This is a genomic window from Kribbella turkmenica, from assembly GCF_004348725.1.
GTDB lineage: Bacteria > Actinomycetota > Actinomycetes > Propionibacteriales > Kribbellaceae > Kribbella > Kribbella turkmenica.
On the sequence record NZ_SMKR01000008.1, the window covers coordinates 1 to 54381 of the forward strand.

The 54381-nt window shown below is 69.5% G+C and carries 63 protein-coding genes, 1 pseudogene and 1 riboswitch (1 of these 65 only partly in view); of the genes and pseudogenes, 26 read left to right on the top strand and 38 right to left on the bottom strand.

Translation table 11 applies throughout. The features are described 5' to 3' along the window. Positions 1-441: 441 nt before the first annotated feature. Positions 442-885, bottom strand: a complete 444-nt coding sequence (locus tag E1218_RS03065; protein ID WP_132315988.1) for an ester cyclase — start codon at positions 883-885, stop codon at positions 442-444. Between the two features lie 35 nt (positions 886-920). Between E1218_RS03065 and E1218_RS03070 the strand changes: the two genes are divergently transcribed. Continuing rightward, positions 921-2165, top strand: a complete 1245-nt coding sequence (locus E1218_RS03070) for a helix-turn-helix transcriptional regulator (protein ID WP_132315990.1) — start codon at positions 921-923, stop codon at positions 2163-2165. 77 nt (positions 2166-2242) lie between these two features. On the opposite strand, the gene E1218_RS03075 is transcribed toward E1218_RS03070, so the two are convergent. Continuing rightward, entirely contained in the window at positions 2243-2953 is a 711-nt protein-coding gene (locus E1218_RS03075) for a hypothetical protein (protein ID WP_132315992.1), read from the bottom strand. 196 nt (positions 2954-3149) lie between these two features. Here E1218_RS03075 and E1218_RS03080 point away from each other — a divergent pair, with 196 nt between their 5' ends. From E1218_RS03080 to E1218_RS03095, 4 genes are all read left to right on the top strand, one after another. Beyond that, positions 3150-3905 carry a class I SAM-dependent methyltransferase gene (locus E1218_RS03080; protein ID WP_132315994.1) on the top strand — a complete coding sequence of 252 codons (756 nt, stop codon included), beginning with the start codon at positions 3150-3152 and terminating at the stop codon, positions 3903-3905. A 385-nt stretch (positions 3906-4290) separates the two neighbouring features. After that, the gene (locus E1218_RS03085) at positions 4291-4710 is read left to right on the top strand and encodes a hypothetical protein (protein WP_132315996.1); all 420 of its coding nucleotides are present in this window, start codon (positions 4291-4293) and stop codon (positions 4708-4710) included. A gap of 206 nt (positions 4711-4916) precedes the next feature. After that, positions 4917-5291 carry a hypothetical protein gene (locus E1218_RS03090; RefSeq protein ID WP_132315998.1) on the top strand — a complete coding sequence of 125 codons (375 nt, stop codon included), beginning with the start codon at positions 4917-4919 and terminating at the stop codon, positions 5289-5291. A gap of 109 nt (positions 5292-5400) precedes the next feature. Then, positions 5401-5916, top strand: coding sequence for a CbrC family protein (locus E1218_RS03095; RefSeq protein WP_132316000.1), 516 nt, complete (start codon positions 5401-5403; stop codon positions 5914-5916). A gap of 128 nt (positions 5917-6044) precedes the next feature. On the opposite strand, the gene E1218_RS03100 is transcribed toward E1218_RS03095, so the two are convergent. Both E1218_RS03100 and E1218_RS03105 read right to left on the bottom strand, forming a co-directional pair. Then, on the bottom strand, positions 6045-6362 hold the full coding sequence (locus tag E1218_RS03100) for an ankyrin repeat domain-containing protein (protein WP_132316002.1): 318 nt from the start codon (positions 6360-6362) through the stop codon (positions 6045-6047). Positions 6363-6494: 132 nt separating this feature from the next. Continuing rightward, positions 6495-6917, bottom strand: coding sequence for a hypothetical protein (locus E1218_RS03105; RefSeq protein ID WP_132316004.1), 423 nt, complete (start codon positions 6915-6917; stop codon positions 6495-6497). A gap of 199 nt (positions 6918-7116) precedes the next feature. Between E1218_RS03105 and E1218_RS03110 the strand changes: the two genes are divergently transcribed. Continuing rightward, a complete protein-coding gene (locus E1218_RS03110; protein WP_132316006.1) occupies positions 7117-7518 on the top strand; it encodes a macro domain-containing protein in 402 nt (133 codons plus the stop codon). 314 nt (positions 7519-7832) lie between these two features. Here the strand turns inward: E1218_RS03110 and E1218_RS03115 are convergent, their stop codons facing one another. Continuing rightward, on the bottom strand, positions 7833-8042 hold the full coding sequence (locus E1218_RS03115) for a hypothetical protein (protein ID WP_132316008.1): 210 nt from the start codon (positions 8040-8042) through the stop codon (positions 7833-7835). A 13-nt stretch (positions 8043-8055) separates the two neighbouring features. On the opposite strand from E1218_RS03115, the gene E1218_RS38065 reads away from it, so the two are divergent. Next, positions 8056-8478: a nucleic acid/nucleotide deaminase domain-containing protein gene (locus E1218_RS38065; protein ID WP_407657564.1), complete on the top strand. Its 423-nt coding sequence runs from the start codon at positions 8056-8058 to the stop codon at positions 8476-8478. Here E1218_RS38065 and E1218_RS03120 read toward each other — a convergent pair. The 6 genes from E1218_RS03120 to E1218_RS03145 form a co-directional block, all read right to left on the bottom strand. Continuing rightward, positions 8441-8929, bottom strand: a complete 489-nt coding sequence (locus tag E1218_RS03120; RefSeq protein WP_165949103.1) for a mycothiol transferase — start codon at positions 8927-8929, stop codon at positions 8441-8443. The two genes, E1218_RS38065 and E1218_RS03120, sit on opposite strands and share 38 nt — an antisense overlap. Positions 8930-9547: 618 nt before the next feature. Next, positions 9548-10150, bottom strand: a complete 603-nt coding sequence (locus E1218_RS03125; RefSeq protein WP_132316012.1) for an AAA family ATPase — start codon at positions 10148-10150, stop codon at positions 9548-9550. Positions 10151-10440: 290 nt separating this feature from the next. Further along, on the bottom strand, positions 10441-12135 hold the full coding sequence (locus E1218_RS03130) for a S8 family serine peptidase (RefSeq protein WP_132316014.1): 1695 nt from the start codon (positions 12133-12135) through the stop codon (positions 10441-10443). A gap of 344 nt (positions 12136-12479) precedes the next feature. Beyond that, complete coding sequence (locus tag E1218_RS03135) at positions 12480-12827, bottom strand: DoxX family protein (RefSeq protein WP_132316016.1); 348 nt, start codon at positions 12825-12827, stop codon at positions 12480-12482. 84 nt (positions 12828-12911) lie between these two features. After that, entirely contained in the window at positions 12912-13766 is an 855-nt protein-coding gene (sigJ, locus tag E1218_RS03140) for an RNA polymerase sigma factor SigJ (RefSeq protein ID WP_132316018.1), read from the bottom strand. Further along, complete coding sequence (locus tag E1218_RS03145) at positions 13763-14440, bottom strand: TetR/AcrR family transcriptional regulator (RefSeq protein WP_132316020.1); 678 nt, start codon at positions 14438-14440, stop codon at positions 13763-13765. Before E1218_RS03145 ends, sigJ (E1218_RS03140) begins: the two co-directional genes overlap by 4 nt. A 57-nt stretch (positions 14441-14497) precedes the next feature. Between E1218_RS03145 and E1218_RS03150 the strand changes: the two genes are divergently transcribed. Beyond that, positions 14498-15439, top strand: coding sequence for an NAD-dependent epimerase/dehydratase family protein (locus tag E1218_RS03150; RefSeq protein WP_132316022.1), 942 nt, complete (start codon positions 14498-14500; stop codon positions 15437-15439). A 68-nt stretch (positions 15440-15507) separates the two neighbouring features. Beyond that, positions 15508-16230 carry an LmeA family phospholipid-binding protein gene (locus E1218_RS03155; RefSeq protein WP_132316024.1) on the top strand — a complete coding sequence of 241 codons (723 nt, stop codon included), beginning with the start codon at positions 15508-15510 and terminating at the stop codon, positions 16228-16230. Here E1218_RS03155 and E1218_RS03160 read toward each other — a convergent pair. Beyond that, positions 16214-17173 (bottom strand): AraC-like ligand-binding domain-containing protein, encoded by a 960-nt coding sequence (locus E1218_RS03160; protein WP_132316026.1) that lies wholly within the window; start codon positions 17171-17173, stop codon positions 16214-16216. The two genes, E1218_RS03155 and E1218_RS03160, sit on opposite strands and share 17 nt — an antisense overlap. A 102-nt stretch (positions 17174-17275) precedes the next feature. Here E1218_RS03160 and E1218_RS03165 point away from each other — a divergent pair, with 102 nt between their 5' ends. From E1218_RS03165 to E1218_RS03175, 3 genes are all read left to right on the top strand, one after another. After that, complete coding sequence (locus E1218_RS03165) at positions 17276-18283, top strand: methyltransferase (protein WP_132316028.1); 1008 nt, start codon at positions 17276-17278, stop codon at positions 18281-18283. 105 nt (positions 18284-18388) lie between these two features. Beyond that, positions 18389-19063 carry a PadR family transcriptional regulator gene (locus E1218_RS03170; protein ID WP_132316030.1) on the top strand — a complete coding sequence of 225 codons (675 nt, stop codon included), beginning with the start codon at positions 18389-18391 and terminating at the stop codon, positions 19061-19063. Then, positions 19060-19503: a DUF1707 SHOCT-like domain-containing protein gene (locus E1218_RS03175; protein WP_132316032.1), complete on the top strand. Its 444-nt coding sequence runs from the start codon at positions 19060-19062 to the stop codon at positions 19501-19503. The genes E1218_RS03170 and E1218_RS03175 overlap by 4 nt, the downstream gene beginning before the upstream one ends. Here the strand turns inward: E1218_RS03175 and E1218_RS03180 are convergent. Further along, positions 19491-19889 carry a VOC family protein gene (locus E1218_RS03180; RefSeq protein ID WP_202865743.1) on the bottom strand — a complete coding sequence of 133 codons (399 nt, stop codon included), beginning with the start codon at positions 19887-19889 and terminating at the stop codon, positions 19491-19493. The two genes, E1218_RS03175 and E1218_RS03180, sit on opposite strands and share 13 nt — an antisense overlap. Before the next feature lie 47 nt (positions 19890-19936). On the opposite strand from E1218_RS03180, the gene E1218_RS03185 reads away from it, so the two are divergent. The 3 genes from E1218_RS03185 (at position 19937) to E1218_RS03195 (ending at position 21810) form a co-directional block, all read left to right on the top strand. Next, positions 19937-20302 (top strand): hypothetical protein, encoded by a 366-nt coding sequence (locus tag E1218_RS03185; protein WP_132316034.1) that lies wholly within the window; start codon positions 19937-19939, stop codon positions 20300-20302. A gap of 63 nt (positions 20303-20365) precedes the next feature. Next, entirely contained in the window at positions 20366-20995 is a 630-nt protein-coding gene (locus E1218_RS03190) for a dihydrofolate reductase family protein (protein ID WP_132316036.1), read from the top strand. Next, positions 20992-21810 carry a PhzF family phenazine biosynthesis protein gene (locus E1218_RS03195; protein WP_132316038.1) on the top strand — a complete coding sequence of 273 codons (819 nt, stop codon included), beginning with the start codon at positions 20992-20994 and terminating at the stop codon, positions 21808-21810. Before E1218_RS03190 ends, E1218_RS03195 begins: the two co-directional genes overlap by 4 nt. Here the strand turns inward: E1218_RS03195 and E1218_RS03200 are convergent. Continuing rightward, positions 21794-22849: a lipoate--protein ligase family protein gene (locus tag E1218_RS03200; RefSeq protein ID WP_325052803.1), complete on the bottom strand. Its 1056-nt coding sequence runs from the start codon at positions 22847-22849 to the stop codon at positions 21794-21796. The genes E1218_RS03195 and E1218_RS03200 overlap by 17 nt on opposite strands. 72 nt (positions 22850-22921) lie before the next feature. Here E1218_RS03200 and E1218_RS03205 point away from each other — a divergent pair, with 72 nt between their 5' ends. Continuing rightward, the gene (locus tag E1218_RS03205) at positions 22922-23554 is read left to right on the top strand and encodes a hemerythrin domain-containing protein (RefSeq protein WP_132316040.1); all 633 of its coding nucleotides are present in this window, start codon (positions 22922-22924) and stop codon (positions 23552-23554) included. On the opposite strand, the gene E1218_RS03210 is transcribed toward E1218_RS03205, so the two are convergent. The 3 genes from E1218_RS03210 to E1218_RS03220 form a co-directional block, all read right to left on the bottom strand. Beyond that, entirely contained in the window at positions 23555-24121 is a 567-nt protein-coding gene (locus tag E1218_RS03210; protein WP_267900267.1) for an adenylate kinase, read from the bottom strand. Positions 24122-24220: 99 nt separating this feature from the next. Beyond that, positions 24221-24646, bottom strand: a complete 426-nt coding sequence (locus E1218_RS03215; protein WP_132316044.1) for a VOC family protein — start codon at positions 24644-24646, stop codon at positions 24221-24223. Between the two features lie 2 nt (positions 24647-24648). Then, positions 24649-25032, bottom strand: coding sequence for a YciI family protein (locus tag E1218_RS03220; protein ID WP_132316046.1), 384 nt, complete (start codon positions 25030-25032; stop codon positions 24649-24651). A gap of 183 nt (positions 25033-25215) precedes the next feature. On the opposite strand from E1218_RS03220, the gene E1218_RS03225 reads away from it, so the two are divergent. From E1218_RS03225 to E1218_RS03235, 3 genes are all read left to right on the top strand, one after another. Further along, entirely contained in the window at positions 25216-25992 is a 777-nt protein-coding gene (locus E1218_RS03225) for an SDR family oxidoreductase (RefSeq protein WP_132316156.1), read from the top strand. A gap of 10 nt (positions 25993-26002) precedes the next feature. Then, complete coding sequence (locus E1218_RS03230; protein WP_233711969.1) at positions 26003-28684, top strand: ATP-binding protein; 2682 nt, start codon at positions 26003-26005, stop codon at positions 28682-28684. Positions 28685-28770: 86 nt separating this feature from the next. Next, a complete protein-coding gene (locus E1218_RS03235; protein ID WP_132316048.1) occupies positions 28771-29064 on the top strand; it encodes a hypothetical protein in 294 nt (97 codons plus the stop codon). Here E1218_RS03235 and E1218_RS03240 read toward each other — a convergent pair. After that, complete coding sequence (locus E1218_RS03240; RefSeq protein ID WP_132316050.1) at positions 29040-29984, bottom strand: DUF3800 domain-containing protein; 945 nt, start codon at positions 29982-29984, stop codon at positions 29040-29042. The two genes, E1218_RS03235 and E1218_RS03240, sit on opposite strands and share 25 nt — an antisense overlap. A gap of 309 nt (positions 29985-30293) precedes the next feature. Here E1218_RS03240 and E1218_RS03245 point away from each other — a divergent pair, with 309 nt between their 5' ends. Further along, complete coding sequence (locus E1218_RS03245; RefSeq protein ID WP_132316062.1) at positions 30294-31724, top strand: polysaccharide lyase 6 family protein; 1431 nt, start codon at positions 30294-30296, stop codon at positions 31722-31724. Between the two features lie 58 nt (positions 31725-31782). After that, a complete protein-coding gene (locus E1218_RS03250) occupies positions 31783-32325 on the top strand; it encodes a dihydrofolate reductase family protein (RefSeq protein ID WP_132316064.1) in 543 nt (180 codons plus the stop codon). Here E1218_RS03250 and E1218_RS03255 read toward each other — a convergent pair. Beyond that, positions 32322-32636 (bottom strand): YciI family protein, encoded by a 315-nt coding sequence (locus tag E1218_RS03255; RefSeq protein ID WP_132316066.1) that lies wholly within the window; start codon positions 32634-32636, stop codon positions 32322-32324. The genes E1218_RS03250 and E1218_RS03255 overlap by 4 nt on opposite strands. Positions 32637-32695: 59 nt before the next feature. On the opposite strand from E1218_RS03255, the gene E1218_RS03260 reads away from it, so the two are divergent. Next, entirely contained in the window at positions 32696-32968 is a 273-nt protein-coding gene (locus E1218_RS03260) for a hypothetical protein (RefSeq protein ID WP_202865744.1), read from the top strand. Here the strand turns inward: E1218_RS03260 and E1218_RS03265 are convergent. Next, positions 32961-33728, bottom strand: a complete 768-nt coding sequence (locus E1218_RS03265) for a class I SAM-dependent methyltransferase (RefSeq protein WP_132316068.1) — start codon at positions 33726-33728, stop codon at positions 32961-32963. The two genes, E1218_RS03260 and E1218_RS03265, sit on opposite strands and share 8 nt — an antisense overlap. Positions 33729-33743: 15 nt before the next feature. Here E1218_RS03265 and E1218_RS03270 point away from each other — a divergent pair, with 15 nt between their 5' ends. Continuing rightward, positions 33744-34049 (top strand): hypothetical protein, encoded by a 306-nt coding sequence (locus tag E1218_RS03270; protein WP_132316070.1) that lies wholly within the window; start codon positions 33744-33746, stop codon positions 34047-34049. Here the strand turns inward: E1218_RS03270 and E1218_RS03275 are convergent. Genes E1218_RS03275 through metH form a run of 4 tightly spaced genes read right to left on the bottom strand, consistent with a single transcriptional unit; the run spans position 34031 to position 39387 of the window. Next, on the bottom strand, positions 34031-34507 hold the full coding sequence (locus E1218_RS03275; protein WP_132316072.1) for a GNAT family N-acetyltransferase: 477 nt from the start codon (positions 34505-34507) through the stop codon (positions 34031-34033). The genes E1218_RS03270 and E1218_RS03275 overlap by 19 nt on opposite strands. Then, entirely contained in the window at positions 34504-34863 is a 360-nt protein-coding gene (locus E1218_RS03280; protein WP_132316074.1) for a DoxX family protein, read from the bottom strand. Before E1218_RS03280 ends, E1218_RS03275 begins: the two co-directional genes overlap by 4 nt. A gap of 1 nt (position 34864) precedes the next feature. Further along, entirely contained in the window at positions 34865-35725 is an 861-nt protein-coding gene (gene sigJ / locus E1218_RS03285; RefSeq protein WP_132316076.1) for an RNA polymerase sigma factor SigJ, read from the bottom strand. 56 nt (positions 35726-35781) lie between these two features. Further along, positions 35782-39387: a methionine synthase gene (gene metH / locus E1218_RS03290; protein ID WP_132316078.1), complete on the bottom strand. Its 3606-nt coding sequence runs from the start codon at positions 39385-39387 to the stop codon at positions 35782-35784. Positions 39388-39407: 20 nt separating this feature from the next. After that, positions 39408-39486: riboswitch (S-adenosyl-L-homocysteine riboswitch) on the bottom strand. A 150-nt stretch (positions 39487-39636) separates the two neighbouring features. On the opposite strand from metH, the gene E1218_RS03295 reads away from it, so the two are divergent. After that, positions 39637-40482 carry an NAD-dependent epimerase/dehydratase family protein gene (locus E1218_RS03295; protein WP_132316080.1) on the top strand — a complete coding sequence of 282 codons (846 nt, stop codon included), beginning with the start codon at positions 39637-39639 and terminating at the stop codon, positions 40480-40482. A gap of 307 nt (positions 40483-40789) precedes the next feature. On the opposite strand, the gene E1218_RS03305 is transcribed toward E1218_RS03295, so the two are convergent. Together E1218_RS03305 and E1218_RS03310 are read right to left on the bottom strand one after the other, a co-directional pair. Continuing rightward, on the bottom strand, positions 40790-42277 hold the full coding sequence (locus tag E1218_RS03305) for a S1C family serine protease (RefSeq protein WP_132316082.1): 1488 nt from the start codon (positions 42275-42277) through the stop codon (positions 40790-40792). Between the two features lie 133 nt (positions 42278-42410). Then, positions 42411-42842: a TetR/AcrR family transcriptional regulator gene (locus E1218_RS03310; protein WP_165949105.1), complete on the bottom strand. Its 432-nt coding sequence runs from the start codon at positions 42840-42842 to the stop codon at positions 42411-42413. On the opposite strand from E1218_RS03310, the gene E1218_RS36510 reads away from it, so the two are divergent. Next, positions 42817-43053 carry a hypothetical protein gene (locus E1218_RS36510; protein WP_202865745.1) on the top strand — a complete coding sequence of 79 codons (237 nt, stop codon included), beginning with the start codon at positions 42817-42819 and terminating at the stop codon, positions 43051-43053. The two genes, E1218_RS03310 and E1218_RS36510, sit on opposite strands and share 26 nt — an antisense overlap. A 51-nt stretch (positions 43054-43104) precedes the next feature. Continuing rightward, positions 43105-43278 carry a hypothetical protein gene (locus E1218_RS36515; protein ID WP_202865746.1) on the top strand — a complete coding sequence of 58 codons (174 nt, stop codon included), beginning with the start codon at positions 43105-43107 and terminating at the stop codon, positions 43276-43278. A 2-nt stretch (positions 43279-43280) separates the two neighbouring features. Here E1218_RS36515 and E1218_RS03320 read toward each other — a convergent pair whose 3' ends face one another. The 12 genes and pseudogenes from E1218_RS03320 to E1218_RS03370 all read right to left on the bottom strand — a co-directional run. Next, positions 43281-44189: a ribonuclease Z gene (locus tag E1218_RS03320; RefSeq protein WP_132316086.1), complete on the bottom strand. Its 909-nt coding sequence runs from the start codon at positions 44187-44189 to the stop codon at positions 43281-43283. Between the two features lie 13 nt (positions 44190-44202). Further along, positions 44203-44880, bottom strand: coding sequence for an aminotransferase class III-fold pyridoxal phosphate-dependent enzyme (locus E1218_RS37705; protein ID WP_132316088.1), 678 nt, complete (start codon positions 44878-44880; stop codon positions 44203-44205). An 89-nt stretch (positions 44881-44969) separates the two neighbouring features. Beyond that, positions 44970-46430: pseudogene (locus E1218_RS03330) on the bottom strand (aminotransferase class III-fold pyridoxal phosphate-dependent enzyme); the annotation flags it as partial. A 138-nt stretch (positions 46431-46568) separates the two neighbouring features. Then, positions 46569-46691 carry a hypothetical protein gene (locus tag E1218_RS37710; protein ID WP_267900269.1) on the bottom strand — a complete coding sequence of 41 codons (123 nt, stop codon included), beginning with the start codon at positions 46689-46691 and terminating at the stop codon, positions 46569-46571. 144 nt (positions 46692-46835) lie between these two features. Further along, entirely contained in the window at positions 46836-48161 is a 1326-nt protein-coding gene (locus tag E1218_RS03335; RefSeq protein WP_132316092.1) for a metallopeptidase TldD-related protein, read from the bottom strand. Next, positions 48158-49627: a TldD/PmbA family protein gene (locus E1218_RS03340; protein ID WP_132316094.1), complete on the bottom strand. Its 1470-nt coding sequence runs from the start codon at positions 49625-49627 to the stop codon at positions 48158-48160. The genes E1218_RS03335 and E1218_RS03340 overlap by 4 nt, the downstream gene beginning before the upstream one ends. A gap of 147 nt (positions 49628-49774) precedes the next feature. Beyond that, positions 49775-49993, bottom strand: coding sequence for a hypothetical protein (locus tag E1218_RS03345; RefSeq protein ID WP_132316096.1), 219 nt, complete (start codon positions 49991-49993; stop codon positions 49775-49777). Next, positions 49990-50784, bottom strand: a complete 795-nt coding sequence (locus E1218_RS03350; protein WP_132316098.1) for a COG4280 domain-containing protein — start codon at positions 50782-50784, stop codon at positions 49990-49992. The genes E1218_RS03345 and E1218_RS03350 overlap by 4 nt, the downstream gene beginning before the upstream one ends. Before the next feature lie 156 nt (positions 50785-50940). Beyond that, positions 50941-51912: a threonine/serine dehydratase gene (locus E1218_RS03355; protein WP_132316100.1), complete on the bottom strand. Its 972-nt coding sequence runs from the start codon at positions 51910-51912 to the stop codon at positions 50941-50943. A 10-nt stretch (positions 51913-51922) separates the two neighbouring features. After that, entirely contained in the window at positions 51923-52732 is an 810-nt protein-coding gene (locus E1218_RS03360) for an ABC transporter ATP-binding protein (RefSeq protein WP_132316102.1), read from the bottom strand. Positions 52733-52742: 10 nt separating this feature from the next. Beyond that, on the bottom strand, positions 52743-53768 hold the full coding sequence (locus tag E1218_RS03365) for a FecCD family ABC transporter permease (RefSeq protein WP_132316104.1): 1026 nt from the start codon (positions 53766-53768) through the stop codon (positions 52743-52745). Positions 53769-53820: 52 nt separating this feature from the next. Next, positions 53821-54381, bottom strand: partial view of a FecCD family ABC transporter permease gene (locus E1218_RS03370; RefSeq protein ID WP_132316106.1) — the 3' portion only. Its footprint extends 495 nt past the window's final position; only the last 561 of its 1056 coding nucleotides appear in the window; the start codon falls outside the window, past its right edge; it ends in the stop codon at positions 53821-53823.

Below are 54381 nucleotides of genomic sequence, written 5' to 3' on the forward strand. Positions count from 1 at the left end.
CACCGTTCTTCACCGCGCTGGACAGCTGGGTGAACCTGAACCTGGTGGAGACGCGGACGTTTCCCGGCGGCGTGGTCCTGACCAGGTACGAGACAAGACCAGCGGCAAGATGCTTCGGCTCCGGGAGCCCTTGCGCGAGTCCGGTGGACGGGTGAGGTGGCGGCCGAAAGTCTCGCTGCCCCTGGACGCCGACGGCGGCTCGGCGCACACTCCCTGGCATCGTGTAAGGGGTCGACGCGGGCATCGACCTCAGGCTCCCGAGGCCTCGACGCCCGCGTCACGACACCCGACAGCGCCGCGCAGATGGCAGCTGCATGGTTCCGCGCTCGATTCGTTGCCACGGTCGTGCCCATATCGGCCAGCGGGCGCTCTTTGGCATGAGCGCGCGGAATGCGGCAAGTGCGTGCGGTTACCCCGCTGCCGTCGAGAGAGCTGGCATGGTCAGGGCACCATTCCGAGCCGGGCGGCGACCCCGGTCGCGTCGAAGTACGACCGCTCCTCGATGATCAGACCGTCGGGTGCGAGCCGCCAGAAGGTGCCCGACTCGAAGGAAATTGCTTGAGCCGTCGCGGGCAGCTCACCGCCCGGCATCTCCAGTGGCCCGGCATTGACCCCGCTCACTCCCAGCTCGACGGCGACCCGGTCGCCGACCGCGATGGCAGGGCGAAGCTGCCGCCACTGCATGTCGGGGAACGCACGCAGGACGCTCTTCTGCACGTTCTCGATGGCCCCCCGGCCCTTCGAGGGTTCCGGAAAGAACGGGTCGTAGATCACGCCGTCCTCGGCGAAGAGTGCGACCCACGCGTCCATGTCGCGGGCGTTGAAGGTGTCCACGTATCGGCGTGCCAGTTCCTCTCCCGTGGCTGCCAGGTGATCCTGCGTCATGATCGGCTCCGCTCGTTCGTTGTGGTTGGTTCCTGATGGCCAGCGAACTCCAGCGCCGAGCGGTCCGCCATGCCATGATTCTGGTATCGGGGAGAGGAGGCGGCGTGCCACAGGTCAGGATCACAGCCGCCGGACGCCACGCAGAACAGGCGGCGCTGGCACGCATCCGTCGGTTGTCGTGTGCCGGCCTCGATGTCGCCGCGTTCGTCAACCAGATGAACCCGATTGTGACCCAACGGGTCAGCAATGGAACGGCGACCATCGACAGCCCGTTCTGGTTCACGATCGACCCCGAGTCGCACCTCGTCACGAGCATCTACGGCGAGGGCTGTGACATCGATCCGGGCGACTACATGCGGTGGGAGCTTCTCACCGACGACTTCATCAAGACCGCGGACGTCGTGCACAGCCCGCGCGGCGTCCTGACGTTGCACGAAGCCACGGGTGGCCATCCCGAGCGCAGCCCGATCTACGTCGAAGTCATGATTCCCCATGGCATGGCGCAAGAGCTCCTTGTCGCGCTGCGATCCGCCAACGGTGAGAACTGGGGTACGACGCGCCTGAATCGTGCACCGGGTGACCCGATGTTCTCGGAGCACGAAATCAGCTTCATGGCGGCCGCCGCGCCCTTGATCGCCGAGGGGGTCCGTCGGGGGCTGCTCGTCGGGGAGGCCACCGAACCGGAGCGACTGGACGCACCCGGACTGGTCGTCCTGACGGTCGGCGGCGAAGTGGAGTCAATGAGCCCTGGTGCGGAGGAATGGTTCTCGTTCCTGCCTGACGACGACGGCTGCCAGGACGGTGTGCCAACGAGTGTTCTCGCGGCCGCGGCCGCGGCGCTGCGAGAGGCCGAGGGCAGCGGCGCCGGGGGCGTCTCGGCGGTTCGGGTACCGATGACGAACGGACGCTGGGCCGACGTCCAGGGTGCGGTCACAGGCGCAAACAAGGACTCGAAAGTCACGGTGATCATCCAGCAGGCTCACCCCAACCGCATCGCTCCACTGCTGATGTCGATCTACGGCCTGACCGTGAGGGAACAGGAGGTGACCCAGCTAATCCTGCGGGGAGGATCCACCACCGATCTCGCTCACGCACTGTCGCTGTCCCCGCACACTGTGCAGCAGCACCTCAAGAGCATCTTCGAGAAGACCGCCGTCAACAGCCGCGGCGAACTGATCGCCAAGATCTACTTCGACTGCTACGACCTGCGCACCCACGACAACCGTGACCGGATACAGGCCGAGCAGCCCATCCGCGGTGGCCCGAAGGTTTCCGCCTGAAGCACCGCGCGCGACCATCGGCACGAACGCGCGGAACGCGGCAGATCCGTGCGAACCGGGCGGGCCGCTCGGGTCAGTCAGCCGAGCGCCGCCGACGTACGCCCTGTGGAGTGGCAAACGGGGCACTGGAAGATGCCGAAAAGGTCCAGCAGCTGTTTGGCAACCTGCGGTCGCCGGTGGGTGGTTGCAAGGTCGTAGGCACGTGCCTCGCTACCTGTGAGCTGGCCTGGGTCGCATGGCGCAACCGTCGTCTGTCCCACGGAACCGTCGCCGAACTGCTTGACGTGCGCGGCCGAGGTTTCGAAGCCGATGACGAGTTGCTCGTCGCAGCCGGGGCACGCGAATTCCAGCTCCTGATCCGCTAGGGCGTCTAGGCGCGTCGCCCATACAGAACCGCTTTCGGTTGCGAGGACGGCTTGTGCTCGGTAGATGAAGTCGGTGTCGTCGGCGGCAAGCGGCACCAGTCCCTCGGCCACTTCACGCAGCGTCCGGATCGTGTCGGCGTACCGGGTCCGAACGGCCGCTGGCTCCTCTGGGCCGTCGGTTGATGCCACGATGCAGGTGGCCAGAAAGAGGGGCTCGACGAAGCCGGACGGATCCTGGCGTGCCGCCAAGTCTGCCAGCCGGGGCAGCGCGGCGTAGCTGGCGCTGTAAACCGTGCCTTGGTGACAAAGCCGCGACCATAGTTCGTCCCAGATGGTGCGATCTTGCGTGTCGCCACGTCTAAGGAGCGCTTCGACGGGCCCGGCCGTGCCGTAGGCATCTCGAAGTGAGGTCCAACTCGTCATGCGGATCATCCTGACAGCGACTCGCCTCGCCCGACACCACACGCCGGCGAGGAGACGTCCTGAATTCGGCAGTTGACAGCGCGGATCGCGGCATGAGCGGACGGATACTCCACGGGAAAAGCGGTGGTGACTGATTTGCCCTACTGATGTACTGGCGTGCCACCGTGGGTCTGCCAAGTTGACGGAGGTGGTCGTTGTGACGGGCTATGACGCGCTTGCCGAGGTGTACGAGTGGCTTATCTCGGACGCGAAGTTGACTCCCGCCGAGTTCGCGGCGGCGTTCGATGACGTCATCGGTCTGCTTCCGCCAAACGCTCACGTTCTCGATAGCTCATGCGGTACCGGGCAACTGGCTGTAGGTCTCGCTGGTCTCGGCATGCAGGTTGTCGCGAGCGACGCCAGCGCAGTGATGATTCGTCGGACTGAAAAGCTGGCTGTGGAGCTAGCTGCATCTTTACGGACAGTTCGAGCCGGCTGGCACGAGTTGCCCGACCATTTCGACGACGCCAGCTTCGACATGGTGTTCTGCGTCGGCAACTCCTTGCACCATGCCGAGGGCGCGAGCGGCAGGTTGGCCGCACTGGAGTCGATGTCACGCCTACTGCGTCCTGGAGGACGCTTGGTTCTCACCTCCCGGACTTGGGAACTCGTGCGCGCTGGCGGCTCCCGGCTGGACATCCGTGACCAACTGGTCCGCCGAAATGGCCGCGATGCCCTCGTCATATATCGCTGGGAGATTGCGCCGCACTGGGAGCAGGAGCACCACATCGAGATTGCTGTCGCGCGAGTCGACGCGGATGGGTCGGTCCTTGTCCGCTCGGAACTGTTGTCGTGCTGGCCCTACCGATACGACGAACTCGGTTCTGAGTTGCACAGCGTCGGACTAAGGGTCGAGAAGAGCACGTTCGACCCGGAGGTCGAGGGTTACATGGTGATCGCGACCAAGGCGTAGGCACCGGCATGTAGTTACGCCAGGCCAGGCCGCGGTCACCGCCACCTTCGCGCACGCTCATCGGCTGAGCGGACGAGCGGACGAGCGGACGAGCGCCGTACCCTCGGTTTCCTAGACGAGGGTGTCAACCATCAGGTGGCACCGAACCGTCAAGCATCAACTGGCAGACGACATGACACGGTGCGAGGAGCAAGTGTCCTCCGACGGTTGATGCGTGACACTCGTCCGCCACGTGATGTGCGACAGTCGGAAGCCCGGATCGCGGCAGATCCGGAAGTTGCTGCCTTGGTCCGATGGGTTGAGGTTCGGTCTTGGATCTTGTAAATCATCGGCGTGCCTGTCATGCCAGGCTGGACAGTCCGGGAGCGTTGAGAACGGGAGCGACATGCTGGAAGATCTGCACGCGGAGATTGCCCGACAGGGCGGGTATGACGATGGATCTGGACCGGAGCCTGTTGTCAGTCTGGAGCTGTTCTTCGACGGGAACGAAGATCCTGCATCGATTGGTTGCAACCTGTCGGACCACCCTGGCCCTGCGCGGTTCTACGAGGTTCTGAGCGCGATGCGGGACCGCCCCGAGGTTCACAGCGTCTGGGTAGGTGTCTCCGAGGTGATGGACCCAGACGATTGGCCCTTCAGCGATCACGTGTACGTCGTCACCACGGCCTCGCCGACCGATGTCGGGTCGTGGGCAGTCGCGCTCAGTCCGAACGCGCCAGGGGACGATTGGTGGAACGGTGCACCTCCGCTACAGCAGGTCGAAGTCCCACCTGACTCCCGCCTCGTTACTCTCTGGTGGGATTGAGCCAAGGTATGAGGTGCTCGCTGACCTCGGCGTGATCGTGCGCGTCGCAGCAGATCCTGCAGAACGAACCACGATTCTCGCGGCCAGCTCGCCGAAACGATCGAAGGAGTCGACACTCGCCCCGGAGCACTGACATCGGCAGTTGAGCGCACTGTCGGCGGCAAATCCAGACGTGACGCGTGCACCGATTGGGCAGGATCGGCTAGGTGCTGATCAAGGTACTGACGGTTCATGACGACGAACCGGCGATCGTGGAATGTGAGACGCCGGTGGGCAATCTGACAGCGCGGTGGCGGGGTGAGGAGCTTCCAAGCGCTGACGAGACCCACGATGTGGAGGTGGAGACTGTCGGCCCCCTGGTCTGGGGCGAGAACCTTAAGGTCTCCGCCGGATTTGCGCGAACAGAGGATGAGACGTCATTGATCGGCCTGGTCGAGGACGTCGAGGGTGCTGTAGTCACGCTACGAGTGAGCGACTCCATCCTTCTTCTTGAGGCAGATGGGGAACCGCCCCTTGGCGTTCTCGGCAAGATGGCCTCGGTGCGACCGCGTGAGTTCGAACTTTGGCCAACAGGTATCTGAGCACGCCCTGACATCGGCATGAGCGCGCGCGGACAGCGGCATGAGAGGACGTGACGGATCGCCCCCGGGGTGGTTGTGCCAACGTCAGCCAATCCATGATGCTTCCGGCATGAGCGACGAACTACCGCGGTTTCCATACCACCCCGACCCTGTCGCCACGGGATCTGTTGTTGAATCTGCGGAGGTGTGCGAGCGATGCGGTAAGGCTCGTGGGTTCGTGTACGCCGGCCCGGTGTACGCCGTCGAGGAGGTCGAGTTCCTCTGTCCGTGGTGCATTGCGGATGGGAGCGCTGCCGATCAGTTCGATGCGGACTTCACGACGGCGGATGGCGCGCCGAGTGACGTACCGGCGGCGGTCCTGGAGGAGATCGTGCGTCGGACTCCGGGCTTCGCGGGGTGGCAGCAGGAACGCTGGATGTTCCACTGCGCCGACGGCGCGGAGTTCCTCGGTCGAGCTGGCTGGGAAGAGGTGTCAGCGTTGCCTGGCGCGGTGGAGTCGCTCCGCTTGGACGGAGGTTGGGACGACGCGGCGATGCGGAACCTTAGTGCTGACGGAGACCTGACGGGTTACCTCTTCCGTTGTCGCCATTGCGGGCTTGGGCTGGCGTACGCGGACTGCACGTAGTGCAGCCTGCTCCCCTGAGCTGGCTTGCCGTCGGCTTCGACGGTGGCTCCGGTGGGCAGCGCATCCAAGCGTCACCTCACATCGGCAGTTCCGAGCTTCACGATCAGCGGCAGATGAGGGCGTTGGATCTACGCTTCCCGCGCAGGGAAGGCTTCCATCAGAGAGACCGCAAGCCAGTGGCCACCGAGCAAAGCCATGTGGAGAGCAGAGCCCACCCCGCCGCCTACAGGCGATGCAAGTGGATCTGCGCCTCGGGCGAGGAGGTACGCCGTGACGTCGACGTGAAGCGGTTCGCCGGTCTGAGTGTGTCCATCGATTTCGACATCGACCGCGTGCTGGAGCAAGGTCAGACCGCCATCGATCTCTTCGACGTCGACACCGCCATCGAGCAGCTCCCGCAGCCTCGGCAGGTCCTCGTTCTCGACGGCAAGATGTGCAGGTGTCATAACCCTTCCTCAGGTTGGCGCCGAAGTGGTATCTGCCTAACACACTTGGACGACGTTCGCCGCGGTAGTCGCGGCCTTGTCGGACGCCTCTGTCCCGATCGCGGCAGATCCGTGCGTCGCACTGGCAAAGGCCTACCTGCGACGGAAGAACCATCGTCGGGGCGAGGACGCATGAGCCGGCGCTGAGACTACTGCTGGGATGCCTGCCGGTGAGTAGACCTCTTCCTGCTCCTGGTCGTACAGGACGATTCCGCGACGTCTGGCGACCTCGGTGCAGTACGGGATCGACTCGCTCAGCGAACGTAGGCCAAGCGAGAAGACAAACAGCGGCCCGGAGGCGTTGGCGATCAGCGGACCATCCGCCCACGGAGAGTCCTCGCTCCGGTCTTCTGTGATGTCGGGCCACCGAGCAAGCAACTCCTCGACGTAGCCACGGATCGCGTCTGTCGGTGGGTCGTCCTCGCTAACCGAGGACTCCAACTCCTCGAAAATCCGCGCAGCGTCGTCGGCGCTGGCCGGCACCGGCCCATCCCAAGCCACCAGAACCCATGACATGACCAAGCATGCTAGAGCATCCATCGTGAACCGGCCTCGACCCGGTATGAGCGCGCGGAACGCGGCAGAAGCGGGCGTTCTGAGCGTCGTAGCATCGGGCCATGAGCGATGATCGTGAGCGGCCCACGCTCCTCTTGGTCGACCTCGATAAGTCACTTGCCGACACTGGCGAACAGCCTTCGCTGAGTGGTCCGCGCGTGTGAAGGTCAGCACTGCACCCATCGACTCGGTCCTTGGTGAAGTCGACGCCGTCATCACCGCCGGCAACAGCTACGGCGAGATGAGCGGAGGGGTCGATCGCGCGGTCGCCGCAGCACTCCCCGGGGTCCAGCGCGCCGTCTGGGCACACATGGCAGAGCGCCACCTCGGCTACCAGCCGGTCGGAACCGCTGATGTGGTGCCGACGGGATACGACAAATGTCGTTGGCTCGTGTACGCGCCGACCATGCGCGTCCCAAGGCCGTTAACGCATGGTCGCGATATCGCCGTGCACGACGCGTTCTGGGCGGAGTTGGTGGCGATCAGCAGACACAACGCGAACAGTGAGGCCGACCGGATCTCCGCCGTGGCCTGCCCGGGCTTCGGCACTGGTTACGGTTAAGTTCGCCCGGAGCGTGCAGCGGAACTGATGGCGACCGCCTACCGCTTCTGGCTTGCCCCGGCCGGAGTCCGGATCGCAGCACGAGAAGCACTCCTGCAGAGCTGAGGACCTGCCAACACACAACCGCTGATCGGCTGACAGCACCGGATCGCGGCAGATCCGGTAAACGGCTGATTCACCCGACACTGTGGCACTTCCGTCAACGCGTGCCGCAGTACCGACGCTCCTACTCGCCGCCATCGCAACGACCCACACCCCTCGCGGCGTAACAGCAAATTGCCGTCCGCGGCGTGCTCGACAGGTGCCGCCCACAGTCAAACTCCCCGCGAACCATTGCTGATCTGGTCGCATGGCCCACGGGTGAGCTCGTCGATCACCGCGACCCCGGCAGAATCGACTTCGAGCCGTCCATCACCACCGCTTTCGGGAAGCTGGGCCTCGACCGCAGCGACGATGTCGGGGAACCGGTCGCTGATGTCGTTGCGGTTGCGGGTCCACAGCCGCGCCTTCGCACCGCGCACCACGGCGACGCGCTAGTTGACTGAACTCTTCAGCGGTGTTCACCCGCTGCTGCAGCGGTCCGAAGTCCATCCGCTCATCGGCGGCAGCAAGGGGCATGGGTACCACTCCGAGGACCAAATCCTCGGCCAGCTGATCGAGGACGGGATCGAATCCTGCCGGATCACGGATCTCAGAACGGTCCCCTTGCACGTTTGCGCCAGAAGGCTTGGCTCGGAAGCGCCGCAAGCCCGACTCAGTTGGTCGGTTCCCTATGGCGGTGCAGGCAGAATCGGTGGGCTGGCAACGCGGTCAGTCTCGACAGCGCGCTATGTCGAGAGACGGAGTCTGGCGATCGTCGCCCGCGGCGGGCCAAGTATCTGTCGATCGAGTCTGAATCGATGCCGTGGGGTCGAGGCGAGCGTCACTCGCCTCGGACGCCGTCGATGCGTTCACGGATGATGTCTGCGTGGCCGTTGTGGCGGGCGTATTCCTGGAGCACCTTGAGCACGTAAACCCGCACCGGGTACTTCCCGGACGGCCCGAGTGCCGACAGGTCGTCGTACCGGCCGAGGATGGCGTCGGCCTCGGCCCGCTCGTCGCCCCAGCGTGCCATTGAGTCGCCCACCATCGAGGCGTCGAGACGCTCGATGTCGGCATCCTCGTCATCATCTGTGTAGACGAAACCAGTGTTTCGTCCGCTCAGTTCGTTGACGAGGTAGTCCCGCTCGATCTCGGTGAGGTGCCGGACCAATCCGAGCAGCGTCAGGGACGACGGTGGAGCCGACGCCGTAACAAGCTGTGCCGCGGTCAGGCCCTCGCACTTGGCGGCCAGCGCATCCCGGTGGAACGCCAGCCAGCCGAGCACAGCTCCGGTCTCATCAAGCGCCTCAGGCTCCGGTGACCTCTCCATCGGCCCATTGTGTACGCCACCCGGGTACGAAGCCATCAGTCGAGCGAATCTGGCCAATCCGCCGACCACCCCGACTCCGAGGCCGCGCGCTTGCCCGCGCCGAGCCGTTCCATACAACGACGCATCCTGCCGAAATTCATGGTCGTCGCGCGATTTCTGCTGCGTACACGGTTCTGACGACGGCTGGCTGCCCCCTGAGATGGTGTAAGTCCGTGGCCTACTCGACGCGCTCAGGGGTGGTGATGTCGAAGAACGGATCCGGCAAGCGGCCGACTCTCGACCTCCACGTCCACCGCGTCGTCGGCGAAGGCGACGGCTTCCGAGTGATGCCCTGCTCTGGCAACCCTACGACGAACTGCCTGACGTCGTAAGCGCCAACATCTGGACTCCGAACACCAAGAAGGGACGAACAAAACTCGACGACGCCTACCGGTGGTCAGGTCGTGATCGAGACCCTCTTAGACGCGCGTTCTTCCTGCGTTGCGACCTCAGCCTTGCCCGGCGGGTTCCAGGCACGGACGACCTGGCGTACTTCCCGCTGCCGGCCTACACCATGAACGACTACGAGCGCCGCCTTCGAGGACTATCCCTTCCCGCGCGCGACCGGGAGCCGCTCCCTCATACTTGGCTGAGGGACACAGTGGGTGTTCGCGGCGTGCGTGAGCCGGCACCCCGGGGCGCTCTGAGGTAGGCGTTGACCTCGGGGAGGAGTTCGGTCAGTGGGCGGTGCATGTCGAGTTGGAGGTAATTGTCCGCGGGACGTTGGATACTGTCCCAGGCTTCGCGGTACAGCGCCTCCCCGTCCGTCGGCTGGTCGCCGAGGTCGGGCGGGGGGAGGTTCACGCTGCGGCGGTGGGTTCTGAGGCGTGGGCGGTGGGCGAGCCGCTCGTCGAGGAGTCCCAGGTCATGGATCCGGCACTCGATGTACCGGTAGCTCGCGTCGTACGCCCGGGCGATTTCCATGCCCTCGTTGAGGATCCTCGGCCAGAAGCACGGGCTGTCCATGACCACGGGACGGCCTTGGCCGAGGATTTGACGAGCCAGCGCGTACATGACCTCGTACGCCGCCTTGGCGCTGCCGGCGAGGTCGACACCCGCGTCGAGGACGGCGGACTTGATGACGTCGTAGTCGACGGCCACCGCACCGAAGTTGTCGACGACGTGGGCGGCGACGGTCGACTTTCCAGACCCTGGAACACCCGACATCTGCAGCAGGAACATCGATTCACCACCCTAACAGCGCGATAGCGGTCAACGGCCGGCGTCTAGTGCGAGGCCGGTGTGTGGAGCGACTTGCGACCGTACTTCTGCATCGTGATCCCGGAGATCACCTCGGCGACGAGGCGCGGGCGCACCAGCTGCGGCGCCGGTACCTCACCCTGATCCCGGAGGCGATGCCGGCCCGCGGAACAGCCGGACGGCGGCCCCGAACTTCCGGACCGCCGCCCAGGGCCGACGAGCTGACCGGCCGCTGCCGCGCCTGAGTCGCAGGCGCAGGCGGCCGGCTCAGGTCAGTGGCGGGTCACCGCCGCGTACGCGTCGACGATGCCGTGACCGTAGAAACCGTTGAAGTTCCGCGTGCCCTCGCAGAGCGCGTTGAACTCCTCCGACCGCCCTTCGTTGGTGTAGGTCTGCAGCGGCGGGTTCGGGCATGCCCGGGGCTGCGCGGTGTCCATCAGGATCCGGCCGACCTTGTCCGGGTTCATCCCGAAATCGCGACCCTTCTTCTTGCCGTACTCGCTCACGATGAGCGCGGCCACACCGGTCGCGTGCGGCGAGGCCATCGACGTACCTTGCAGCACGTAGTAGTACCCGCACTTGGTGAAGTCCGTGACGCCCGCCGGGCACGCCTTCTGCGCACCGGCCGCGAGCCCGGACGGGGTGATGTTGCCGGCCGCATCGACCAGACCGGCGGCCTGCAGGGCGTTCACCGGGTACGTCGACAGGATCAGGTTCTCGTTCGTCCGGAACTGCGGCGTACCGAAGTAGTCGCGGAACCAGCCACCCGGTGCGGACACCTCGATCTGCTCGAGGCCGTAGTTCGAGTAGTCGGCCTTCTTCGTCGACGGACCGAGCGCCGACACCCCGATCACGTGCGGGCCCTCGATCGGCAGGTCGAAGCAGGTCGCGTTGTCGATCTCCCGCGGGTACGCCGTGTTCGGCGGGAAGTCGGGGCTGCTGACGTCGGTCCGCGGCTTGCCGAGGTCCTCGTGGTTGTTGCCGAGCGAACCGACGAGCGTGACGCCCTTCTTGTGCGCGTAGTTCAGCGCCCGGGTCATCGCCCGGATGATGGTGCGCTGCTCGGCCTGCGCCTCCGGGCTGTCGGCCGGGTTGTTGATGCAGTTGTACAGCCACGGGTCGACGTAGAAGGACATGTTGACCACGTCGAGCCCGACGTCACCGGCGTACGTCAGGGCGTCCGTGACCGGGCCGAGGAACACGTAGCCGCTGTCCTGGCCGCCGCGAATCTGCACCAGCGTCACGTTCGGCGCGACACCGGAGACACCGAGGCCGTTGACCGCGGCACCGATCGTGCCGGCCACGTGGGTGCCGTGGCCGCTGTCGTCCCAGCCGACCGGGTCGACACAACCGCGGAACTCGCAGACACCGTCGATCTCCGGGATGTCCGGGGCGAAGTTGCGGGACAGCTTCCAGTCGAAGTTCGGCGCGATGTCCGGGTTGCGGGCGTCGATGCCGGAGTCGAGCACGCCGACCTTCACCGACTTCTTGCCCGGCTGGACCGTCCGTGCGAGGTCGGAGCGGACCATCCGCAGACCCCACAGCTGCGCGTCGAGCGGGTCCATGCCGACGGACTTCTTCGCGGCCCGGCCCTTGCCGGTGCCACCGTTCTCGTGCTCGACGGTCTTACGCTGCTTCAGTTGCGGTACGGCGCCGATCGGCCGGCTGCGCGCCGCACCCTCGACCGCGCTGGACGCCGACACGCGGGTGACGAAACCGGACGCGGCCGCGCGCACGGTCAGCGTGCCCAGGTGTGCGTTCTCCTTGACCACTTCACCGCCGGCGGCCTTGACCGCTGCGATGGCCTGGTTGCGGTCCGCGCCTACCTCGAGCAGAACGAGGTACTCGGTGTTTCCCCCAGTAACTGCCGTAGCCCCGGCACCGGCTGTGGCCGGCACCGCGAGCGTCGCGGCGATCAGGGCGAACGCCCCGGTCACCGCGAACAGACTTCTCCGAACGTCTCTCACGAGCGGATCCCCTCCTGGAGAGTGAGTGTGACGGGCTCACGGTAGGTCCGGGCGCGCCGACCGAGAAGGGGACGACGTTGTCAGGTTTCCCCGGAGGACTCGCGGTCGGTGTGTGCTTGGTCAGCACAACCGGTCTCCGGTGCGGGCTCTCGCGGGGGTGGAGGCGCGGCCTTGGGTCGGGCTCGAGGTGGCCGCGGGTGCGGGCAGTGGTGGCGATCGACTCGAGGCGCTGCTTCGACCCGAAAATGCGCGTACAGCCCGTCCTTGCTCACGCCGGCCTCGTCCGCGAGCCGACCGTTGGTGACGGCACGGTCGTGCGAACAAGGGGGAGGGTCACAGGTGCGTCAGTGATAGCTGAGGTTGGTGACCAGGGCGGCCACCGAGGCGGTGAAGAACAGCGTCCAGGCGGCCAGCTGGAAGTCGTGGGCCCTGAGGTGCGCGAACAGCGCGCCGACGAAGTAGAGGACCAGGCCGGCCGCGGCGAGGACGCCGAGCGGCGGAGCGACCAGTCCCGCGAGCAGGCCGGTGGCGCCGGCGCCGAGGAGGGCACCCAGCGGACGCATCCAGGAGTGCGGCACCTTGAGGCGGTCGGCCTCGGACTTGGGGTAGCTGTGGCCGACGAAGTTCGCGATGGCCGCCGCACCGGTGAGGGTCGCGGCGAGGAGCGTGGCTGTCAGGTACGCGGCGTACATCGGGCTCCGATCCGTGAGTGATTGTTGGCGCCTCACGGACGAGACAGCTCGAGGAAGCGTGACAGCCGGGTGGAGTGAGTCAGGTCACGGCAGTACGCCGTTGAGCTTCGCTGGGTTGCTGACGACATGGATCGTGGCGACCGCGCCGTCGACCAGATGAAGCGTGGCCGCGATGACCGGCATGGTGCCCGAGTAGATGACGACGCCGGGGGCTCCGTTGAGCAGACGCAGTACGACGTGTGAGCCGGCAGGGCGGCGTTGGGAGAGCAGGAGGATCGCCTGGGCGACGTACTGCGGGCCGCGGATGGGCCTGCGGGGAGCGCCGGTGAGGCCGCCGCCGTCGCTGATCAGGGTGACGTCCGGAGCGAGGATCTCCATCAACGCCTTCAGGTCTCCGCCCAGGCAGGCTTCGAGGAAGCGCTCGGTGGCTTGTCGCTGCGTCGCCGGATCCGTGTCGTACTTGCGCCGCCGGCCGGCGACCGCGGTCCGGGCTCGACGCGCCACCTGACGGACGTCGTCGTCGCGCCGGCCGAGGATGCTCGCGATCTCGGTGAGGTGGTAGCCGAAGGCCTCGTTGAGGACGAACACCGCGCGCTCGATGGGCGCCAACGCCTCCAGAACCAGGAGCATCGCGGTCGAGACGGAGTCCGCGCGGACGACGTCGTCGGCTGCGTCGGCGGTGGTGAGCATCGGCTCCGGCAGCCACGGTCCGACGTAGGACTCGCGTCGTACCGCGGCGCTGCGAAGGCGGTCGATCGCCAAGCGGGTGGCGACCTTGACGAGGTAGGCCTCCGGGTCCTCGACCGTGGCGGTGTCGACGCGGCTCCAGCGGACCCAGGTGTCCTGGACGACGTCCTCCGCGTCGGTGACGCTGCCGAGGATGCGATAGGCGACGCCGTACAGGAGGCCGCGGTGTTCGGTGAACTGGGCGAGGGTCACCGCGGCAGACCGTTGAGGTCGGCCATCAGGGCCATGTGGTGGTCGAAGTAGTCAGCGCGGTCCGCGATCAGGTCGTCGAGACGGCCGAACACCTCGAAGTTCAGCAACCCGTAAAGCTGCGTCCAGGCGACCAGGACGCGGTCCAGTCGTTCCTCCGCGAGATCGCCCGAACGCTGGTCGATCAGGCGACGCAGGTCGGCACGCACCGGTGCAGGCAGCGGATGTGGCCGGACCGGTTCGTTGCTGTCGACAACGATGTCGACGAGCAGGAGGATGACCTTGGCCGCCGGCTCGACCGTGTCCTGCGGGGCGGCATAGCCGGGAACGGGCGCGCCGTAGAGCAGGCCGTACTCGGCGGGATGCGCGAGCGCCCAGCTGCGTACGCCGCGGCAGACGGCCAGCCAGCGCCCGCGCAGGTCGTCCCGCGGGACGGCGGCTTCCGCCACGGTGGCCGCGTCGGCGAGGGCGTCGTACGCGTCGATGATCAGCGCGGTCAGCAAGGCGTCGCGGCTCGGGAAGTAGCGGTAGAGCGCCGAGGCGACGATGTCCAGGTCGCGGGCCACCGCGCGCAGAGAGAGGTTGGCGCCGTCCGTGGCGAGGTGCCGGCGGGCGACGTCCTTGATCTCCTGGCTCATCTCCGAGCGGACCCGGGCGCGCAGGGACGGTGCGGACATAGCGTCAGTGTACAGTGAACTCATCCGAGAACACTGTTCTCCCGAAGGGGTGTCCACATGTCCCTGCACGTCATCGTCGGAGCCGGTCCGGTCGGATCGGCCACAGCGCGTCCCCTCGCCGCCCGCGGTGAGCAGGTCCGCCTCGTCACGCGCTCCGGCCGTCCGCCGCTGTCCACGAGCGGGAATGGCATCGAGTGTGTCGCGGCGGATGCGAGTGACGGCGAGGAGCTGGCCCGGCTGACGGCAGGGGCGGTGGCGTTGTACTCGTGCGCGGGCCCCGCCTACCACCGGTGGGTCACGGATTGGCCGCCGTTGGGTGCGGGACTGGTCCGCGCCGCCGAGGTCAGCGGAGCGGTGCTGGTGACGACCGGCAACCTCTACGGGTACGGCGAGGTGGACGGCCCGATCACCGAGGTCGCGCCGCTGCGGCCGAACTCGGTCAAGGGACGAGTACGGGCGAAGCTGTGGGAGGACGCGCTCGCGGCGCACGAGGCCGGGCGGATCAGGACGGCCGAGGTGCGCGGTTCGGACTACCTGGGCGCGCACGCGGTGTCGCCGTTCAGTGTGATGGTGTTGCCGAAGGTGATCGCCGGCGGTCGCGGGACGGCGCCGGCCGACCTGGACGCGCCGCACAGCTGGACGTACGTCGGTGACGTCGCCCGCACGCTGGTCGCGGTCGCGGCGGACGAGACGGCCTGGGGCCGGCCTTGGCATGTGCCCACTCCCCCGCCGGTCGCGATCCGCGAACTCGCCACCCGGGCAGCTCGACTGGCCGGAGCGCCGGCCGCCAGGGTCGCCAGCATGCCGCGGTTCGCGCTGCGGCTGGCGGGGTTGGTCAATCCGGCGGCCCGCGAGATGGTCGAGACGCAGTACCAGTGGCAGCGGCCGTTCGTGGTCGACTCGAAGGCGGCGACAGTTGCCTTTGGCATCGATCCGGTGGCGACCGAGGACGCGCTGAGCGAGACCGTCGAGGGAGTACGCGCCGGGACAGCCGGGTGACCGGTCGCCTTGGCGGTGTGCCCTAGGCTGTGCGTCTCGACGGGGTGCCGCCGATGGGAAGGGCTGGGATGGGTTCGAAGAGACCGCGGCGCTGGTTGCGGCGGCTGGTGGTCACAGTGGTGATCCTGGGGTGCCTGGCCGTGGCCGCCGACCGGGCGGCCGCGTGGGTGGCCGAGGACCGGCTGGCGACGATGGCGGCCGACGAGGCGGCGGAGTACGACGTCCGGGCCGCGGACACCAGCGTGGAGATCGGCGGGTTCGGGTTCCTGCCGCAGGTGGCCCGGGAGGAGTTCTCGACGGTCACGCTGACGATGCTTCGGCCGACGTTCTCGTCGGTCCCGGCCGAGGACCTCGTCGTCACGATGAACCGGGTGCACGTCCCGCGCGCGCTGATGACGGGCGGCTCCGGTGCGGCGGTCACGATCGAGGCGACCGAGCTGAAGCTCCGGTTGTCGCCGGCCGAGTTGACCAAGCTCGCGGCGCGGGCGACGAATCTGGACGACCTCCACCTGAGCATCGTCGACGGCCGGTTGCATGCGAAGCTGTCGGTCCGCGGCCAGGAAGTCGACGCGACGCTCAGCCCGACGGTCGAGGAGGGCCGTATCGTCCTCGCGGTCGACCAACTCTCCGACTCGATCCCGTCCGTCGTCCGCACGACCGTCTCCCGGCTGCTCGCCCGCGGAATCACTCTCCCGGAGATGCCGTTCGGCGCCTCGCTCAAGCAGGTCGCGGTCGAGGGCAGCTCCGTCGTCCTGGTGGCGACCGCCGACGATCTCACCTTCGCCGGCTGAGGGTACTGCGCAGTTCGACCGGCGGCACGCCGTACGCCGCGCGGAAGAGGCGGCTGAAGTGGGCCGGCGTGGTGAAACCCCACCGGGCGGCGACGGCCCCGACCGGAACGGCGGCCAGCGACGGATCGAGCAGATCGCGACGGCAGCGTTCCAGCCGCCGTCGACGGATCGACTCCACGACGGTCGTCTGCTCGCCCTCGAACAGCTTGTGCAGGTAGCGCACGGAGATGTACATCGCCGCGGCAATGCTGCGCGGTGACAGGGCCGGATCGCCGAGGTGCGCATCGATGAAGGCGTGGATCCGGAGCAGCAGCGCCCGCCGGCGCGACTCGGGCGGAACGACAGCACCTCCCCCCGCCCGGTCGGCCAGCAGGACCGACAGCAGATCCACCAACGCCGTGCCGAGCCGTGCACCGTCACCGGAGTCGAGGCGGCCCGGAAGCTGCAGCGCCAGCGAGGACACGAGTCCAGCGAGACCGTCGTCACCAGGCTGGCGGACACCGGTCAGTGCGGCGAGCTCGTCCGCCGGCAACGGCAGCACCGTCCGCGGGAACGCCACCGCAACCAGACCGGCGGCCGGGGTGTTCGCCCAAACACAAGGGCGGGACAGGTCGACCAGAGTGAAATCGCCGGGTGCGCAGAGGGCCTCGCGACCACGGTGCGCGATCAGCCCGTGGCCACGCGCCTGGACGTCGATCTTGTACAGCTCCGGATCCGAGGTGCTGATGTGCGTGTGCCGACGCGTCGCCCGCATCGTCGCACCGGTCGACAACTCGACCACCCGCACCGGACCCAGGTCGCCGACGCGCAGTCGGTCGCGGCCGTCCAGCGGCGTCGGCGGCAACGCCAGCTCGAGGCGCGTGAGTTTGTCGGCGACCACCTGGTGCCAGTAGTCGGCCCGAGCGTTCACCGGCTGGTCGTCAGCCCTGAACACGTCGCTCATCCGGTCACGGTAACCAAGCGCCCCGACGGAGTACACGGATTCTCACCAGCTGTGCACTCGTAGTCATGTCGCGCCCGCGTCACCCCGTGTCAGCGTCGGCGGATGACCATCAGAGACGAACTGCTCTTCGGCGCGACCGTGACCAAGGTCGTCACCGCGGCCGCCGAGCTCAACCTGGCCGACCGCCTGGCCGACGGACCCAGGTCGAGCGCCGACCTGTCCCGGCAGACCGCGACCGACCACAAGTCGCTCTACCGGCTCCTCCGGACCTTGGCCGGACTCGGCTTCGTCCAGCAGAGCGACACCGACGAGTTCAAGCTGACCGAGGCGGGCGAGAGCCTCCGCAGCGACACCGACGACTCGATCCACGCGCTGGCCACCATGCTGTGGGGCAAGGAGGCGTGGGTGAGCTGGGGTGAACTCGTCGCCGCGGTCCGCACCGGCGAGGCCGGCTGGAGCCAGGCCCACGGGATGTCGTGGATCGACTTCTACAGCCGCCACCCGGAGGCGTCGGCCACCTTCAACAAGGCGATGTCGCACCATTCCCGCGACGCTGCCCCCGGCCTGGTCGAGGCCGTCCGGCCGGCACGCTTCGACAGCATCGTGGACGTCGGCGGCGGCGACGGCACGCTGATGGCGGAGCTGCTGCACGTCGAACCCACGCTGCAGGGCATCGTGTTCGACCTGCCTTCGGGGCTCGACGACGCTGCGGCGACGCTGACGGCACGAGGTGTAGCCGATCGATGCCACCTGCAGCCGGGCGACTTCTTCGACGCCGTGCCCGCGGACGCTGACGCCTACCTGCTCAAGCAGATCCTGCACGACTGGGACGACGACGCCGCCGTCCAAATCCTCACCAGCTGCCGAACGGCGATGGCATCGGACGCCCGCCTGCTGATCCTCGAGCGCATGCTCTCCGAGGTCGTCGGCCGCGAGGACACGCCGACGCTCTTGATCGACATGCACATGCTGGTCGTGACGGGCGGGCGCGAGCGCACCGAGGCCGAGTTCCGGCACCTCCTCGGGCGGGCCGGCTTGACGATGACCGAGGTGAGCAAGGCGCTGCCGCCGTACGGCTACCACCTCATCGAAGCGGCGCCCGCGCAGTAGGTGGACCAGCGATGCCTGCCTCAGTTCGTGGTGGAGCCTTGGGTTGCGATGGCTCGCGATATATCGTCGACGTATCGCATCTTCACCTGAGGGACGGTGGTCGGGATGACCGGATCGACGTACGCCGCGGGGTGGCCCTGGCAGCACCTCGCACGGCACTGTTCAGCCTTCGACGACATCAAGGAAGAGTTGCGCGCCGCGATGTCCGGCGGCCGCCGGACCCACCACGGGCAGCACCCGTTCGGGGCGCACTGGGGGATGTTCGGCGGGCAGATGTTCGGGCCGCCGTGGGGAGCGCCGCCGCGCTGGCGCGGCCCGAAGGCACGCCGCGGCGACGTCCGCGCGGCGATCCTGGCCGTGCTCGCCGAGCAGCCGATGAACGGGTACCAGATCATCCAGGAGATCGCCGAGCGCAGCGGCGGCGTGTGGAAACCGAGCCCGGGCTCGATCTACCCGACCCTGCAGCAGCTCGAGGACGAGGGCCTGGTCACCGCCGACGCCGCGGTCGGCCGCCGGACGTTCACGCTGACCGACGAGGGCCGTACGTACGTCGCCGAGCACGCCGACGAGGTGTCCGCGCCGTGGGCGGCGATGAGCGCGCCGGCCGACGACGACGAGAACGGGCTGAAGCCGCTGCTCGGGCAGGTCGCGACGGCGATGTGGCAGATCCTCGCGACCGGTACGCCGGAGCAGCAGGCGCGAGCCAAGGACGCGGTCGCCGACCTCCGCCGCAGGCTGTACGGCATCCTCGCCGACGACGACCAGCAGGACCGGTCATGAGCTCGAACCTCCCGGAGCGCCACGGCCCGGTCCGGATCGGCGACGCCGAACGCGACCAGGCCGTGGCGATGCTCAGCGACCACTTCGTCGCCGGCCGGCTGACCCAGGACGAGTTCGAGGACCGCAGCGACCAGGCCACCCGGGCCCGGTACGCCGGTGACCTCGACCTGCTGTTCGACGACCTCCCGGACCCGGCCGAGCTGCAACTCGCCCGGAGCCCGTGGTCGCCGCCCGGCAAGGCCGCCGGCAGGCCGCCGCGGCAACGGCAGCGGCAGGGTCCGCCGCCGTTCGTGATGCTGGCGCCGATCCTGATGATCGGACTCGTCGTCACGTCGATCGCGCTGACCGCGCCGTGGCTGCTGTGGGGGCTGTTCTGGATCGCGCTGTTCAGCGGGGCGCACCGCCACCACCACGGCTGGCAGCACCATCACCGCCGCTGACGTCCTCGCTGCCGCGGGATCTCCTGCGCGAACTCCACCACGAACCCGTCGGGGTCGGCCACATGCACCGTCCGGTGTCCCCACGGACGGTCGGCCGGCCCGCTGAGCACGGTCACGCCCTGGGCCGCGAGGCGCTCGGCGCACGCGTCGACGTCCTCGACGACCAGCACGATCTCCGCCGCCGGCCCGGGCGTGACCGGCCGCCCGGTCAGCCACTCGGCCCGTCGCCGCTCGTACAGCGCGAACCGCGTCCCGGCCGTCCCGAATTCCGCGTAGCCCGCGTCGGTGAACTTGTACGGCAGCCCGAGCACGTCCCGGTAGAACCCGACCGACGCGTCGAGGTCGTCGACGTACAAGATCACGTAACCGATCTCCACGATCCCCATTGTCGGTGCGGCGCCCTAGTCTCGGCGGTGAGGGAGAGGAGAACGGGGTGTACGAGGGCGCAGTGATCCTGGAAAGCCTCCGGGTGGGCACCGAGCTGACCAGGATTCCGCTCGTGGTGCGCAAGATCAGCCGCTACGACGTCAGCAGTGCGACGACCGGCCGGCCGCAGGTGTGGTCGGTGCTGGAATTCGAGGTCGAGGACTGGCACGCCGAGACGCTGTCCAGGGAGCTGGCCTCCACGCTGGACGCGCCGGGGTGGTACGCCGACTTCCACAACGCCATGGAGATCTTCGTGGTGTTCCCGGGGCGCGTGTTCCGGTACGCCCGCGGCGACGCGGCGGCCAGGGCGGACGCCCAGGCGTTCGGGCGGGAACTGGGCATCCCCGAGCCGCAACTGGATTGGACCGAGTAGCCATGTCAAGGCCGGTGCCACGGCTCCGACCGACAGGTGCGAGCACAATCTGAGGAGACGATCATGGCGAAGGTTCGGGTCCACAACTACACGATCACGCTGGACGGTTTCGGTGCCGGCGTGAACCAGCGAGCGGACGCGCCGTTCGGGGACAACGTGGACGGTCTGCACGACTGGATGTTCGCGGCGCAGGAGGACAAGGCCGCCGGCGGGGGCGGGATCGACGCGGAGCGGGTCGGCCGGTGGGAGGAGGGCATCGGCGCGACGATCATGGGGCGGAACATGTTCGGCCCGGTGCGCGGCCCCTGGGAGGACGAGTCGTGGTCCGGCTGGTGGGGTGACAACCCGCCGTACCACCACGACGTCTTCGTGCACACCCACTATCCGCGGGCGCCGATCCCGCTGGAGGGCGGGACGACGTTCCACCTCACCGACGAGCCGGTCGAGACCGTGCTCGACCGGGCGATGAAGGCCGCCAACGGCCAGGACGTGATCATCGCCGGTGGCGCCGCGACCATCCAGCAGTACCTGCGGGCCGGCCTGATCGACGAGCTGTACCTCGTCCAGGTCCCGCTGCTGGCCGGCGCCGGCGAGCGACTGTTCGACAACGTCGCCGACGCCCTGCTGAACTACCAGGTGACCGAGATGGTCAGCTCCCCCACCGCCACCCACCTCACCTTGAGGCGCCGATGACCGAGATCCTGCGCTACACCGCCTTCACCACCGACCCGGCCGGCGGCAACCCGGCCGGGGTCGTGCTCGACGCGACCGGCCTGGACGACGCCGCGATGCAGGCGATCACCGCCGAGCTCGGCTACTCGGAAACCGCGTTCGTGACCGGGAAGTACGCGGTGCGGTACTTCTCCCCCAGGGCAGAGGTCCCGTTCTGCGGGCACGCCACCGTGGCCACCGCGGTGGCGCTCGCGGAGCGGATCGGCCCGGGCGAGCTGGTCTTCTCCACCCAGGCCGGGGAGGTGCCGGTCTCTGTGGACGAAGAGCTGCGGGCGACGCTGACCAGCGTCGAGCCGTACGTCGAGGAGGTTACCGACGTCAGCCAGGTGCTCGACATCCTCGGCTGGCGCGCCGACCAGCTCGATCCCGCCCTGCCACCGGCGATCGCGTACGCCGGTGCACGCCACCTCGTCCTGAGTACGTCGACCCGGCAACGGCTCGCGGACCTCGAGTACGACTTCGACCGCCTGCTGGCGTACATGCTCGAGCGCGATCTCACCACGTTGCAACTGGTCTGGCGTGAGTCCGCGACCACGTTCCACGTCCGGGACCCGTTCCCGGTCGGCGGCGTGGTCGAGGATCCGGCGACCGGTGCGGCGGCGGCCGCGTTCGGCGCCTACCTGCGGGAGCTCGGCGCCGTCGACGCCCCGGTCACGCTCACGCTGCACCAGGGTCACGACCTCGGCCGGCCGAGCCTGATCCGGGTCGAGCTGCGCGCCGAGGACACCAGGGTCCGGGTGAGCGGTCACGCCGTACCGATCACGGAACCCGGGTGAGCCAGTCCTCGGTGCCGAACTTCGTGCGCACGCGGTCCTCGGCCAGGTCGACGGTCGCCGGGTCGATCGTGCCGGGCTTGAGGCCGTAGCGGTTCGCGAACGAGCCGACCATCCGGTCGATCACCTCGGCCCGGTCGAGACCGGTCTGGCTGCGGAGCGGGTCCACCCGCTTGTTGGCGCTCGTCGTGCCCTTGTCGGACAGCTTCTCGCGGCCGATCCGCAGGACCTCGACCATCTTCGCGGCGTCCATGTCGTAGGCCATCGTGACGTGGTGCAGGACGGCACCGCCGGCCAGCCGCTTCTGCGCGGCGCCGGCGATCTTGCCCGCCGGCGAGGTGATGTCGTTGATCGGCTGGTACGTCGCCGCGATCCCGAGATCGTTGAGCGCGCCGATCACCCAGTCGTCGAGGAACGCGTACGACTCGACGAACGACAACCCGGAGACCAGTGACTCGGGCACGTAGAGCGAGTACGTGATGGTGTTCCCCGGCTCGACGAACATGGCTCCGCCGCCGCTGATCCGGCGGACCACGGTGACGTCGTTCCTGGCGGCACCGGCCAGGTCGACCTCGTTGCTCAGCGACTGGAAGCTGCCGATGATGACCGAGTTCGACGCCCACTCCCAGACGCGCAGCGTCGGCGGCCGCTCACCGGTCCCGACCTGCTCGGTCAGCACCTCGTCGAGCGCCATCTGCACTGCCGGCTCCCGCGGTACGTCGTGCACGAACTCCCACTCGTGGTCGCGCCAGCCGGTCGCTCCGGTCAACGCCCGGCGGACGGCGACCGCCACCGCGTCGGGCGAGAACCCGAGCATCTCGACGCCGTCACCCAGTACGCCGCGGACCCGAGCGGCCACCTGGGCCGCCGCGGTCGCCACCGGCAGTCCCGCGAGCGCACCGTTGATCCGCTCGAGCGCGTCGTCCGGCTCCAGGAAGAAGTCCCCGCTGATCTGCGCCCGGCGGACGTGCTCGCCGACGACGTCCAGGTCCGCGACGACCAGCTTCCCACCGGGCACCTTGTACTCACCATGCATGGTCATTGACAACTCGATCGGCGCGGCCGATGTTCCCGGTGCTTCCCTCGGCGAAGTGATCCGCCTACCCTCACGCTCATGGGGGAAATGAGTATGAACAAGGCGATCCACGCCGCCTTCCGGCGGGATCTGCAGCGATTCGTCGACGCATTCGAGCGGTTTCCGGCGGGGGATCGGCGGCGGGCCGCGCAACTGGCGACGGCCTGGGCCAACTTCGACGCGCAACTGACGAACCATCACGAAGGTGAGCACGAGATCGCCTGGCCGGCGTTGCAGTCGGTCGGTGTCGGTCCCGACGTTCTCACCCAGATGGATGCCGAGCACGACACCATGGCCGCGGCTCTGACGGCGGCCCGGAGTGCACTCGCGACCCTGAGCCGGACAGCGAGTGCGGAGGACGCGGCGGCCGCGCTGACCGCGATGCGGGAGCTGCAGCGGGTCACGGTGCTGCACCTGGATCACGAGGAGGCCGAGATCGAGCCGTTGTACCTGGAGAACAAGGACTCCGACGCGATGAAGGCGATGGGCAGGCAGTTCGCCAAGGTCAGCCCGGCGCAGGGCGGCACGTTCTTCGCCTGGGTCACCGACGGCGCCGGCCCGGAGGAGCTGACCGCGGTCACCAGCACCGTCCCGAAGCCGGTCTTCACCGTGATCACCGGGCTGTTCGGCCGCACCTACCGCAAGACGGTCGCGCCGGTCTGGCGCTCCTGATCACTCGGCCGGGGTGAGCGCGCCGGCGACGTGCAGGAGGCGGTGGCGGACCTCGTGGATCTCGCCGTTGCCGTCGACCTCGCGGAGCAGGCCGCGTTCGTCGTACACGCTGATCAGCGGGACGGTCTGGTCGGAGTACACCTGCAGCCGGCGCCGGATCACGTCCTCGGTGTCGTCGGAGCGGTGCTCGGTCTCGGCCCGGCGGAGCAGCCGCCGGACCAGGTGCTCGTGGTCGACGCGGAGGACGACGACCGCGTCGACGCCGCGGATCTCGTCCAGCACGGCGACCTGGTCGAGGGTGCGCGGGTAGCCGTCCAGGAGGAAGCCCGGGCGGCAGTCGTCGGCGGCCAGGCGCTCGCGGACCATCGCGTTGGTGACCTCGTCCGGGACGTACTCGCCGGCGTCCAGGTAGCGCTGGGCGGTCCGTCCCAGGTCGGTCCCGGCGGCGACCTGGGCCCGGAAGATGTCGCCGGTCGAGATGACCGGCACGCCGAGACGGCCGGCGAGGTGCTCGGCGTGGGTTCCCTTGCCGGCACCGGGTGGGCCCATCAGGACGACGGTCGTCACGGTCTGAGCTCCTGACTCTCGGTAAGTTTCAACAGAGTAGGAGAACTTCCGCGCCGGCGGTACGGCGTACATCACCTCATCGCCGGGGCTTCGGTCACATCACTGGGTACGTCTCTGATTCCCTGCGTGCTGCGGATCGGAGACGTGCCGCTGGTCGACCGGATCCCAGGTGGACAGGCAGAACGGGTGCCCGGCCGGGTCCGCGAAGACCAGGCAGTGGTCGTCGTTCGGCTGGTGGGCGTACCGGGTGGCACCCGCGGCGAGCACCCGCGCCCCGGTCGCGGCGAGGTCGTCGACGGTGAAGTCGAGGTGCATCTGGATCGGTGTCGCCGGATCCGGCCAGGTCGGCGGGACGTAGGCCGGATCGGTCTGGAAGTCGATCCGCCCGTTCGGCCCGGTGACGGTCGCCCAGACCGGGTCGACGTACACGATCGTCCCGCCGGTGATTTCGGCGTAGAACCGCGCCAGCTCGGTGGCGTCGGGGCAGTTGAGCGTCGGCGAGGCGAGCCGGATCCGGTCGGACACGTCTACGCCACCGGCCGGAGCTCGATCGTGTCACCCGGACCGGCGAACTTGGCCGCGATCTCCTCGGCGCGCTCCCGGGTGGCGAAGTCGAACACGAAGAACCCGGCCAACTGCTCCTTCGCCTCGGCATACAGGCCGTCCGTGCCTACCAGCCGCCCGCCCGGCCACTTCCCTCCCCAGCGGTAGACGCGCGACGAGGCCGGGTCGTCCAAAGCCTCCGCGGTCAGGAACTCCCCCGACGCCTGCAGCTCGGCGAGCAGCTCGTCGAACTCCTTGTACATCTGCTGCCGCTGGTCGACCGGAATCGTCCGCCCCACCTCGGTGTGGTCGACCGTTGGGTGGCCCCACGGCCGCGGGTTCGAGTGGATCAAGATCACGTACTTCACAACGTCCTCCTGTGCTGTGTGCCGCTCTAGGCAGGAGACGTCGGACTCCCGGCGTCACGCTCGACATTCTGCCGCGAGGTGACCCCGGACACACCGGTCACACCGCCCCCTCGGGGTCCGTCAGAGGAATGAGGGTCCGGGGAGAAGGGGCCCCGCGGACGAGTGGAGGACGTTGTGAGCACCATGCTGGTGACTGGCGGGACCGGAACGCTCGGGCGACAGGTCGTGCCCTTGGTGCGGGCGGCCGGTTGGAAGGTCCGGGTGCTGAGCCGGCACGCGAAGGACCGCGGCGACGGGGTCGAGTACGTCGCGGCGGACCTGTTGCAGGATGACAGACTCGACGCCGCGGTGGCAGGTGTCGACGTGATGATGCATCTGGCCGGCGGCCCCAAGGGCGACGACGTCGGAACGCGGAATCTGGTCCGGGCGGCGGAGCGGGCCGGGGTCAAGCACCTGGTGCACATCTCCGTGACCGCGGTGGACCAGTTGCCGCTCGGCTACTTCAAGGCGAAGCTCGGCGCCGAGCAGGCCGTACGGGCGTCGTCGGTGCCGTGGACCGTCGTCCGGGCGGCGCAGTTCCACGACTTCACGTTGAAGACCGTGCAGGCGATGGCGAAGCTGCCGGTGCTGCCCGTTCCCGGCGGGCTGCGGCTCCAGCCGGTGGACGCCCGCGACGTGGCCGAGCGGTTGGTCGAGCTCGCGCTGGGAGAGCCGGCCGGTCTGGTGCCGGACCTGGTCGGACCGAAGGTCTACAGCCTCGGCGAACTGGCCCGCGGCTACCTGCAGGCGACCGGCAAGCGCCGGCTGTCGATCCCGGTCCGGGTGCCCGGCAAGGCCGGCAAGGTGTACCGGGCCGGTGGCAACCTGACGCTCAGCGGCGCCGACGTCGGCACCCGCACCTGGGAGGCCTTCCTGGCGGCGCAGACCGAGAGGGCTTCCGCCACGGCGCTCGAGAGGTGATGCTTGCCTCATGGCGATGGTGGGGCGCCGGGGGGAACTGCGAGCGCTGCGCAGGTGGGTGGACCAGGCTCGTGCGGGGCGCGGGCGGCTGGTCCTGTGCACCGGCGAGGCAGGAATCGGCAAGACCCGGCTGGCGCAAGAGGCCGCCGGTGTCGCCCTCGCGCAGGGAGCAGCCGTCGCCTGGGGCCGCTGCGTCGAGACCGACGGTGCGCCGGCCTACTGGCCGTGGCGGCAGGTACTGCGCTCCCTCGACCTCGACGCTGACCGGGTGCTCGCCGGCGACGACCGCTTCACGCTCTTCGAGGAAGTCACCGACCAGGTACGCCGGGCAGCCGGCGACCGTGGCCTGGTCGTCGTCCTGGACGACGTCCACCGTGGTGACGACCCGTCCCTCCTGGTCCTGCGCCACCTCGCCGGTCACCTCACCACCCTGCCGGTCCTGATCCTCGCCACCGCCCGCGACACCACCCGCCTGGGCGACCTGTCCGCGGCCGAACGCCTCGAACTGCCCGCCCTGACCGCGGCGCAGGTCGCCGAACAGTTGTCATTAGCAACCAATGATCCGGGGCTGACGGCAACCGTCCACGACGTCACCGGCGGCAATCCGCTGTTCGTCCGTGAACTGACCCGGGCGATCGCCGACGGATCCTGGCGGCCCGACCAGCCGCCGCCGCGCTCGGTCCGGGACATCGTCCGCGGCCGGCTCGACCGGGCCTCGGACGGCTGCCGCCGGCTGGTCCAGGCGGCGGCGATCGTCGGCCGCGACTTCCGCCTCCGGACGGTGGCCGCAACGCTGGACCGATCGGTCGAGGACTGCCTGCCCCTGGTGGACGAGGCGGCCGACCTGGGCTTCGTCGAGCGTGTCGAGGACTTCCGGTTCGTGCACGCGCTCACCCGGGACGCCGTCGAAGCCTCGCTGACGACGGCGGAGCGGACCAGACTCCATCAGGCGGTGGCGACCGCGCTCGAGGACGAGCCGGACGAGCAACTGGCCACGATCGCCGGTCACCACGCGTTCCTCGCGCAGCACGGCGACGGTACGACGGCCCGGACGTGGATGGTCCGGGCTGCCGAGGACGCCGTCCGGCGACTGGCGTACGAGGAAGGGGTCCGGCTGTACCGGCAGGCGCTGACGACACGGCCGATCGCCGCGCGGGAGTGGTGCGAGATCTCGATCGCGCTGGGCAGGGCGGCGTACCTGGCGGGAGATCTGCACGGATGTTGTGCCGCGGCCGTCGAGGCGGCCGCGGCGGCGCAGAGTCCCGGGCAGGCGGCCGAGGCGGCGCTGATCCTCGAGGCGATGCCCGACCCGACGATCAACGCGACGGCGAAGCGTCTGTGTGAAGACGCGCTTGCCCAGGAGCTCGAACCCGCGCTGCGCGCGCGATTGCTCGCCTTGCGCAGCCATCTCGCCTTCTACGACGGGGAACAGTCGAGGCTGGACGCACTCAGTTCCGAGGCGCTGACACTGGCGCGGGACTCAGCGGACGACCGCGCCCTCGCTGACGCCCTGCGGGCTCGGCAGGAGGCTTGTCCGGGCCCCGCCGGTCGCGCCGAGCGGCTGGAGCTCGCCGCCGAGATGCTGGAGCTCGCCAGGCGGACCAGCGATCCGCGCGCGGAGATGTGGGGCGAGATCTGGCGGCTCGACGCACTGATCGAGAGCGGTCGCCTGGCTGCGGCGGCCGAGGAACTTCCCCGCCTCCACGTCGCCGTCGACCGGCTCGGCGGACCGGTCGCCGCCTGGCACCACGACCGGATCGCCGCCTGTGTCGCCCAGGCCCGCGGCCTGTACGCCGAGGCCGCGGCGCTCGGCCGGCGCGGATTCGACCGGATGCGGCCGATCGAGCAGGCACCGGCGACCGGGGCGTACTTCGCGCTGCAGCTCGCCCTGGCCGGACATGCCGGCGTCACCGACGAGATGCGGCAGTTCGCCGAGCAGCCGTTCCAGCCACCGCCGCGGTTCGTCACGCTGTCGCTGCTGTCCCGGGCCCAGCTGCAGCTCTGTACGAACTCACCCGAGCTCGCGGCGGCGTCGTACCGGCAGGCGGGTCCGATCGACTCGTGGTCGTTGCCGGCGTTCTTCGTGCTGCCGGCCTATGTCTACGCGGCCCTGGCGTGCTGCGGCCTCGGCCGGTACGACGACCTCGCCGTCCTGCTGGAACGGCTGCAACCGTTCCGTGGAGAGCATGCCGTCGGCAACGGTGTCGCCTACATGGGCCCGGCCGAGCTGGCGATCGGCCGGACCGCGGCGGCGCTTGGCCGGCTGGACACTGCGGTCGAGGACCTGTCGACGGCGGTCGGCCAGGCCGAGAGCGCCGGAGCTACCGGATTCGTCGCCGAGGCGCAGTATCACCTGGCCTGCACTCTGTTCACCCGCGACCGACCGGGTGACCGCGACCGGGCCGGACCGCTCGCGACCGAGGCCGCGCGGTTGGCCGACGCCCTCGGCATGACCGCGTACACCGAACGCACAGGCCTGCTGGCGGCCCGGTTGAACGGCGGCGAGACGCACGGGTTGAGCACCCGCGAACTGGAGGTCGCCGGGCTGGTCGCCGAAGGACTGACCAACCGGCAGATCGCCGGCCGGCTGGTGATCTCGGAGCGCACCGCGCAGAACCACGTCCAGCACATCCTCACCAAGCTCGGCTTCACCACCCGCAGCCAGATCGCGGCCTGGTCCAGTCGCCGATGAGTACCCCGGATGAGTGATCTGGCGGATTCCGGGTCGCCGCCCGATCCCTAGCGTGACGGCTGAAGGCACTCATCGAAGGAGGAATCATGCAGTGGATCGCAGTCGCCACCCCGCCGTTCGCGGCGATCGAGCAGTTCGACCAGGTGCTGGACCAACTCGGCGAGACACAGGTCGAGGGCTTGCAGGCGCGGTACCTCGGGACGACGGCCGACGGGCTCCGCGTGGTCACGCTCTGGGAGACCAAGGAGCACGCCGACCGGTTCTTCGCCGACCGCCTCGGCCCGGTGCTGGCCAAGGTTCTCGGCCCTGAACCGGCCGGCCGGCCGGAGATCCTCGGCATCGAGGTCGCCCGGAGCTACACCCGCCAACCGGCCGGCTGATCACATCCGGTGGGCGGGTCGAGGGAGGGTGGCCCGCCCACCAGGTACGGCCGGAGCAAGCGGCTCGGTCGCTTGTGCAGCCGACGCGCGATACCGGCCAGCAGATCGGCCACCTGCACGCGCGGATCGTGTCGCGAGTCGACCTGAGTCACGGTCAGCAGCGGCGGGGGCGCCGGGAACGCTGCCCCGGCCAGGTACGTGCGCAGTCTGGCGAGCCGGTGCCGGGTCAGCGCACTCTGCTCGTCGTGCACGACCGCCACCGACCGGTGGCCGGCGCTCCAGAACAACGCGGTCTCGGCCAGTGCGGGCACCATCGGCTCGAGCGGGGGCGGAATCGCCGGATCGTCGTCGATCAACCGCAGCAGGACGGCTTCCACGTGTGCACGCGTCACCTCCCGCAGTGCGGGGACGCCGGCCGGCACCGTCTCGAAGAAGCGGTCGATCGATCCGTTGTCGAGCAGTTTGAGCCGCTTGGTCCGCGTCATCGCGACGAACGCGTCCAGGAACGCCGTCCGGCCCGGTGCCCGGTACACGTCGAGCGCGGCGGCGTAGTGATCGCGGTCCAGGCTGAGGCCGGCGCCGTACGACGGTTCGGCGACGAGCAACTCGATCACCCGGCGGGCGAGGTACCAGGTCTTGTCGATGACGTGGACGTGCGCCCGGCCGCATAGGGCGGTCAGGAACCACTCGAGCTCGAGCCGCTGCTCGGGCCGCAGCAGCAGGTTGGACTTGTACTCGGTGGATCCGCGGCGCCGCAACGACGACCGGAGGACGGCGACCACCTCGGCGGCCTCCGGTACGGCGAGATCCACGCCCGCGTGGGTGATCACCGGCGATCCGGGGTCCAGGAGGTTGCTCCCGGAGAATCCCGACTCGTCACAGGCGATCTCGATCCACGCCCGCGTCGGCAGGGTGTGCATGATGAGCTCCAAAGGCCGAAAGGGCTGCACGCTGACGAGGCCCGTCGGGGGTGACGGGCGTGATCCGGCGAGGTGTCGCGGACTCAGTGAGCGGCAGCGGCCTTCGGAGACATGCGTCCCATGATCGGCGATCCGGGGGCGGACGCACCAGGGATTTGTGGGCCACCGACCGGCCGCGGAACTGCCGGCGGCTCCGTCCCGCCTGGCGGGACATCAGGCCCGGTTCCTCGGTAAGCGCTTGCCCGACGGTAGTTGCCCGCCCAGACTGAGCGACACATTCCGGACCACCGCCCCGATCTGGAGGACAACATGCATCGCCGAACCTTCCTGACCACCGTCGGCGTCGGCCTCGCCACCACCGGCGTCGTCGTCCCACCCGCCCACTCGTCCGCCACCAACCGTGCCCGGGCCGTCCGGGCACGCACGCTCGACGAGCTCCGGCGCGCGATCGCGGCCGCCGGACCGGGTGACGAGATCGTGCTCGCCAACGGGACGTACGCCGTACCGGACGGCCGGACGATCGCGATCCAGGGCAAGCGCGGTACCGCCGACGCACCGATCACCGTGCGCGCCGAGTCGATCGGCGGGGTGACGCTGACCGGCAGCCGAGGGTTCGTGTTCGGCGACTCGTCGTACGTGACGGTGAGCGGGTTCGACCTGCGGCAGCGGACGACGTTCGAGGTACCGACGAGCTGCCACCACGTCCGGATCAGCCGGAACGACTTCCAGCTGGCCGATGTCGAAGGGCTGCACTGGCTGATGATCCGCGGCGACCACGCGACCGTCGAACGCAACCACTTCCACGGCAGGTCCACCCTCGGCGTCTTCCTCGGCGTGGAGGGACCCAGGTCCGACACGATGGCGCGCGGCGTCCGGATCAGCCGGAACCACTTCTCCGACCACACCTTCGCCGGCGACAACGGCGGCGAGCCGATCCGGCTCGGTCTGAGCGGCCGGTCGCTCAGCGACGCGGGCGCGATCGTCGAGTACAACCTGTTCGAACGCGTCGACGGCGACCCGGAGGCGATCTCGGTGAAGTCGTCCGGCAACACCATCCGGTACAACACCATTCGCGACAGCCTCGGCGGGATCGTGCTGCGGCACGGCAACCGGTCCCGGGTCGAGGGCAACCACCTCCTTGCCGGAAGCAACGGAATCCGGATTTACGGCAACGACCATATGATCGTCAACAACTACCTCGAGCGGATCGGCGGCTCGGGGGTCGTGCTCGGCAGCGGGAACGTGCAGGACCACAAGCCCGAGGACTCGCCGGAGAGCCGCCGCGGCAACGACGCGCCGGACCGGGTGACGATCGCGCTGAACACGATCCTGTCCTGCGGTACGGCGATCAGCGGGGAGTCCCAGCGGACGCTGCCTCCCCGCGAGTGCACGATCGCCGACAACCTTCTGGTCGGCGACGCGGGCAGGGTCCTGGTGTCGATGCCGTACCTGCAGGGCATCAGCTGGTCCGGCAACCTCTGCTGGGGCGCCGCCGCCGACGGCAACATCCCCGGTGGGTTCAGCCGGAAGGACCCGCAGCTCACCACCGGCTCCGACGGCGTCCGTCGGCTCAGCTCCGGCAGCCCGGCGATCAACGCGGCGAGCAGGACCTATGCGAACGTCACCCGCGACGTCGACGGACACCCGCGCACCGGCCGGGCGGACGTCGGCGCCGACGAGTACAGCCCGTCCGCCCCGCTCAACCGCCCCCTCACCCCGGCGGACGTCGGGCCGCGATGAGTTTTCCCCGGCCCGCTCGTCTCATCCTGGGTAAGGTCGAGCGAGCCGGAGGTTTCTGATGGCGAAAGTGCTGTACTCGGTGACGATGTCGGTGGACGGGTTCATCACCGGACCGGACGGCGACATGCAGTGGATGCGGCCGTACCTGGGCCCGAACCCGGAGATCGAGGAGCTGGTCCCGCGGATCGGGTCGCTGCTGATCGGCCGCCGGTCGCACGACGGCGACGACCCGCACAAGGGCGACGAAGGCGAGGGCAAGGCGTTCGGCGGCGGCTGGGACGGACCGATGTTCGTGGTCACCCACCGCCCGCCGACGGATCCCGAACCTGGAGTCACGTACGTCGACGACTTCGCCGAGGCGCTCGCGCTGGCGAAGGAGGCGGCCGGTGACAACTACGTCAACGTGATCGGCGCCAGCATCGCCAAGCAGTGCGTCGAAGCGGGCCAGCTCGACGAGGTCCTGCTCTGCTACGCACCGGTCATGCTCGGCGACGGCACCAGGCTCTTCGATCATCCGGGCGGCCGCACGGTCCGCCTCGAGCGCTTGAGCCTGACGGAGAACCCGCTGGCCTCGAACCTGCGGTTCGCGGTCACCCGTTAGAGATCGAACGCGGTCGTGCGCATGACCGCGCGGATCTCCACCGATCGGCCGGGCGTGCGGGTGTCCGGGAGGAGGTACGCCAGCTCGATCGCGCGGGCCGGCGTTTCCACGTCGATCAGGTAGTAGGCGTCGATCGGGGTTGCGCGGACACGGCCGGGAACCGTGACCGCCAGCTCCGGATCGGCCAGCAGCTCACCGCCGACCAGCTCGCCGGCCTCGTGGGCCGTGTGCTCGAACACGTCGCGGCTCAGGTCGGCGTACGGTTCGCCCCGGCCGGTGTCGTCACCCTGCAGGATCAGCAAGAACTTCATGGCGCGCTCCTCTCACTGGTACGACGGAGCAAGGGCCGTGGTTTTGACATGGTGAGCGAATGTTCGCGCGAACCGAGCGGCTGGGCCTGCGCCGCTTCACCGTCGCGGATGCCGAGGAGATCAGCCAGCACGAGAACCTCAGGCAGCCCGAGGCCGGGTTCACGGGGTCACCGGCGTTCCAAGACGAGGGAAACGCGACCGAGGCCGTCCGCGGGCTCCTCGAACGCGTCGGCTTCCGCCGGGAGGGGCTGCGGCCGGCCACCTCGTGGTTCAGGGGCGAGTGGACCGACGACCTTCTGTCCGGCCGGCGCCGCACCGACTACCTCAGCTGACCGCCTTCGCGGCCCACGCTCTCGCCGTCAGCCGGATCGAGCCGTCAGCCTCGATCGGCAGCCGTGCCCGGACCGCCTCCCGCAGGACCTCCTGATCCGGCTCGGGCAGGCTGCGCAGGTACGCCGGCGCGACCCCCTGCCCGCCGAGGAACGGCCCCCAGTAGTCGTCGAACGAGGCGAACTCCGTCGGTACGACGATCTCGCGCGTGCCGGCCGCGGTGAATCCGGCCTCGGCGAACAGCTCCTCGAGACCCTCCGCCGTGCAGAACGCGAACCGCCTTCCCTCGTCGTGCTCGCGGTCCTGCGGCCGCACCTCGATCATCGCGTCGAAGAAGTGCCGCATCAGGTGCATGCCGTCGGCGTAGTCCCAGACGTAGACCGCGACCGTCGAACCGATCTCACGCATCCGGCGCAGCGCCTCGACCCGTTCCGGGACGAAGTTGAGCACCAGGCCGGCGACGACCGCGTCGTACGGGCCGTCCGGAAGCTCGGCCGCGGACCTGACCTCGAAGCTCGCGCGGTCGTCGTCGACCGTCCGGCGGGCGTAGCCCACGAACCCCTCCGACGGGTCCACACCGAGCACCGACGCCGGGTCCGCCGTACGCAGGATCGTGCTGGTCAGAGCACCCGTACCGCAGCCGACGTCGAGCCAGCGCAGACCGGGCGGCCGGTCCAGCCAGCCGACGAACTCCGCCGCGACCAGCCGGCTCCACCGCCCCACGTACGACTCGTAGATCTCACCGGTCGACCATTCGCTCATGCCCGCAGACTAGACGTGAGTGGGCAGGAAGACACCTGTCAGTTCCTCGGCCGTCCGCCACAGCCGGGCGTTGGCCTCGGGGTCCAGGGAGCGCTTGGGCGGGTCGGCGTCGAGATCGCCTCCCGCTTCATCTCCAACGCCAGCATGCTCGCCGGCGCCATCTGGACCCACTCACACCCCACCCCCGCCATCCAGGCCGCCTACGAAGCCGACCCCACGCTCACCGCCATCCGGCTCGACTTCGAACCCTCCTTCCGCGACTCCCTCACCACCCTCCTCCACGGGCTTCTCCCGCGCCGAAATCAGACCTGCTTGGTGTAGCGGTGGCAGGGGACCGGGAGGGTGCCGTGGTCGGCGGAGGCCGGGTAGTCGAAGGCGCCGGTGTCGGTCCAGCCGCTGCGTTCGTAGAAGCGGCGGGCCCGGGCGTTGCCGGTGGCGACCGCGAGCCAGGCCTCGGCGTGGCCGTTCGCCTTCACCTGGCGCTCGGCCTCGGCGAGGAGCACGCCGGCGATCCCAGAGCCACGGTGGTCGCGGGAGACATACACCTGCTCGACCTCGTCCCCGACCACCATCACGAAGCCGGCAACCTCGTCACCGACGACCGCCACGGTGGTGTCGCCGACGCGCTCGGCGGCCCGGGTCCAGAACGACTCCTTGGTCCGGATCGCGACCAGTTCGTCCGGCACGTGACCGAGGTGCCCGTCGCCCCACCCGGCGTACCAGATGGCGGCGACGGCCTCGGCGTCCGCGGGCACGGCTGGGCGGGAGGAAGCTGTCATGCAGTCAGGGTAAGCACCAAGGAGGCACTCGCCGCCCCGAGGAACACGATGGCGAGCCCGAACTGCGCCGTGTAGTCGGACGCTCGGACATGCGTGAACAAAGCGCAGACGAAGAACAGCACCAGCCCGGTCGCGGCAGCGGCCACCAGCCACGGCACGCCGAGCAGCAACCCCGCCAGGAGACCGGCCGCCCCGGCCGTCTTCAGCGTGCCAATGGGGAACGTCAGCCAGGACTCCGGGACGTCGGCCTTCGCCATCCCCGGCAGGATCGCCTTCCAGTGCAGCAGGGCGGCGATCCCGGAGAACGCGTTCATGGCGACGGTCACCGCCACGACGACAACGACGGTGGTGGTCATCTCAGTCCACCTCGACGCGCGCCAGTTTGTCCGGGTTGGTGATCGCGTAGATGCCGGTCACCTGGTCGTCCTCGACGTCCAGCACGATCACGGCGAACGGTGTCTCACCCGACAGCAGCAGCGCGGACGGGTCGCCGTTGACGGTTCGGTAGCGGATGCCGAGGGACGCCACCGGGTGGCGGAGGCGGTCGCCGATGATCAGCCGCCCGATCCGGTCGCGCCCCAGGATCGGGTGCAGGCCGGCGGCCCGCGCCTTCCCACCACCGTCGGCCCAGAGCGTGACGTCCGGCGCGAGCACGTCCATCAACGCGTTCAGATCCCCGCCCACCACGGCATCGATGAACCGCTGGGTCACCTCCTGCTGCACGCCCGGATCCGCGGGGAAACGTGGTCGCCGCGCCCGGACGTGTTCCCGCGCCCGGTGGGCCAGCTGCCGCACCGCGGCGGGCGTGCGGCCGACGATCTCGGCGATCTCCGGATGCGCGTACCCGAACACCTCGTGCAGCACGAAGACTGCCCGCTCCAACGGCGTCAACGTCTCCAGAACGACGAGGACGGCGAGCGACACCGCCTCCGCCCGCTCGACCGGGTCGGCCGGCGTGATCACCGGTTCCGGCAGCCACGGACCGACGTACTCCTCCTTGCGCCGGTTGATCGTCGTCCGCCGGGCCACCGCCGCGTTCACCGCGATGCGCACGACGTACGCCCGTGGATTCTCGACTCCGGACCGGTTCGACCAGGCCAGCCAGGTCTCCTGCAGGACGTCTTCGGTGTCCGCGACGCTGCCGAGGATGTTGTAGACGATCGAGAACAGCAGTTCCCGATGCCCGACGAACACCTCGGTCGCCGCGTCCGGACTCATCTCATCGTGTGCTCCCACACCCGCTAGGAGTCGTTCGGGCGCCGAAGTGTGACATCTCAGTCCGGGTCGTAGGCCAGGTTCGGCCGCAGCCAGCGCTCGACCTCGCCGACCGGGAGCCCCCGCCGGGCGGCGTAGTCCTCGATCTGGTCACGGCCGAGGCGGCCGACGCTGAAGTACCGGGACGCCGGGTGCTGGAAGATCAGGCCGCTGACCGCCGCGGCCGGGGTCATCGCGTAGGACTCGGTCAGGCCGAGGCCGATCTTCTCCGCCTCCAGCAGGTCGAACAGCTCCTTCTTCTCGCTGTGGTCCGGGCTGGCCGGGTACCCGAGGGCGGGCCGGATTCCGCGGAACCGCTCGGCGTGCAGGTCCGCCAGCACCGGCTCGGCGTCCGGCTCGAACCAGGCCCGCCGGGCCTCCAGGTGGATCCACTCGGCGAACGCCTCCGCCAGCCGGTCGGCCAGCGCCTTCACCATGATCGCCCGGTAGTCGTCGTCGCGCGCCTCGTACGACGCCGCGAGTGGCTCGGCACCGTGGATCGCCACGCCGAAGCCGCCGAGGTGGTCACCGGCCGGTGCGACGTAGTCCGCCAGGCACCGGTTGGCCCGCCCGGCCGGCTTCTCGGTCTGCTGCCGCAGCATCGGGAACGACACGTCATGACCGTCGAGGACGATGTCGTCGCCCTCGCTGTGGGCCGGCCAGAAGCCGTACACGCCCTCGGCGGTGAACGAGCCGTCGGCAATGATCTCGTCGAGCAGCGTGTTCGCGTCGTCGAACAGCTCGCGGGCGACCGGCTGGTCCAGGATCGCCGGGTACTTGCCCTTCAGCTCCCAGGCCAGGAACAGGAACTGCCAGTCGATCATCGCCCGCAGCATGTCGATCGACGGCGACACCTGCCGCAGCCCGGTGAACGCCGGCACCGGCGGTTCGTCGTGGTCGACCGGCTCAGCGTTGGCGCGCGCCGCGGCCAGCGACAGCAACGGGCTGCGCTGCTTGTTCGCGTGCTGCTCACGCAGCCGCTCCTGCTCGACGGCGTTGCGCTTGGCAAGTTCCTCGGAGCGTTCGTCGTCGAGCAGATCCGACACCACGCCGACCACCCGGGACGCGTCCAGCACGTGCACCGTCGTACTGTCGTACGCCGGGGCGATCCGGACCGCGGTGTGCTGCTTCGACGTGGTCGCGCCGCCGATCAGCAACGGCAGCCTCAGACCGCGGCGCTGCATCTCGGTGGCGACGCCGACCATCTCGTCGAGTGACGGCGTGATCAGTCCGGACAGCCCGATCGCGTCGGCGCCCTCGGCCGCGGCGGTGTCCAGGATCCTTGCCGCCGGCACCATCACGCCGAGGTCGATCACCTCGTAGTTGTTGCAGCCGAGGACGACACCGACGATGTTCTTGCCGATGTCGTGGACGTCGCCCTTGACGGTGGCGAGCACGATCTTGCCCTGGCCGCGGACCGTCTCGGCGCGGCCCTCCAGCCGGGCCTGCTCCTTCTCGGCCTCCATGAACGGCTCCAGGTAGGCGACCGAGCGCTTCATCACCCGGGCGCTCTTCACCACCTGCGGCAGGAACATCTTGCCGGCGCCGAACAGGTCGCCGACGATCTTCATCCCGTCCATCAACGGGCCCTCGATCACCTCCAGCGGCCGCGGCAGCTTCTGCCGGGCCTCCTCGGTGTCGTCCTCGATGAAGTCGACGATGCCGTGCACGAGCGCGTGCGACAGCCGCTCCTCGACGGTCCCTTCACGCCAGGACAGGTCGACCTCGCGCTTCGTCCCGCGACCGCTGACGGTCTCGGCGAAGGACACCAGCCGGTCGGTGGCATCCGGCCGGCGGTCGAACAGCACGTCCTCGACCAGCTCCAGCAGGTCCGCAGGGATGTCGGCGTACACCGCGAGCTGGCCGGCGTTCACGATGCCCATGTCCAGCCCGGCCCTGCCGGCGTGGAACAGGAACGCCGAGTGCATCGCCTCCCGGACGACGTCGTTGCCGCGGAACGAGAACGACAGGTTCGAGATGCCGCCGCTCAGGTGCACGCCGGGACAGCGTTCCTTGATCAGCGGCAGCGCGTCGATGAACGACTTCGCGTAGCCGTTGTGCTCGGCGATCCCGGTCGCCACGGCGAGCACGTTCGGGTCGAAGATGATGTCCTCGGGCGGGAAGCCGGCCTTCCGGGTGAGCAGGTCGTAGGCCCGCGCGCAGATCTCGACCTTGCGCTCGGTGGTGTCCGCCTGGCCCTGCTCGTCGAAGGCCATCACCACCACGCCGGCGCCGTAGTCGCGGATCCGCCGCGCCTGGTCGAGGAACTGCTCCTCGCCCTCCTTCAGGCTGATCGAGTTGACCACGCCCTTGCCCTGCACGCATTTCAGCCCGGCCTGCAGCACCGACCACTTCGAGCTGTCGATCATGATCGGGATCCGGGCCACCTCGGGCTCGGTCGCGATCAGGTTCAGGAAGGTGGTCATCGCCTGCTCGCTGTCGAGCAGGTCGGCGTCCATGTTCACGTCCAGCAGGTTGGCGCCGCCGCGCACCTGCTCCAGCGCCACGTCCACCGCGGCCTGGTAGTCGTTGCCCTCGATCAGCCGGCGGAACCGGGCCGACCCGGTCACGTTGGTCCGCTCGCCGATCATCACGAACCCGGTGTCCGGGCCGATCCTGAACGGTTCCAGCCCGGAGAACCGGGTGGTCTCGTTCGGCGGTACGACGTTCCGCGGTTCAAGGCCGGCCACGTTCGCCGCGATCTGCTCGATGTGGGCCGGCGTCGTGCCGCAGCAGCCGCCGACGATGTTGACCAGGCCGGACTCGGCGAACTCCCGGAGCATGCCGGCGGTCTGCTCGGGCGTCTCGTCGTAGCCGCCGAAGGCGTTCGGCAGGCCGGCGTTCGGGTGGGAGGCGACGTAGGTGTCGGCGAACCGGGCCAGGTCGGCGACGTGCGGGCGCATCTCGGCGGCACCGAGGGAGCAGTTGACGCCGACGACCAGCGGGCGGGCGTGCTCGACCGAGCTCCAGAACGCCTCGACGGTCTGGCCCGACAGCGTCCGCCCGCTGAGGTCGACGATGGTGACCGAGATCCACAGCGGCAGGTGCGGCGCGACCTCGCGGGCCGCCATGATCGCGGCCTTCACGTTCAGCGTGTCGAAGATGGTCTCGATCAGCAGCAGGTCGACGCCGCCCTCGGCCAGCGCCGCGATCTGCTCGGCGTACGCCGCCCGCACCTGCTCGAACGTCACCGCCCGGTACGCCGGGTCCTCGACCCGCGGCGACAACGACAGGGTCACGTTGAGCGGGCCGATGGAACCGGCTACGAATCGGTTGCCGAACTCGCCGGCGGCCTGCCGGGCCAGTCGTGCTCCGGCGACATTCATCTCCCGGACGTACTCCTGCAGACCGTAGTCGGCCTGCCCGATGCTGGTCGCGGTGAAGGTGTTCGTGGTGGTGATGTCCGCGCCGGCCGCCAGATACTGCCGGTGGACGTCGAGGATGACGTCGGGCCGGGTGAGGTTGAGCAGGTCGGGGTCGCCGGTGACATCGTGGGTGTGGTCGCCGAACCGGTCGCCCTGGTAGTCGGCGGTCGTCAGCTTCGCCGACTGCAGCATCGTCCCCCAGGCGCCGTCGAGGACCGCGACCCGCTGATCCAGCAGCTCCCGTAGAGCGGATTCACTCATCTGCCGTCACCTCCAGAAAATCTCCGGAGGCGCCCTTGCAGTCGGAACCCGGGTCGAGCGTGGCGGACCAGAGAGTCCGTTGCAGCGCCTCTCGACCTGGCCGCACCATGTTAGCGGCGTCACACGCCGATCACCGGGGCAGCGCCCACTTACTGAGACAGCTGTTCAGTAGGTGGACGAAATGGCCCATGAGATCACCTGCCGAATGGACCACCGTCGAGGTGGCGAGGATCACCTAGCCTGAGCGCTGTGAGGATCTTTGTCGCCGGCGTTTCCGGTGCGATCGGGCGCCTGCTCGTGCCACTCCTGCTCGCCGCCGGTCACGAGGTCACCGCGCTCACCAGACGTGACCCGGCAGCCCTGCGCGACCGCGGCGTGACAGCGGTCGCCGGGGACGTGTACGACGCGGACTCGCTGCGCGGCGTGGTCGCGGCGGCCCGGCCGGACATCGTGATGCACCAGCTGACCGACCTGAGTACGCGCGACTTCGCAGGCAACCTGCGGATCCGCCGGGTGGGCACCCGGAACCTGGTCGACGCCGCTCTCGCCGCCGGCGTACGCCGGGTGATCTCACAGAGCATCTCGTGGGCCTACGAGCCGGGCGACGAACCGGCCGACGAGGTGACGCCGCTGGATCTTGCCGCACCCGACGACAACCGCCGTGCGTCGGTCGAGGCGGTGGCGCGGCTCGAGGAGATCACCGCGGAGGCCCCGGAGTGGGTGGTGCTGCGGTACGGGATGCTCTACGGCCCGGGCACCTGGTACACCAGAGGCGGGCTGATGGCCGAGGCCGGCAACCTGCCGTCCGGGCCGGACCTCACCAGCTTCCTCCACGTCGAGGACGCCGCGATCGCCGCGGTCCAGGCGCTCGGCTGGCCGACCGGACCGGTCAACGTCGTCGACGACGATCCGGCGCCGGCTGCCACCTGGGCACCCGTCTTCGCCGAGTCCGTCGGCGCCGCCACTCCCCCGCCGGCCGGATCCGCTCGCACGGCGTGGGCTCGTGGCGCCTCGAACGACTACGCCCGTACCCGGCTAGCGTGGATGCCGACCTACCCCAGTTGGCGTACCGGCTTCTTCGGTCGCCCGGGCTGACAGGAGAGCGCAGGCGACGACGCCGAGCACGATGGTCGCGAGGCGGGACGCGCCGAGCGTCGCACGCGGACCGAGGGCTGTGGTCAGCGGTCCGCCGAGGGCGGCGCCGAGCGGGGAAGCCGTCAGCCGAACCGAACTGCGGGCGGCGAGGACGGCGGCCAGGTGCTGCGCTCACGCTAGGCGCGGCGTACGTCCTGGGGTTCTTCTCCTGACCGAAGACAGCGATCGGGCCCGGGCGCTCCGGAGGGGGTAGGAGGCGCCGGGCCCGATCGGTTTCGGTCCGCTGCAGCGGGGGTGGCGCCGGGTGTCAGCGGACCGGGCCGGTGATGAGTTCGATGGTTGCCTTGTGCTGCTGTCCTGATTGGTCGGCCCAGCCCACCTCGACCTTGTCGCCGGGGTGCTGCTCGTCCAGCAGTTGCGACAGGGTGCCGGGCGAGTCGACCGGCTCGCCGGCGAAGGAGGTGATCACGTCCCCGGCCTCGATGCCGGCGTCGTCGGCCTTGCCGTTGCCGAGGACGTCGCCGACGACCGCGCCGGTCGTGCCCGCGTTCGGCAGGACCGAGACTCCGAGCATCGCCGACTCGCCGATGTGTACGGTGTCGGAGGCCTTGCCGGCCTCGATCTGGTCGGCGATCTTCATCGCCTGGTTGATCGGGATCGCGAAACCTTGCGGGTCGGCCTGTCCCTGGCCGTTCCCCGACCCGCCACCGTTGCCGAAGCCCGGTCCGAACCCGGGACCACCGTTCTGCCCGTTCCCGTCGCCGTACGCCGTGCCGGCCGCCGGCGACGCCGTGGCCGACGCCGAGGCGAGCGCCGTGGTCGCCGAGGTGGCCGTGCTCGCGGCCGCCGAGGTGGCCGTGCTCGCCGCCGCTGATATGGGCGCGCTCGCGGCCGCCTGCCCCGGCCGTCCGCTGCCGCCGTTGTTGCCGGCAGACCCGGCCGTGTCGACGGCGATCACCTCGCCGGACGCGTTCGCCAGCGGCCCGCCGGAGTCACCGGCCCGGATGTCGGCGCTGGTCGCGATCAGGTTGCTCAGGTTCTCCGGGTTCTGCCCGTTCGCGTCGGTCGCGGTGATCGACTGGTTCAGCGCGGTCACCTCACCGGGCGCGTAGCTCGGCGTCCCGCCGACCCCGCCGGCGTTGCCGATCCCGACCACCTGGTCGCCGACCGCGACCTTGTCCGATTCGCCGATCTTCGCGGTCTGCAACCCGGACGCGTCCGTCAGCTTGAGGACGGCGATGTCGTGGTCCTTGTTGTACCCGACCACACTCGCGGTGTACGTCCTGCCGTTGCCGACGTCCGTCACCGAGATCGAGGTCGCCCCCTCGATCACGTGGTGGTTCGTCAGCACCTCACCGTCGGAGGTCAGCACGATCCCGGTGCCGGCGGCTTTCGCGCCCTCGTACCCGAGCACGGTGTTCACGTTCACCAGCCCGGGTGACACCTCGGCCGCCACGGCCGCCGGGTCGAACGCGTGCTGGGCGAGCTGCGACCCGTTGGCCGCCCGCTGATCGATGCCCCAGGCAAGCGAACCGGCGACCAGCGCGGCCGCGAGGCCGAGCGCGCCGGCACCGAGCAGCCGGTTACGCTTCCGCGGCGGCTTCTGCGGTCCGCCGTACGGCGGATACCCCGGGTGGTGAGGCATCTGCGGGTACTGCTGCGGGCCGGTGGGGTACCAGTACCCCGGGTGCTGCTGCGGATTAGGCCCCTGGTTCCCGAAGCCCTGCTGACCGGCGCCCTGCTGCTCCGCGCCGCCGCTCTGTCCAGCTCCCTGCCGTCCCGCGTCGTCGTTCATCCCGGTGCCCTCCTCGGCCAGACCCGGCCTCAGCCTGTTCCTTCTGGCTTCGAGTAGAGCGCGCGAGACTGAGAACTCCTTCGGGTGAACCAATGAGTTGGCTGAGAATCGATCGTGTCCTGCGCCACACCGGTCAGCCGGCCAGCAGCCGCCGGACCGCCTCGACGACCGCGTGGCGACGGGCCGCGCGGCCCGGCACGGCGGCGCCGTACTCCGGGTTCATCGAGGACCAGCTGGTGGCGACACTCTGGAGCAGTGCGAGCAGCTCGGCCGGGCTGAAATCTCCCGGTACGACGCCGGACCGCTGAGCCCGCCGCAGGTCGGCGAGCCGGCTCTCGTTGACCGCGACGATCGCCGCCAGCGCGGCACCCTCGGGCCGCTCCAGGCGGTACCAGACGTTGAGCCGCTGGTGCTCGGGATGCTTCTCGAAGTAGTCGAAGACCCGGGCCGCGTACTCGGGGAGGTCGGTGGTGTCGAAGCCGACGTCGGCCAGGTACCGCTCGACGGCGGCCGTGTAGACCGCGTCGAACAGTCCGTCCTTGCTGCCGAAGTACGCGTACAGCATCGCCTTGTTGCAGCCCGCCAGGTCGGCGATCCGGGCGCTGGCCTACGGGCTGGTCGACTCGCCGGCCGGGCAACTCGCCTGGATCATGGACAAGTTCCGCGCCTGGACCTACCCGGCCGAGACCCTGCCCGAGGAACTCATCGGCCGGGACCGGCTGCTCACCAACGCGATGATCTACTGGCTCACCGGGACGGCGGGTTCGGCGGCGTAGGCCGGGTACGCGCAGCAGCCGGCGTGGGGCGAGACCACGGAGAACTCCGGTGTGCCGACGGCCGCGCTGATCCTGGCCCACGACGTCAGCATCCGCCGGTACGCCGAGCGCGAGCACACCATCACCCGCTGGACCGACGTGGACCACGGCGGTCACTTCGCGGCGCTCGAGGAGCCGGAGCTGCTGGTCGGCGACGTCCGCGAGTTCTTCCGGACGCTGCGCTGAGGTCAGCGGCGGGGTGGGATCCGGGTGCGGGTGAGGTCGGCGGCGACGACGATCTCCCCGGCGAACTCCTCGGCCGCCTCGTCGTGGAACGCCTGCGGATCCAGGTACCGCTGGGAGAAGTGCGTGAGCACCAGTTTGCGAACGCCGCACTCTCGGGCCACTCGGGCGGCCTGGCGAGCGGTCAGATGGCCGAAGCGGCCGGCCAGCTCGGTCTCGGTCGAGAGGTAGGTGGACTCGATCACCAGCAGGTCGGCCTGGTCGGCGAGCCGCAGGACGTTCTCGCAGAGCCGGGTGTCCATCACGAACGCGAAGCGCTGACCCGGCCGGGGTTCGCTGACCTGCTCGATGGTCACGGCCCGGCCGTCGATCTCGATCACGCCCGCCTGTTGGAGTTTCCCGATCGCCGGCCCGGCCACGCCGTACTCCGAGAGCTCGTCCGGGAGCATCCGGCGGCCGTCCGGCTCGATCAGTTGGTAGCCGAAGGACTCGATCGGGTGCTCGAGGCGACGGGCCCACAGCTGGCCGAACGACCCGACCGACAGCAAGCCGTCGTCCTCGACCGGCTCCTCCAGCAACGTGGCCCGCTCGTAGAACGAAGCGGCGTGCCGCAGGCGGGTGAAGTAGGTCTGCCCGGACGCCGGGTAGTGCGCCCGGACCGGATGCGGTACGTCGTCCAGCGACAGCCGCTGCACGATCCCCGGGACACCGAGGCAGTGGTCGCCGTGGAAGTGCGTGACGCAGAGCCGGGTGATCGCGCCGGCCGGGACACCGGCGTACAGCATCTGCCGCTGGGTGCCTTCGCCCGGATCGAAGAGGAACCCTTCGGTGTCCCAGCGCAGGAAGTAGCCGTTCTGGGTGCGCTCGCGCGACGGGACCTGGCTTCCGGTGCCCAGCACAACCAGTTCGCGCACCCGCCAACAGTAGCTAACGCAGTGCGTTCCGGAACGCGGACAGAAACCGCCCGACCTCCGCGGACTCCCAGATCAGGGGCGGCCGGATCTTGAGGACTCCCCCGCTCGGCCCGGTCGTTCCGACGAGGACGCCGTGCTCCCGCAACCGCTCGGCAAAACCACCGGCGTCCGGCAACTCGACGCCGACCATGAGTCCCTGTCCACGGACCTCTGGAACGAGTTCCTGCAGACCGGCTCGCAACTCGGCCCCCACCTGGCCGCAGCGCTCGACCAGGCCGGTCTGCTCGATCACGTCCAGCACGGTCAGCGCCGCGACGCACGAGACCGGGTTGCCGCCGAACGTGCTGAAGTACTCGTCCACCTCGACGAATGCCTCGGCGATCTCCCGCCGGGTGACCAGTGCCGCCACCGGATGACCGTTGCCCATCGGCTTGCCCAGGGTGACGAAGTCCGGCGTCAGCCCGAAGTCCTGGAACCGCCACAGGTTCCGCCCGCCGCGCCCGAACCCGGCCTGCACCTCGTCCGCCAGGAACAGCCCGCCCGCGGCCCGCGCCTCCTCCTGCAGACCGAGCATGAACGCGTCGGTCGGCGTGAGGATGCCCGCACTGCTGAAGATCGTGTCGACCGCGAGCAACGCCAGGTCGTGCCCGGCCCGCCGCAGGACGGCCCGTGCGGCCCGGACCCGTTCCATCGCGGCGATTCCGTCGTCGCTCGCGGACCGCGGTGCCTCGAAGACTGCGACATGCGCCGGGCGCCTGTCGGCCGGATAGTGTTCGTCGAGAACGCCGCGGTCGCCTCGCTCACGCCGTGGTACGAGAGGTCGGCGACGATCGCTCCGCCGCGCCCGGCGACGACTCGCGCCATCCGCCAGGCCAGGTCGTTGGCCTCACTCCCGGAGTTGGCGAACACGCACGTGTCCAGCCCGTCCGGCATCGACGCCGTCAGCCGTTCCGCCAGCTCGACGACGTTCGGATGCAGGTAGCGCGAGTTCAGGTTGAGTACGGCGGCCTGCCGCGAGATCGCCTGGACGACGGCCGGATGCGCGTGCCCGACGACCGGAACGTTGTTGTAGGCATCGAGGTACCGGCGACCGTCCGCGGTGTGGATCCAGGCACCTTCGGCCCGGACCACCTGCAGCGGCGACCGGTAGAACAGCGGTGACAGCTGCCCGCCGAGCGCGGACTGCCGCCGAGGCAGCAGCGTGGGATCGGCCGTCTGCGCGGAGTCGACGCGGGAGGTGCCGCACAGCCGGTGGAAACGCTCGGCGAGGTCGGCCGGCGGGAGCTCCGCGAGTGCGTCCAGGATGAGCCAACTACCGGCCACAAGGCTGGTCAGGTACTCCTCGTTGTCCGGGTAGAGCGGCGCCCGCCAGGCCGAGATGAGCACGCTCGCCGTGGACCGGGCGAGGACGAGCTCGCCGATCAGCGCGACCTCCGCGGGCTCGAGCGGGAGCACCCGCTGGTACCCGTCGAGGAACCGGCCGGCGTCACCCCAGAGGTCGTCCGACGCACGCAGCAGCGAGGTCAGGCTGATCGCGAGCTCGGCGACCCGGGCGGTGTGGTGCATGTCGCCGAAGTCGATCACTCCGGTGATGCCGCCGTCCCGCAGCAGCACGTTGCTCAACGTCACGTCGCCGTGCAGCACGTACCCGGGCAGCTCGCGGGTCGCGGCGTCGAGGCCTTCGAAGCGATCCAGGAGCCGGCGCATGGGTCCGCGGCGATGCTCGTCCGGCAGCCGGTCGGCGTACGGCCGGAGGGTGGCGACGATCCGAGGATCCCAGTCGAGCCGGCGGTACGCCGCTGAATGGCCGAATCCCTGCAGCGCACGCGTCATCCGCGCGCTCACCGCGCCGAAGCCGGCCGCGAACCAGTCCGGGAGCGGGGTCAGGTCGGCGACGTCGCCGGGCATCACCGTCATCACCCGGACCAGGTGCGTACGCCCGTCCTCCGCCGCGACCGTGACGACGGACCGCCCGTCGAGGCTGGTCAGCACGCGAGGGATCGGGAGCTCCGGGTCGACCGCCTCGACGTGGTGCATCGCGGCGCTCTCCATCGCGATCTGCTCCGGGTCGTCACCTGAGTTCGACACCTTGACCACGAGTCGCCGGCCGTCCGGCGCGACCGCGAGGAAGTTCCGGTCCCGTTCGCTGCGCAGGTCCGAGACGTCGGCGTCGATCCCGTATTCCGCCCGCAGCAGCCGGGTGGCCGCGACCAGGCCGACCGCGGGCGGATCCTCCAGCATGCTCGGCGTCCGCTCGGGGGTGGTGTGCACCGCAACTCCTCTGCTCAAGGCGCTCCGAACTCCAACGGCGCCGCTTCCCCGGTGTACTCCGACGCGCGAATCGGGCGGTCACGGCCTGGATGGACGACATCGGCGAGGTTACGCAGCTCCGCCGGGCGGCTCCAGATCGCGAGCTGCCGACACCTCCAGCAGCTTCCGGCGGCGGCCGACATGGCCGAAGCCGAACAGCACCCGGTCGACGCCGCGCTCCACGAGCAGCACGGAGCAGAACGCCGGATTCCCTGGCTCGACGCCAGCGAGCAGTCGTTCGACAGGGGTATGACCGAGGGCATGCGGTCTCCAGAGGAGGTGGAACAGCAGTGCCCCGCGGATCTATGAGCACGCCTCGCGCGGGGCACTGCTGGATCAGGGGAGGACGAGCGGACCGGCGTCGATCAGCAACGACGGCACGACCACGCTGTCCATGAAGGTGGTGTCGCCGCATTCCCGGGTGTTGCCGACGGCAAGAACCGCGTTGAGCACGTCGTCCATCCGGAAGGTGAAGCGGACCTGCGGGTGCCAGGCGACGAGCTCGCCGCTGTCCGCCCAGTAGGTGCCGTCCCGGGTCGTTCCGGTGACCAGGGTCTGCTTCGGGTGCAGCGAGCGCAGGTAGTCGAGCCGGTTCACCACCAGTCCGCTGCCGCACTCGGCGAGCAGGTCCTCGTCGGAGATGTCACCCGGAGCGAGCAGCAGGTTCGACGGACTCGGGTCGCCGCCGAATCGCCAGCCGTCCGGGGCCGCGTGGCCGGTCGGCACGCCGCCGGTGACGGCCGCGCGGCGACGGTCGGAGACGACGCCGGTGAGCACACCACGGTCGATCAGCCGGGTGTGCCGGCGTACGTTGCCCTCGGCATCGAAACCGCTCGGGAGCCCGGCCGCGTCGGCACCGTCGTCGACCAGGGTGATCAGGTCGCTGACGACCTTCTCCCCGAGCTGTCCGGCCACCGCCGACCGCCCGGTGGCGTAGCCGGTCGCGCCGAGGACGAAGTGCCCGTAGGTCGCCATCAGCGTGACGACGGCCTGTGGTCTGAGCAGCACCCGGCAGGGACCGTGGTGCGCCTCGCGGGCGGGCAACGGCGTCAACGCCGCACGGAGCTTCGCCGGGATGTCGTCGACCGGAACCTTGTCCGCGTCCCGGTGCATGTGCCGCACGCTGACCGAGTTGTCCCCCTTCTTGGCGATCGCCTGGATGGCCGCCTTCGTCAGCGTCTCCGCCCGGAACAACCCGTGAGAGTCCGCGACCACACGATCCAGTACGTCGTACCTGATCGCCCCACCCACCGTGGTCGACGAGTCGAGCCCGTCCCGAACGGTCCTGAACCACCGATGCCGATCCCCCGGCCCGGCTTCGAGCACCGAGGTGGCCGCCGCGACCTGTGGTGTCTCCGCGCAGTGATCCACGGGTGCCGGGGAGGTGGCTGCGGGCCCCGGTGGAAGGTCGGCGAGGGCGGCGTCGAGACGGTCGGCCAACGCCTGCACCGCGGCGGGTTCCAGGGTTTCCAGGGAGCCGGCGACGGAGCGGCCGTTGCGGGTGGTGCGGACGCGCACGCGGAGGCGGCGTTCGCTGTGCTGCGCTGTGACCTCGGACTCGGCGAAGCGGAGCAGATCGGCCTGCTCGCCGAGGACGTCGAGCCGGGTGCCGGCGCCGAGAATCTCCAGCGCCCGCTCGACCTGCGACTGTTCGATGCTCATCGCCCCACCTGCACGTTCTGGAAGCGACCGGGGACGGTCCCGTGACCGACGTGGGCGACCTGCAGCGGCTCACCCTTGTTGCAGGACGGGACGCCGTGCACCTTCCACTCGTCCGGTCCACCGAGGGCGTCGAGGCTGGCCCAGAACTGCGGCGTGACACTTTGGTACGTGCAGTTCTTCAGCAGCCGCCCGACCTTGCCGTCGCGGATCTCCCAGCCGACCTCGGTGCCGAAGCGGAAGTTCATCCGCTGGTCGTCGATCGAGAAGCCGCGGTTGGTGTCGACCAGGATGCCGCGCTTGGTGCCGGCGATCATCTCGGCCAGCGACGAGTCGCCGGGCTCCAGGCAGATGTTCGTCATCCGCACCAGCGGCAGCCGCTGCCAGCCGTCGGCCTTGGCCTGGCCGGTCGATTCGAGCCCCAGCGCACCGGCGGACTCGCGACCGGACATGTAGCCGAGGAAGATGCCGTCCTTGACCAGTTGCGTCCGCTGCGCCGGCACGCCCTCGTCGTCGTACCCGAAGGATCCGAGGGCGCCGGGGATGGTGGCGTCGGCGTACGCCGAGACGAGGTCCGAGCCCCAGCGGAAGGTGCCCCGGCGTTCCGGGGTGGCGTAGGTGCCGCCGGCCAGGCTGACCTCGGTGCCGAGGGCCCGGTCGGCCTCCATCGGGTGGCCGGCGCACTCGTGCAGCACCATCGCCAATTGGTTGCTCCCGGCAATCAGTGTGGTGATTTCGTCCGGGCACTGCGGCGCGGACAGCAGGGCGACCGCCTCGGCGGCGATCCGGGCCGCCTCGCGGTCCAGCCCGAGGGAGATCACGTGCTCGTAGCCCGCGGAGGCGAAATCGCCGCGCTGGCCGCGGATCTGCCGCGGCACGCCCTGCGGGAAGGACCGGCGCTGCAGGTCGTCACCGTCGCCGGCGTTGACCATCAGGCCGCCGCCGCTCTCGGTCAGGGTCTGCTCGATCAGCGCGCCCTCGGTGTTCGCGAACACCTTCTCGTCGCGGTAGAAGTCCATCGACGCCTCGATCTGCTGGACCAGCGGACCGGCGGTGGACGCTTCCTTGACGGTGGCGGCGAGCAGGTCGACCTTGCTGGACAGCGGCACCGTGAACGGGTCGACCTGCATCGGTGAGCACCAGGTGTCGCGGGTGGTCACCGGCGAGCCGAGTGAGACCCGGCCGCCGCCTCCGGCCGCGCGGGCCTGGCCGACCGCCTGGGCGACCACCGCGTCGAGCCCGCGCCGGTCCAGCCGGTGGGTGGCGGCGAAACCCCACTGGCCTCCGATCAGCACCCGCAGTCCGAGGCCGGTCGAGTCGTCGTACCCGACCTCGCCGGGGCCGTCGAGCTCGACCAGCACCTGCTCGTGCGTCCGCCGGACGACCCGGACGTCGCCGTACTGCACCTGCGTGGGCAGGAGGCCGAGCACCGCCTCGGCGGTATCGCGCATCGCCGGTGAACCAGACACTTCAGGACCTCCGATACAGAAGGGAACGGGCGCCTCGGTGCAGTACTGTAGCAGATACTACGAGATATTGAGAAGACGTCACGTTTGCTACAAACAACTCCGGCCCCACGCAACGCCGTGGGGCCGGAGGTCAAGCAGGGAAAAGATTCAGCGGCGCTTGGGACGGACGTCGATCGCCAGGCTGATCGCGAACCCGACCACGATCGCGACCCCGCCGAGCAGGGTCAGCGCGGTGTCGCCGAGCGCGCCGGTGGCCATCGCCACCAACGTGACACAGAGTGCGAGCACGACCGCGACGGCGATCTTCCAGTCGTCGCCGATGATGAAGTCGTACCAGAACTGCGCGAAGGCCTTGAGGAACTTCACTTCTTCACCTCCACCGCAACCTCGGGGGCGGTCGCTGCGGACGCCGGCGTCCGCAGCACCGCGACGAAGATCCGGCTGAGCACGAGCCACGCGACCAGCAGGACCAGGATCATCAGGTCGTGACCCGGCCAGTCGATGCTCTCCCGGCCCGCGCGGAAGATGCCCAGACCCTCCACCGCCCAGTAGGTGCCGAACGACGCGAGCAGCAGGCCGACGCCGTACTTGAGCAGGTTCTCGTTGATCATCGACAGCGGGCGGCGCAGGGCGATTGCGACCCCGAGGACGATCACCACGGCCGCGATCGCGCCCATCGCCGCGCCGGGGATGTTGCCCGCGTTCAGGCCGAAGGTCAGCACGATGAACACGACCTCCATGCCTTCGAGGAACACGCCCTTGAAGGACACCATGAAGGCGAACAGATCCAGGCCGGTCTTCGTCTCGCCGGCGGCCTTGGCGGCCGCGACCTCCTCCCGGTAGATCGCGTCCTCGTCGTGGATCGCCTTGCGTCCCGACGATCTGAGGATCGCCTTGCGCAACCACTGCAGGCCGAAGATCAGCAGCAGGCCGCCGATCGCGAGTTGCAGCGCCGACTCCGGCAGCCAGTTCGCCAGTGCGTACCCGGCCGCCACGGTGACCACCGCGAGCGCGCCGAGCGCCGCGAAGGTACCGGCCAGCGCCGACCGCCAGCTCCGGGTGTACCCCATCGCCATCACGATCGTGGTCGCTTCCACCATCTCCACGAAACACGCGACGAACGTCGCGATGATCAACCCCCAGGTTGCCGCATCCATCAGTCACTTCCTCATCTTGGATGAAACATATGCTGCACGAAACGATAGTTACTACGTCACGATGGTGTCAACGGCGTCCACGAACGGCTGCGGACGCCCGGGTGAGGGCATGCGGGAGCACCCGAGGTGGTCGCCTCGGGTGCTCCGGCGCAGGGGTCAGCTCAGCGCGGCCACCAGCGTGCTCGCGGAGATGTTGCCGCCGCAGGACACCACCGCGACGCGTTCGCCTTCCAGCTCGGTACGCCGGGCCCGCGCCGCGGCGAACGCCATCGCGGCGGATCCTTCGATCAACTGGTGCTCGGTGTCGATCACCATCCGCAGCGCGGCGCTGATCGCGTCCTCACTCACCAGCACCCAGTCGTCCACCAGTTCCCGGCACAGGTCGAAGGTGATGCTGCCCGGCTCGACACTGCCCGCCGTACCGTCGGACAACGTGTCCTGCGCGTCGACCAGGACGATCTCGCCGGAGCGCACGGACGCGGCCATCGCGTCGTCGCGGACCGGCGAGGCGCCGTACACGCGGATGCCGGGCAGGTGCCTCTTGAGCACCGCCGCGATCCCGCTGACCAGCCCACCGCCGCCGACCGCGACGACGACAGCGTCGAGCGGCTCGGCCAGTTGCTCGAGGATCTCCACCGCCACCGTGCCCTGCCCGGCGATGACGTCCGGGTCGTTGTACGGCGGCACGTAGGTCAGGTCGTGCTCGGCGGCGTACGCCCGGGCCTTCGGTTCGAGCACGCCGGAATCGTTGCCCTCGGCATGAAGATCGAGGCCGAGCCGGCGGAGCGCGGCGACCTTGCTCGGCGACGCGTTCTCCGGCAGGTAGATCAGCCCGCGGCCGCCGAGGGTCGCCAGCGCGTTGCCGACGCCGAGACCGTGGTTGCCGGTCGAGGCCGTGACCACGCCGCGCTCGCGCTGCTCGTCGGTCAGCGTCAGGATCTTCGCCATCGAACCACGGGCCTTGAACGAGCCGGTGCGCTGGAGGTGCTCGGACTTCACCAGCACCTCCGCCCCGAGCTCGTCGCTGAACGCGCCGAACCGGACGAGCGGCGTCGGCGGCAAGTGCTCGCGCAGCTTCGGTGCGACCTGTTCGGACCGCTCGGCGACTTCCGCTGGGGTCAAGGTCATGCAGTACTCCCTATCCGGCTGCGACCGCGAGCTGGGTCCGGAGCCCGGCGCGCAGTGGGATACACATCGGTTTGCCGCTGACCGGGTGCGGGACGACCTTCGACTCCACCCCGAACACGTCGCGGATGATGTCGCAGGTGAACACATCCTCCGGCGTGCCCTGGGTGACCAGGCTGCCGGACCTCATCACGAACACGTGGTCGGCGTACTCCGCGGCCATGTTGAAGTCGTGCAGCACCATCGCGACCGTCTTGCCCTGCTCCTGGTTGAGCTGGTGCAGCAGGTCGAGCACCTCGAGCTGGTACGCGACGTCCAGGTACGTCGTCGGCTCGTCGAGCAGGATCAGGTCCGTGCCCTGGGCCAGGCACAGCGCGATCCACACCCGCTGGCGCTGGCCGCCGGAGAGCTGATCCACGTGCTGGTGCCGCAGTTCCGCCGTACTGGTGACCTCCATCGCCCACTCGACGGCCTCCTTGTCGGCCGCGCTGGGCACCTTGAGCGAGGCGCGGTGCGGGTGCCGGCCGAACCAGACCAGGTCCTCGACCGAGATCGACTCGGGCGTGACCAGGACCTGCGGCAGGATCGCGAGCAGCCGGGCCACCTCCTTGGTCGGGGTCTCCTGGATCGACTTCCCGTCCAGGATCACACTTCCCTGCTGCGGGGGCAGCAACCGGGCCAGGGCCCGCAGCGCGGTGCTCTTGCCCGAACCGTTGGGACCGATCAGCACGCTGACCTTCCCGTCCGGGATGGTCAGGGTGAGATCCCTGGCGATGACGCGCTGGTCATAGGCGAGCTGGACGCCCTGTGCCTGCAGACGCATGGCGGTTCTCCTACTTTCCGGTCTTCACGAGCAGGTAGAGGAAGTACGGTCCGCCGACGACCGCTGTCACCAGCCCGGCGGGAATCTCGAGCGGCGGGGCGAGGCCGCGGCCGAGCATGTCGGCGAAGATCATCAGCAGGACGCCGAACAGCGCGGCGGCCGGGATCGACGCGACGTGCTTGCCGCCGAACACCCGGCGGGCCATGTGCGGGGCGATCAGGCCGACGAAGCCGATCGTGCCGGACACCGCGACCGCCGCCGCGGCCAGCGCGACCGCGAAGAGGAGCAGCAGCCGCCGGGTCCGCTCGACCGGCTCGCCCAGCCCGGCGGCGAGATCGTCACCGAGCCCGAGGACGTCGAGCCTGCGGCTCCAGACCACGATCAGCGGGACCAGGACGAGCACCCACGGCAGGATCTCCAGCACCGAGCTCATCGACCGGCCGAACAGGCTGCCGGTCAACCAGATCAGTGCCGCGCTGACGTCGAGCGGATTGCGGACGAGCAGGAACCGGATGCCCGCCTCGAAGGCCGCGCTCACCGCGATTCCGACGAGCGCGATCCGGACCGGGGTGGCACCGCGGCGGTAGGCGAGCAGGTAGACCAGCGCGGCGGCCGCCAGACCGCCGGCGAACGCCGCGGGTACGACGGCGACCACCGGCATCCCGGGGATCGCGAGCAGCAACAGCATGCCCGCGAACCCGGCGCCCTTGGTGACCCCGACGACGTCGGGTGCGGCCAGCGGGTTGCGGATCACCCCCTGCATCACCGCGCCGGACACTCCCAGCGCGATCCCGACCAGCCAGGCCAGCAGGACCCGCGGCAGCTGGAACTGCACGACGATCTGCGCGGCCTGGTCGCCGGTGTTGCCGATCACGGCGTTGAACACGTCGGTCATCGACACGTCGGTCGCGCCGACGCTGAGACTGTAGAAGCTCAGCACGACCGCGAGCACGCCGAGCGACCCCATCAGGATTCCGGGATACCGCTGCGCCAACGACGTACGCCGTACATGCTGAGCCACGATCGCCGCACTCATCGCAGTCCTCGCTTCGCTGCGGGCGCCGATGAGCAGGACTCACTGTGCTCGTTCATGAGGTCACCTTCTGTCGACGGGCCAGGTAGACGAAGATCGGCGCTCCGATCAGCGCGGTGACCACACCGGCGGGTACTTCGAACGGCGGTTTGACGTACCGGGACGAGATGTCGGCGTACAGCACCAGCGCGCCACCGCCGATCGAGCACAGCGGCAGCAGCACCGTGTAGCTGGAGCCGACCAGCCGGCGCAGGATGTGCGGCACGACCAGCCCGATGAACGCGACCGGACCGGCCACCGACACGGCCGCGCCGCACAGCACGATCACCAGCGCGGAGCCCGTCATCCGGGTCCGTTCGACGTTCTGGCCGAGACCGCGGGCCATGTCGTCACCGAGGGCCAGCAGATTCAGCGACCGGGCCATCGCGAACGCGCCGATCAACCCCAGCACCAGCCACGGCAGCAGGTTGCGGATGTCCTGCCAGCCGGCGAAGTTCACCCCGCCGACCAGCCAGAACAGCACGCTGTCGGTCGAGTTCTCGTCGAAGATGATCAGCACCTGGGTCAGCGAGATCAGCAGGCTGCTCGCCGTCACGCCGGCCAGCGCGAGCCGGAC

Coding starts and splice junctions, on each gene's coding strand:
- E1218_RS03065 (WP_132315988.1), bottom strand. CDS start 885: ATGACGCAGGATCACCTGGCAGCCACGGGAGAGGAACTGGCACGCCGA.
- E1218_RS03070 (WP_132315990.1), top strand. CDS start 921: ATGGCCAGCGAACTCCAGCGCCGAGCGGTCCGCCATGCCATGATTCTG.
- E1218_RS03075 (WP_132315992.1), bottom strand. CDS start 2,953: ATGACGAGTTGGACCTCACTTCGAGATGCCTACGGCACGGCCGGGCCC.
- E1218_RS03085 (WP_132315996.1), top strand. CDS start 4,291: ATGCTGGAAGATCTGCACGCGGAGATTGCCCGACAGGGCGGGTATGAC.
- E1218_RS03095 (WP_132316000.1), top strand. CDS start 5,401: ATGAGCGACGAACTACCGCGGTTTCCATACCACCCCGACCCTGTCGCC.
- E1218_RS03100 (WP_132316002.1), bottom strand. CDS start 6,362: ATGACACCTGCACATCTTGCCGTCGAGAACGAGGACCTGCCGAGGCTG.
- E1218_RS03105 (WP_132316004.1), bottom strand. CDS start 6,917: ATGTCATGGGTTCTGGTGGCTTGGGATGGGCCGGTGCCGGCCAGCGCC.
- E1218_RS03120 (WP_165949103.1), bottom strand. CDS start 8,929: ATGGAGAGGTCACCGGAGCCTGAGGCGCTTGATGAGACCGGAGCTGTG.
- E1218_RS03125 (WP_132316012.1), bottom strand. CDS start 10,150: ATGTTCCTGCTGCAGATGTCGGGTGTTCCAGGGTCTGGAAAGTCGACC.
- E1218_RS03135 (WP_132316016.1), bottom strand. CDS start 12,827: ATGTACGCCGCGTACCTGACAGCCACGCTCCTCGCCGCGACCCTCACC.
- E1218_RS03145 (WP_132316020.1), bottom strand. CDS start 14,440: ATGTCCGCACCGTCCCTGCGCGCCCGGGTCCGCTCGGAGATGAGCCAG.
- E1218_RS03150 (WP_132316022.1), top strand. CDS start 14,498: ATGTCCCTGCACGTCATCGTCGGAGCCGGTCCGGTCGGATCGGCCACA.
- E1218_RS03155 (WP_132316024.1), top strand. CDS start 15,508: ATGGGTTCGAAGAGACCGCGGCGCTGGTTGCGGCGGCTGGTGGTCACA.
- E1218_RS03160 (WP_132316026.1), bottom strand. CDS start 17,173: ATGAGCGACGTGTTCAGGGCTGACGACCAGCCGGTGAACGCTCGGGCC.
- E1218_RS03165 (WP_132316028.1), top strand. CDS start 17,276: ATGACCATCAGAGACGAACTGCTCTTCGGCGCGACCGTGACCAAGGTC.
- E1218_RS03170 (WP_132316030.1), top strand. CDS start 18,389: ATGACCGGATCGACGTACGCCGCGGGGTGGCCCTGGCAGCACCTCGCA.
- E1218_RS03175 (WP_132316032.1), top strand. CDS start 19,060: ATGAGCTCGAACCTCCCGGAGCGCCACGGCCCGGTCCGGATCGGCGAC.
- E1218_RS03180 (WP_202865743.1), bottom strand. CDS start 19,889: ATGGGGATCGTGGAGATCGGTTACGTGATCTTGTACGTCGACGACCTC.
- E1218_RS03190 (WP_132316036.1), top strand. CDS start 20,366: ATGGCGAAGGTTCGGGTCCACAACTACACGATCACGCTGGACGGTTTC.
- E1218_RS03195 (WP_132316038.1), top strand. CDS start 20,992: ATGACCGAGATCCTGCGCTACACCGCCTTCACCACCGACCCGGCCGGC.
- E1218_RS03200 (WP_325052803.1), bottom strand. CDS start 22,849: ATGACCATGCATGGTGAGTACAAGGTGCCCGGTGGGAAGCTGGTCGTC.
- E1218_RS03205 (WP_132316040.1), top strand. CDS start 22,922: ATGGGGGAAATGAGTATGAACAAGGCGATCCACGCCGCCTTCCGGCGG.
- E1218_RS03225 (WP_132316156.1), top strand. CDS start 25,216: ATGCTGGTGACTGGCGGGACCGGAACGCTCGGGCGACAGGTCGTGCCC.
- E1218_RS03230 (WP_233711969.1), top strand. CDS start 26,003: ATGGCGATGGTGGGGCGCCGGGGGGAACTGCGAGCGCTGCGCAGGTGG.
- E1218_RS03235 (WP_132316048.1), top strand. CDS start 28,771: ATGCAGTGGATCGCAGTCGCCACCCCGCCGTTCGCGGCGATCGAGCAG.
- E1218_RS03240 (WP_132316050.1), bottom strand. CDS start 29,984: ATGCACACCCTGCCGACGCGGGCGTGGATCGAGATCGCCTGTGACGAG.
- E1218_RS03245 (WP_132316062.1), top strand. CDS start 30,294: ATGCATCGCCGAACCTTCCTGACCACCGTCGGCGTCGGCCTCGCCACC.
- E1218_RS03250 (WP_132316064.1), top strand. CDS start 31,783: ATGGCGAAAGTGCTGTACTCGGTGACGATGTCGGTGGACGGGTTCATC.
- E1218_RS03255 (WP_132316066.1), bottom strand. CDS start 32,636: ATGAAGTTCTTGCTGATCCTGCAGGGTGACGACACCGGCCGGGGCGAA.
- E1218_RS03260 (WP_202865744.1), top strand. CDS start 32,696: ATGTTCGCGCGAACCGAGCGGCTGGGCCTGCGCCGCTTCACCGTCGCG.
- E1218_RS03265 (WP_132316068.1), bottom strand. CDS start 33,728: ATGAGCGAATGGTCGACCGGTGAGATCTACGAGTCGTACGTGGGGCGG.
- E1218_RS03275 (WP_132316072.1), bottom strand. CDS start 34,507: ATGACAGCTTCCTCCCGCCCAGCCGTGCCCGCGGACGCCGAGGCCGTC.
- E1218_RS03280 (WP_132316074.1), bottom strand. CDS start 34,863: ATGACCACCACCGTCGTTGTCGTCGTGGCGGTGACCGTCGCCATGAAC.
- sigJ (WP_132316076.1), bottom strand. CDS start 35,725: ATGAGTCCGGACGCGGCGACCGAGGTGTTCGTCGGGCATCGGGAACTG.
- metH (WP_132316078.1), bottom strand. CDS start 39,387: ATGAGTGAATCCGCTCTACGGGAGCTGCTGGATCAGCGGGTCGCGGTC.
- E1218_RS03305 (WP_132316082.1), bottom strand. CDS start 42,277: ATGAACGACGACGCGGGACGGCAGGGAGCTGGACAGAGCGGCGGCGCG.
- E1218_RS03310 (WP_165949105.1), bottom strand. CDS start 42,842: ATGCTGTACGCGTACTTCGGCAGCAAGGACGGACTGTTCGACGCGGTC.
- E1218_RS37705 (WP_132316088.1), bottom strand. CDS start 44,880: ATGGAACGGGTCCGGGCCGCACGGGCCGTCCTGCGGCGGGCCGGGCAC.
- E1218_RS03335 (WP_132316092.1), bottom strand. CDS start 48,161: ATGAGCATCGAACAGTCGCAGGTCGAGCGGGCGCTGGAGATTCTCGGC.
- E1218_RS03350 (WP_132316098.1), bottom strand. CDS start 50,784: ATGGATGCGGCAACCTGGGGGTTGATCATCGCGACGTTCGTCGCGTGT.
- E1218_RS03355 (WP_132316100.1), bottom strand. CDS start 51,912: ATGACCTTGACCCCAGCGGAAGTCGCCGAGCGGTCCGAACAGGTCGCA.
- E1218_RS03360 (WP_132316102.1), bottom strand. CDS start 52,732: ATGCGTCTGCAGGCACAGGGCGTCCAGCTCGCCTATGACCAGCGCGTC.
- E1218_RS03365 (WP_132316104.1), bottom strand. CDS start 53,768: ATGAGTGCGGCGATCGTGGCTCAGCATGTACGGCGTACGTCGTTGGCG.